At 57.6% G+C, this 57671-nt stretch carries 52 protein-coding genes and 1 pseudogene (2 of these 53 cut by a window edge); 25 read left to right on the forward strand and 28 right to left on the reverse strand.

The window, feature by feature from the left end; all coding sequences use genetic code 11:
* Positions 1-233 carry the 5' portion of a lytic transglycosylase F gene (locus tag CWM53_RS27520; protein WP_100730090.1) on the reverse strand. It extends 1348 nt beyond the left edge of the window, so only the first 233 of its 1581 coding nucleotides appear in the window; the start codon lies at positions 231-233; the stop codon falls past the left edge of the window.
* Positions 234-821: 588 nt separating this feature from the next.
* Between CWM53_RS27520 and CWM53_RS27525 the strand changes: the two genes are divergently transcribed.
* The gene (locus CWM53_RS27525) at positions 822-3080 is read left to right on the forward strand and encodes a TonB-dependent siderophore receptor (RefSeq protein WP_074387351.1); all 2259 of its coding nucleotides are present in this window, start codon (positions 822-824) and stop codon (positions 3078-3080) included.
* A 263-nt stretch (positions 3081-3343) separates the two neighbouring features.
* On the opposite strand, the gene CWM53_RS27530 is transcribed toward CWM53_RS27525, so the two are convergent.
* The 3 genes from CWM53_RS27530 to CWM53_RS27540 form a co-directional block, all read right to left on the reverse strand.
* Positions 3344-3712 carry a helix-turn-helix transcriptional regulator gene (locus CWM53_RS27530; RefSeq protein ID WP_025713528.1) on the reverse strand — a complete coding sequence of 123 codons (369 nt, stop codon included), beginning with the start codon at positions 3710-3712 and terminating at the stop codon, positions 3344-3346.
* Between the two features lie 33 nt (positions 3713-3745).
* Positions 3746-5506 (reverse strand): tannase/feruloyl esterase family alpha/beta hydrolase, encoded by a 1761-nt coding sequence (locus CWM53_RS27535; protein WP_100730091.1) that lies wholly within the window; start codon positions 5504-5506, stop codon positions 3746-3748.
* Positions 5507-5878: 372 nt separating this feature from the next.
* Positions 5879-6109 carry a potassium:proton antiporter gene (locus tag CWM53_RS27540; RefSeq protein WP_100631202.1) on the reverse strand — a complete coding sequence of 77 codons (231 nt, stop codon included), beginning with the start codon at positions 6107-6109 and terminating at the stop codon, positions 5879-5881.
* Between the two features lie 21 nt (positions 6110-6130).
* Between CWM53_RS27540 and bamA the strand changes: the two genes are divergently transcribed.
* Positions 6131-8554, forward strand: coding sequence for an outer membrane protein assembly factor BamA (gene bamA / locus CWM53_RS27545; protein ID WP_100730092.1), 2424 nt, complete (start codon positions 6131-6133; stop codon positions 8552-8554).
* Positions 8555-8593: 39 nt separating this feature from the next.
* Here bamA and CWM53_RS27550 read toward each other — a convergent pair whose 3' ends face one another.
* Complete coding sequence (locus CWM53_RS27550) at positions 8594-9760, reverse strand: SMP-30/gluconolactonase/LRE family protein (RefSeq protein ID WP_100676117.1); 1167 nt, start codon at positions 9758-9760, stop codon at positions 8594-8596.
* A 129-nt stretch (positions 9761-9889) separates the two neighbouring features.
* Between CWM53_RS27550 and CWM53_RS27555 the strand changes: the two genes are divergently transcribed.
* Together CWM53_RS27555 and iraM are read left to right on the forward strand one after the other, a co-directional pair.
* Positions 9890-10837 carry a LysR family transcriptional regulator gene (locus CWM53_RS27555; protein WP_008807284.1) on the forward strand — a complete coding sequence of 316 codons (948 nt, stop codon included), beginning with the start codon at positions 9890-9892 and terminating at the stop codon, positions 10835-10837.
* 270 nt (positions 10838-11107) lie between these two features.
* Positions 11108-11461, forward strand: a complete 354-nt coding sequence (gene iraM, locus CWM53_RS27560; RefSeq protein WP_074387346.1) for an anti-adapter protein IraM — start codon at positions 11108-11110, stop codon at positions 11459-11461.
* Between the two features lie 38 nt (positions 11462-11499).
* Here iraM and CWM53_RS27565 read toward each other — a convergent pair whose 3' ends face one another.
* Genes CWM53_RS27565 through CWM53_RS27575 form a run of 3 tightly spaced genes read right to left on the reverse strand, consistent with a single transcriptional unit; the run spans position 11500 to position 14052 of the window.
* Entirely contained in the window at positions 11500-12261 is a 762-nt protein-coding gene (locus CWM53_RS27565) for an inositol monophosphatase family protein (protein WP_074387345.1), read from the reverse strand.
* A gap of 10 nt (positions 12262-12271) precedes the next feature.
* Positions 12272-13285, reverse strand: a complete 1014-nt coding sequence (locus CWM53_RS27570) for a LacI family DNA-binding transcriptional regulator (RefSeq protein WP_074387344.1) — start codon at positions 13283-13285, stop codon at positions 12272-12274.
* Positions 13282-14052, reverse strand: coding sequence for an MBL fold metallo-hydrolase (locus CWM53_RS27575; RefSeq protein ID WP_074387343.1), 771 nt, complete (start codon positions 14050-14052; stop codon positions 13282-13284). The genes CWM53_RS27570 and CWM53_RS27575 overlap by 4 nt, the downstream gene beginning before the upstream one ends.
* Positions 14053-14215: 163 nt before the next feature.
* Here CWM53_RS27575 and CWM53_RS27580 point away from each other — a divergent pair, with 163 nt between their 5' ends.
* The 4 genes from CWM53_RS27580 to CWM53_RS27595 are packed head-to-tail and all read left to right on the forward strand — an operon-like array spanning position 14216 to position 18164.
* Complete coding sequence (locus tag CWM53_RS27580; protein WP_074387380.1) at positions 14216-15247, forward strand: ABC transporter ATP-binding protein; 1032 nt, start codon at positions 14216-14218, stop codon at positions 15245-15247.
* Positions 15248-15276: 29 nt separating this feature from the next.
* The gene (locus tag CWM53_RS27585; RefSeq protein WP_074387342.1) at positions 15277-16416 is read left to right on the forward strand and encodes an extracellular solute-binding protein; all 1140 of its coding nucleotides are present in this window, start codon (positions 15277-15279) and stop codon (positions 16414-16416) included.
* Positions 16417-16476: 60 nt separating this feature from the next.
* Positions 16477-17310, forward strand: coding sequence for an ABC transporter permease (locus tag CWM53_RS27590; protein WP_008807277.1), 834 nt, complete (start codon positions 16477-16479; stop codon positions 17308-17310).
* Entirely contained in the window at positions 17307-18164 is an 858-nt protein-coding gene (locus CWM53_RS27595) for an ABC transporter permease (RefSeq protein WP_074387340.1), read from the forward strand. Before CWM53_RS27590 ends, CWM53_RS27595 begins: the two co-directional genes overlap by 4 nt.
* A 46-nt stretch (positions 18165-18210) precedes the next feature.
* Here the strand turns inward: CWM53_RS27595 and CWM53_RS27600 are convergent, their stop codons facing one another.
* Positions 18211-18489, reverse strand: coding sequence for a YjcB family protein (locus CWM53_RS27600; protein WP_061156107.1), 279 nt, complete (start codon positions 18487-18489; stop codon positions 18211-18213).
* Positions 18490-18996: 507 nt separating this feature from the next.
* On the opposite strand from CWM53_RS27600, the gene CWM53_RS27605 reads away from it, so the two are divergent.
* Positions 18997-20601: an EAL domain-containing protein gene (locus CWM53_RS27605; RefSeq protein WP_100676119.1), complete on the forward strand. Its 1605-nt coding sequence runs from the start codon at positions 18997-18999 to the stop codon at positions 20599-20601.
* On the opposite strand, the gene soxS is transcribed toward CWM53_RS27605, so the two are convergent.
* Positions 20586-20915, reverse strand: coding sequence for a superoxide response transcriptional regulator SoxS (gene soxS, locus CWM53_RS27610; RefSeq protein ID WP_004151738.1), 330 nt, complete (start codon positions 20913-20915; stop codon positions 20586-20588). The two genes, CWM53_RS27605 and soxS, sit on opposite strands and share 16 nt — an antisense overlap.
* Positions 20916-20999: 84 nt before the next feature.
* On the opposite strand from soxS, the gene soxR reads away from it, so the two are divergent.
* The 4 genes from soxR to CWM53_RS27635 all read left to right on the forward strand — a co-directional run bounded on the left by soxR (position 21000) and on the right by CWM53_RS27635 (position 25920).
* On the forward strand, positions 21000-21458 hold the full coding sequence (gene soxR, locus CWM53_RS27615; RefSeq protein WP_004206331.1) for a redox-sensitive transcriptional activator SoxR: 459 nt from the start codon (positions 21000-21002) through the stop codon (positions 21456-21458).
* 259 nt (positions 21459-21717) lie between these two features.
* A complete protein-coding gene (locus CWM53_RS27625; protein ID WP_100676120.1) occupies positions 21718-22386 on the forward strand; it encodes a glutathione S-transferase family protein in 669 nt (222 codons plus the stop codon).
* Between the two features lie 390 nt (positions 22387-22776).
* On the forward strand, positions 22777-24126 hold the full coding sequence (locus CWM53_RS27630; RefSeq protein WP_100676121.1) for an NCS2 family permease: 1350 nt from the start codon (positions 22777-22779) through the stop codon (positions 24124-24126).
* 147 nt (positions 24127-24273) lie between these two features.
* Positions 24274-25920 carry a Na+/H+ antiporter gene (locus tag CWM53_RS27635; RefSeq protein WP_100730093.1) on the forward strand — a complete coding sequence of 549 codons (1647 nt, stop codon included), beginning with the start codon at positions 24274-24276 and terminating at the stop codon, positions 25918-25920.
* A gap of 162 nt (positions 25921-26082) precedes the next feature.
* Here the strand turns inward: CWM53_RS27635 and CWM53_RS27640 are convergent, their stop codons facing one another.
* Positions 26083-26964, reverse strand: a complete 882-nt coding sequence (locus CWM53_RS27640) for a LysR family transcriptional regulator (RefSeq protein ID WP_061156103.1) — start codon at positions 26962-26964, stop codon at positions 26083-26085.
* A 104-nt stretch (positions 26965-27068) separates the two neighbouring features.
* Between CWM53_RS27640 and CWM53_RS27645 the strand changes: the two genes are divergently transcribed.
* The 7 genes from CWM53_RS27645 to CWM53_RS27675 all read left to right on the forward strand — a co-directional run bounded on the left by CWM53_RS27645 (position 27069) and on the right by CWM53_RS27675 (position 34218).
* Positions 27069-27476 carry a CidA/LrgA family protein gene (locus tag CWM53_RS27645; protein ID WP_100681911.1) on the forward strand — a complete coding sequence of 136 codons (408 nt, stop codon included), beginning with the start codon at positions 27069-27071 and terminating at the stop codon, positions 27474-27476.
* Positions 27473-28162, forward strand: a complete 690-nt coding sequence (locus tag CWM53_RS27650) for an LrgB family protein (RefSeq protein ID WP_061156101.1) — start codon at positions 27473-27475, stop codon at positions 28160-28162. The genes CWM53_RS27645 and CWM53_RS27650 overlap by 4 nt, the downstream gene beginning before the upstream one ends.
* A 510-nt stretch (positions 28163-28672) precedes the next feature.
* A complete protein-coding gene (locus CWM53_RS27655) occupies positions 28673-29230 on the forward strand; it encodes a fimbrial protein (RefSeq protein ID WP_165785140.1) in 558 nt (185 codons plus the stop codon).
* Positions 29231-29290: 60 nt separating this feature from the next.
* On the forward strand, positions 29291-29980 hold the full coding sequence (locus CWM53_RS27660; RefSeq protein WP_074387334.1) for a fimbrial assembly chaperone: 690 nt from the start codon (positions 29291-29293) through the stop codon (positions 29978-29980).
* The gene (locus CWM53_RS27665) at positions 29934-32513 is read left to right on the forward strand and encodes a fimbria/pilus outer membrane usher protein (protein WP_100676122.1); all 2580 of its coding nucleotides are present in this window, start codon (positions 29934-29936) and stop codon (positions 32511-32513) included. Before CWM53_RS27660 ends, CWM53_RS27665 begins: the two co-directional genes overlap by 47 nt.
* Before the next feature lie 36 nt (positions 32514-32549).
* Positions 32550-33101, forward strand: a complete 552-nt coding sequence (locus CWM53_RS27670; protein ID WP_077268438.1) for a fimbrial protein — start codon at positions 32550-32552, stop codon at positions 33099-33101.
* A gap of 19 nt (positions 33102-33120) precedes the next feature.
* Positions 33121-34218, forward strand: a complete 1098-nt coding sequence (locus CWM53_RS27675; RefSeq protein ID WP_074387332.1) for a type 1 fimbrial protein — start codon at positions 33121-33123, stop codon at positions 34216-34218.
* 55 nt (positions 34219-34273) lie between these two features.
* On the opposite strand, the gene actP is transcribed toward CWM53_RS27675, so the two are convergent.
* From actP to acs, 3 genes are all read right to left on the reverse strand, one after another.
* Positions 34274-35929: a cation/acetate symporter ActP gene (gene actP / locus CWM53_RS27680; protein ID WP_074387331.1), complete on the reverse strand. Its 1656-nt coding sequence runs from the start codon at positions 35927-35929 to the stop codon at positions 34274-34276.
* A complete protein-coding gene (locus CWM53_RS27685; RefSeq protein WP_061156094.1) occupies positions 35926-36237 on the reverse strand; it encodes a DUF485 domain-containing protein in 312 nt (103 codons plus the stop codon). Before CWM53_RS27685 ends, actP begins: the two co-directional genes overlap by 4 nt.
* 183 nt (positions 36238-36420) lie before the next feature.
* Positions 36421-38379 carry an acetate--CoA ligase gene (acs, locus tag CWM53_RS27695; RefSeq protein ID WP_100631215.1) on the reverse strand — a complete coding sequence of 653 codons (1959 nt, stop codon included), beginning with the start codon at positions 38377-38379 and terminating at the stop codon, positions 36421-36423.
* A gap of 100 nt (positions 38380-38479) precedes the next feature.
* Between acs and CWM53_RS27700 the strand changes: the two are divergent.
* Positions 38480-38680: pseudogene (locus CWM53_RS27700) on the forward strand (hypothetical protein).
* A 111-nt stretch (positions 38681-38791) separates the two neighbouring features.
* The gene (gltP, locus tag CWM53_RS27705) at positions 38792-40105 is read left to right on the forward strand and encodes a glutamate/aspartate:proton symporter GltP (RefSeq protein ID WP_061156091.1); all 1314 of its coding nucleotides are present in this window, start codon (positions 38792-38794) and stop codon (positions 40103-40105) included.
* Positions 40106-40139: 34 nt separating this feature from the next.
* Here gltP and CWM53_RS27710 read toward each other — a convergent pair whose 3' ends face one another.
* On the reverse strand, positions 40140-40826 hold the full coding sequence (locus CWM53_RS27710; protein ID WP_061156090.1) for a tetratricopeptide repeat protein: 687 nt from the start codon (positions 40824-40826) through the stop codon (positions 40140-40142).
* 265 nt (positions 40827-41091) lie between these two features.
* Positions 41092-43239, reverse strand: a complete 2148-nt coding sequence (fdhF, locus tag CWM53_RS27715; RefSeq protein ID WP_077625462.1) for a formate dehydrogenase subunit alpha — start codon at positions 43237-43239, stop codon at positions 41092-41094.
* A gap of 272 nt (positions 43240-43511) precedes the next feature.
* Between fdhF and CWM53_RS27720 the strand changes: the two genes are divergently transcribed.
* Complete coding sequence (locus tag CWM53_RS27720) at positions 43512-44240, forward strand: response regulator transcription factor (RefSeq protein ID WP_074387328.1); 729 nt, start codon at positions 43512-43514, stop codon at positions 44238-44240.
* 42 nt (positions 44241-44282) lie between these two features.
* Here CWM53_RS27720 and CWM53_RS27725 read toward each other — a convergent pair whose 3' ends face one another.
* From CWM53_RS27725 to CWM53_RS27740, 4 genes are all read right to left on the reverse strand, one after another.
* A complete protein-coding gene (locus CWM53_RS27725) occupies positions 44283-45290 on the reverse strand; it encodes a carbohydrate kinase family protein (protein ID WP_074387327.1) in 1008 nt (335 codons plus the stop codon).
* Positions 45291-45364: 74 nt separating this feature from the next.
* Positions 45365-46306, reverse strand: coding sequence for an ABC transporter substrate-binding protein (locus CWM53_RS27730; protein WP_008807254.1), 942 nt, complete (start codon positions 46304-46306; stop codon positions 45365-45367).
* A gap of 30 nt (positions 46307-46336) precedes the next feature.
* Positions 46337-47335, reverse strand: coding sequence for an ABC transporter permease subunit (locus CWM53_RS27735; RefSeq protein ID WP_023296904.1), 999 nt, complete (start codon positions 47333-47335; stop codon positions 46337-46339).
* Entirely contained in the window at positions 47332-48852 is a 1521-nt protein-coding gene (locus tag CWM53_RS27740) for a sugar ABC transporter ATP-binding protein (RefSeq protein ID WP_100730094.1), read from the reverse strand. The genes CWM53_RS27735 and CWM53_RS27740 overlap by 4 nt, the downstream gene beginning before the upstream one ends.
* A gap of 179 nt (positions 48853-49031) precedes the next feature.
* On the opposite strand from CWM53_RS27740, the gene CWM53_RS27745 reads away from it, so the two are divergent.
* Together CWM53_RS27745 and yjdP are read left to right on the forward strand one after the other, a co-directional pair.
* Complete coding sequence (locus tag CWM53_RS27745; protein ID WP_074387324.1) at positions 49032-51317, forward strand: ATP-binding protein; 2286 nt, start codon at positions 49032-49034, stop codon at positions 51315-51317.
* Between the two features lie 70 nt (positions 51318-51387).
* A complete protein-coding gene (gene yjdP, locus CWM53_RS27750) occupies positions 51388-51726 on the forward strand; it encodes a DDRRRQL repeat protein YjdP (RefSeq protein ID WP_061156083.1) in 339 nt (112 codons plus the stop codon).
* Between the two features lie 22 nt (positions 51727-51748).
* Here the strand turns inward: yjdP and phnP are convergent, their stop codons facing one another.
* The 8 genes from phnP to phnH all read right to left on the reverse strand — a co-directional run.
* The gene (phnP, locus tag CWM53_RS27755) at positions 51749-52507 is read right to left on the reverse strand and encodes a phosphonate metabolism protein PhnP (protein WP_074387323.1); all 759 of its coding nucleotides are present in this window, start codon (positions 52505-52507) and stop codon (positions 51749-51751) included.
* A 15-nt stretch (positions 52508-52522) separates the two neighbouring features.
* A complete protein-coding gene (gene phnN / locus CWM53_RS27760; protein WP_074387322.1) occupies positions 52523-53086 on the reverse strand; it encodes a ribose 1,5-bisphosphokinase in 564 nt (187 codons plus the stop codon).
* Entirely contained in the window at positions 53086-54222 is a 1137-nt protein-coding gene (gene phnM, locus CWM53_RS27765) for an alpha-D-ribose 1-methylphosphonate 5-triphosphate diphosphatase (RefSeq protein WP_074387321.1), read from the reverse strand. Before phnM ends, phnN begins: the two co-directional genes overlap by 1 nt.
* Entirely contained in the window at positions 54219-54899 is a 681-nt protein-coding gene (gene phnL / locus CWM53_RS27770) for a phosphonate C-P lyase system protein PhnL (protein ID WP_074387320.1), read from the reverse strand. The genes phnM and phnL overlap by 4 nt, the downstream gene beginning before the upstream one ends.
* A 107-nt stretch (positions 54900-55006) precedes the next feature.
* Positions 55007-55765 carry a phosphonate C-P lyase system protein PhnK gene (gene phnK, locus CWM53_RS27775; protein WP_012543148.1) on the reverse strand — a complete coding sequence of 253 codons (759 nt, stop codon included), beginning with the start codon at positions 55763-55765 and terminating at the stop codon, positions 55007-55009.
* On the reverse strand, positions 55762-56610 hold the full coding sequence (locus tag CWM53_RS27780; protein WP_002885202.1) for an alpha-D-ribose 1-methylphosphonate 5-phosphate C-P-lyase PhnJ: 849 nt from the start codon (positions 56608-56610) through the stop codon (positions 55762-55764). Before CWM53_RS27780 ends, phnK begins: the two co-directional genes overlap by 4 nt.
* Positions 56603-57667 (reverse strand): carbon-phosphorus lyase complex subunit PhnI, encoded by a 1065-nt coding sequence (locus CWM53_RS27785; protein WP_074387319.1) that lies wholly within the window; start codon positions 57665-57667, stop codon positions 56603-56605. The genes CWM53_RS27780 and CWM53_RS27785 overlap by 8 nt, the downstream gene beginning before the upstream one ends.
* A protein-coding gene (gene phnH / locus CWM53_RS27790; protein WP_008807244.1) for a phosphonate C-P lyase system protein PhnH crosses the window boundary here: on the reverse strand, positions 57668-57671 show its 3' end. It continues 581 nt past the right edge of the window; the window shows 4 of its 585 coding nt (coding positions 582-585); the start codon falls outside the window, past its right edge; its stop codon occupies positions 57668-57670.

The following is a 57671-nucleotide window of genomic DNA, read 5'->3' on the forward strand; positions in this document are numbered from 1 at the left end:
AAGGTTTTGCTGTAGGTGGTTAATACCCGAATGGTGCGCCGGTCGGTCATGCCGGGCAGATCGCCTTTCCACGGCTGCAGCATATCGTCGATGTGGATCGACAGCGTATTGTCTTCGCTTGCGACTGGCGGCGCTTTTTCCGCCTCCGCCGCAAGCAGGAAAGGGGCGAATAACAGCGTCGCGAGGCAGGAGAGCCAGGCGATAAACAGGCGTGATAGCAAGTTGGCGTTCATGGAGGAACACTCCGCAGGGGGATGTGATTATTTTAGCAGAACGGCTGTCGTTAGCCGGGCACGACAAGGGCGTAAAAAACATAACGATGCCGACAAATAGTCTTCTCCCATTTTATCGCTTGCTATTAATGTGCTTTTATCTTTACTTTAACTATGGAGATAATATGGCGGAAATGTGTGTTTTTAATGATAAATAGAAAATGATGATGATATTTTTATTTTATTCTTCTCCATTTGTTTTGTTGTAACCTTTTGATTATTTGTATTTATTTTATTTTTATCCGATATTGATTATTATCATCTTGATAATGAATCTCATTTTTATTACCGTAGCACAGCACATTACTCTTATTATTCGCTGTCTGGATTACGCTATCAAAGAATAGCGCGCAGCGCTTTTTCTCTAATGATGAAACAGGGCACTTAATTTTATTATGCCTCATGCTGTTTTCTTATTCCCATGACTATCGGGAAGGGGCTGACCTACGCCAAAATCTGGTGAGGCGCAGAGGCGAGTATTTTATCCCATTGTTTTTTCAATTGGGGAAGGCGTTATGCCCGACAGCAACAGAAAACAGGGCATATTCTATGAAATACACGTCTCACTTCCCGCTGGGGATCGTCATTCCTTTGCTCGCCTGTAGCGTGCCGCTGCAGGCGGCGGAGAACGTGACCGAACAATCGACGCCTGAAGAGAGCGCCGGCACTGCCGAAAACCACGAGGAGACGATGGTCATAACCGCCGCCAGGCAGAATCTGCAGGCGCCGGGCGTGTCGACCATTACCGCAGAGGAGATTCGCAAACATCCCCCCGCCCGCGATGTATCGGAGTTAATTCGTACGCAACCTGGGGTAAACCTGACCGGCAACTCCACCAGTGGTCAACGCGGCAACAACCGGCAAATTGATATCCGTGGTATGGGGCCCGAGAATACGCTGGTGCTGGTCGATGGTAAACCAGTGACCAGCCGTAACTCGGTGCGGTATGGCTGGCGCGGCGATCGTGACTCCCGCGGCGATACCAGTTGGGTACCAGCGGAGATGATCGATCATATCGATGTGATCCGCGGCCCGGCGGCGGCGCGCTATGGTAATGGCGCGATGGGCGGGGTCGTCAACATCGTGACCAAACCGACCACGCCTGAATGGCACGGGTCGTGGAATACCTATATGAATGCTCCGCAGCACCGTAAAGAAGGGTCGACGAAGCGTACCAACTTTAGCCTCAATGGTCCGCTGTCGGACAGTGTCAGCTTCAATCTCTGGGGTAATCTGAGTAAAACCCAGGCCGATGCTCAGGACATTAACGCCGGGCATGAAGCTGAACGTACCGGTTCCTACGCCGGTTCTTATCCCGCCGGACGTGAAGGGGTGGTGAACAAAGATATTCACAGTAAGCTGCGCTGGGAGTTCGCCCCGATGCAGGCCCTGGAGTTTGAGGCCGGCTACAGCCGCCAGGGCAACCTCTATGCCGGCGACACGCAAAACACCAATACCAGTACGCTGGTGAAGAGTATGTACGGGAAAGAGACCAACCGTCTCTACCGGCAAACTTATGGCGTGACATGGACCGGCGGCTGGGATAATGGCGTGACCAGCAACAGCTATGCCCAGTACGAACACACCCGTAACTCGCGAATGAATGAAGGGCTGGCGGGCGGTACGGAAGGGATCTTCTCCAGTAGCGAGTTTTCAGATATCGATCTGGCCGATGTCCTGCTACATAGCGAAGTGAATATTCCGTTTACGCTGGGGGTCGATCAGAATCTGACGCTGGGCACCGAATGGAATCAGCAGCGGATGAAAGATGGCGTATCGACAACCCAGGCGCTCTCATACGGGACTATCGACGGTGTGTCGGCTACCGGTCGTAGCCCGTACTCCAGCGCCGAGATCTTCTCGCTGTTTACCGAAGATAACATGGCGCTAACGGACAGTACCATGCTGACACCCGCTCTGCGCTTCGATCACCACAGCATCGTCGGCAATAACTGGAGCCCCTCACTGAACCTCTCCCAGGCGTTGACGGATGACTGGACGCTGAAGCTGGGCATTGCCCGCGCTTACAAGGCACCTAACCTCTACCAGTTGAACCCGAACTATATTCTCTACAGCAACGGCCAGGGCTGTTACGCCAGTAGTTCCGCCTGCTATCTGATGGGGAATAGCGACCTGAAAGCGGAGACCAGCGTTAATAAAGAGATTGGTCTTGAGTACAAGCATGATGGCTATCAGGCGGGAATCACCTGGTTCCGTAACGACTATCACAACAAGATTGAGTCAGGGTACGCGGCGGTGGGCACCGCCAGCAACGGCACCACCAATATCTATCAGTGGGAAAACGTACCAAAGGCGTTAGTGGAAGGCCTGGAAGGAACGCTGAATCTTCCGGTGGGGGAGACGGTTAACTGGAGCAATAACCTGACATGGATGCTGCAGAGCAAGAATAAGACGACAGGCGACCGGCTGTCAGTGATCCCGCAGTTTACCCTGAACTCGACTTTGAGCTGGCAGGTCCGTGAAGATCTCTCTCTGCAGAGCACCTTTACCTGGTATGGCCGACAGAAACCAAAACGCTTTAATTATAAGGGCGAGGCGGTCAGCGGCAGCGAATTAAACGAAGTCAGCCCATACAGTATTGTCGGTCTCAGTGCGACCTGGGATGTGAACAAAAACCTGAGCTTCACCAGCGGGATAGATAACCTGTTTGATATCCGTCACTACCGGGCAGGGAATGCGCAAACGACCGGCAACGCGACGACGGGGGCTTATCTGTATGGCGCGGGTGCGGAGACCTATAACGAGTCGGGGCGGACCTTCTTTATGAGCGTTAATACTCATTTCTGATGATCCTGATGAGGAGTAAACCGGGTGCAGCGCGACCCGGTTTTTTTATTTCAGATGAGAGCTGAGGAGGCGGTTATAAATCGTGACAAAATCTTCACGCCCTCTACATTATTAGCTCAAAATATCCTTTTATACTGATTTCCGTCGCGCAAGGTCGTTGATCCCGACCGGGTTCGATAATAGCATCCTGCTATTTCCCTTCTGTAATATCCCCTGTCCCCCTTCCATTCCCAACCGCAGCGATGCGGAGGAGGGGGACCTCCTTATTTTTGCCGCGTGACCTGATAGCGATACTGAGTGGGTGTGAGCGCATGATATTTTTTGAAGGTACGATTAAACGCACTGAGATCGTCATAACCGACCATCATACAAATATCGACGATTCGGTAACCTGGCGTCGTCAGCAATAAACGGCAACACAGCGACATGCGCTGCTGGCGGATATATTCCATTGGCGAACGATCAAAATAATGGCGGAAGAGTCGAAATAAATGCCAGGGGGAATAACCAGAGATATCGCTCAGGTCGTCGACGGTCAGTTTCTTATCCAGATTATTATCGATCCACAGGAGCAGGTCGTTTAATACCGATTGCTGGAGCGTTTTGCTACGCATGATTGCGGCTAATCCCATAACGAATGGCTCCTCAGCGAGGAGCCTTGGGGTTTATTGAACAGTGAGTTCGCCGTGGCGAACCTGATAATTTTTTTGATTATCAGGGCCAATATAGTCGCTGACGGGTTTTGCCAGCTGCAGATGATCAAACGCGGTTGATTGCTCTGCATGATAATTTTCGCTGTCATTCACGTCGCCGTGCCCGTTATAACGGGCAATGGCCGGAAAGGGGTACGCCGGGCGAGTCGCGATAACGGCTGGGGCGGCGTCAGCGTAAGGCTGACTGACTTTCTGCACGCCATGAAACTGCGTTTGGGCATCTGGTTTTTCTGTCATCGGCGGCAGGCTGGTGGCGGCTGGCGCCCGTTTTCCGGCCATGATCTCTTGCGGCGCGATGCCTTCCTCGGTCCAGCGCATCAGCGGGGTAAGGAGATCAATTTGATCGTAACCTTCGCCATTACCGCAATGGGCTACCCCAGGCAGCAGGAATAACCGCAGGAAGGTATCCGTTGCGGCATGGCCCATCTCTGCTTCTACGCCGCGGTAATAGGCGATAGAAAAGGCTGGGCTGACGGAGTCATCGGCCAGACCGTGCCACAGGATAAGCTTGCCGCCGCGCTGTTGATAGGCATGAAGATTGGTATTTGCCGCGTTATAGAGCGGTGCCAGTTGAGCGACGGCGTCAAAATTCTGCTGGTTCAGTGGGAAATCCCGCATCGATTGGATCTTCTGTTTTCCTCCCGGCAGGAGCACGGATTGCAGAGCCGGCAGTACCATCATTTCCGACATCGAGTGGCCGGTCGGCGTCTCGGGCACCGGCCAGCGTAGCTCGGAGCCCAGCGGCAGACCGCCAGCGACAAACTGGGCGCCGTGGCGGTCGTAAGCGCCGCGGTAGAGCTTTTTCACCACCTCGATCTCTTCCTGCGTCAGGCAGGTAGAACGGTCCTGAGCATCGGCAGGACAGCGGGGGAGCCATGACTCAGCGAACTGACAGGCATACGGATTTTGCAGGATACCATCCTGCACGCCGGAAAGCGTCGGGCAGTGAGCCAGCACGGCCTGGTGAATCAGAGGAAGGCGATCTTTCAGCAGGATAGCGGTACCGTCCGGACGCTGATTGGCGGCCACATTCCAGCCGTGGAAGAAGGAATTCTGAAACTGGAAAAAGGCCGCAGGCGCGCCAGCGCTGATACCGTCAAAATCTTGCGGAAAGCGCTGTGCTTCCATCAATGCTTCGCGACCGCCGTCCGAGCAGCCCATAAAGTACGCGTACTTTGGTTGCTGGCGGTAAAGCGTCTGAATCACCGCTTTGGTCAGCACGGCGGTCAGGTGGTTGGCGCGCCAGGCAAAATCGATGCGCTTTTGCGGATCCTCGGCCCATGAAGCATCCATCATACTGCCATGGTGCCCCATATCGGTTGCTGCCACCACAAACTCGCCGTTCATTGCCGGCAGGCAGCCGCTGGCATTCGACAGACTCAGGTTAATACTCCCGCACAGTCCGCCGCAGCCGACCTGCAAGAAACGTTGACTCCAGCGTTGGGTCGGCAGGGCAATCTCCACGCCAATCTGGGGGGCGATAGTGGCGCTCACCTTGCACCAGCTTCCCTGCGCGGAGGTCTGCATTTCAGTGTGGTTGATAGTGACCTTTGCGCCAACGGCGGCGCTGAAGTCGGTCGCGCTCAGCGCATCGCATGTTAGCGCGGGGAGAACCATCGGCAGACTGGCGGCAGCCTGCGTGGGTGAAGCGAACGATAACCCAAAGAGGGTGCAGAGGATGACGGGTAAGATCGTCTTGAGTAAGCGTGTCATACGCAGTTCCCTGTTGCTAATGATGGGAGGCGGCAGGATGGCGAAGCCTATGCCTCACCTTCCCTGGCGAGGCGCCACTGCTTGGCTATTGTAGATAACGATAGACTTTCCTTGATGCCTTGATAAGGCGACCCTACTGTATTCTGCTATTTTGAGGAAAATATGGAGATGTTCGTTAACGGCATCTGGCGGTGTATACGGGGTAGAATGTTGTGATATCAGTTGCATAATTTATTCAATTTCTCTTCATTATATCTGCTGGGTTTCAGGATATTTTCCTCCCTGTTCCTGGTGATCCCAGAGAGCATCATTCCTAACGAGAATTTTCCCCCTTTCCATTAACAAGAAAGGGGGCTTTTTTAATAAAAACGTTCAGGTAAATCTAAATATAGCTCTGGTGTTGGCCATTAGAACCACGGCGTTCAGGAAAAGTTCCATCATTAAATATATTTTTAAAGATGATTTAACATCCTTTTTTTCTCCATTTTGTCGCCATAATTGCATGTAATTCTGCGCCTCGCTCAGGTTATTTTCTGTCGCATATTTTAGAGATGCATCCTGAACAAATAAGCTCAACGCCAGCAGAACACTGCTATTGCTCATTATCTCGTAGACGACACATTCATGTTAAAAAAGACTCATATCATCAGCGGATTATTGATCGCCCCTTTAACGTTATATGCCGCAACATCATATCAAGTTGATGATATCCGTTTTGAAGGGCTGCAGCGCGTGACCGTCGGGGCGGCGCTATTAAGTATGCCGTTGCACGCAGGAGATGCGGTGACGCCAGAAGATGTCAGCGAGGCAGTGCGGGCACTGTATGCGAGCGGCAACTTCGAGAATGTGCAGATCCTGCGCGATGGGAAAACGCTGGTGGTGCAGGTTAAGGAACGGCCCACTATTGCCAGCGTCAGTTTTTCCGGCAATAAGTCAGTGAAGGATGATGCGCTAAAGGAAAATCTCACCGCGTCCGGTATTTCTGCAGGTAGCGCACTGGACAGAAATTCGCTTAGCGAAATAGAAAAAGGGTTACAGGATTTCTATTACAGTGCGGGGAAATACAGTGCGCAGGTTCACGCGGTGGTGACCCCGTTACCGCGTAATCGCGTTGACTTAACGTTCGTCTTTCAGGAAGGCATCTCGGCGAAAATCGCACAAATAAACATTATCGGTAATCAGGCGTTTCGGGAAGAGACGCTCCTGGACCAGCTTCAGCTACGCGATAATGTGCCGTGGTGGAACGTGGTAGCCGATAAAAAATACCAGAAGCAGAAGCTGGAAGCCGATCTGGAAACGCTGCGCAGTTTTTATCTCGATCGCGGCTATGCGCGCTTTGCTATCGAGTCCACGCAGGTCAGTATGACGCCAGATAAAAAATCCCTGTATATCACTATCGCCCTCAATGAAGGCGAACGTTATCGGGTCGACCGAACTCAGGTGACAGGCGACCTGGCGCAGCATGGACCGGAGATCGAGGCCCTTGCCCAGCCGCTGGCGGGAGCATGGTATAGCGGGGCGCAAGTCACCACGGTTGAAAATGAGATCAAAAAGCGTTTCGGTAAGTATGGTTATGCCTGGCCGCAGGTGACGACCACGCCGGAAATCGATGATGCGCATCACCGCGTGACGCTGCATATTCAGGTCAACGCAGGCCGCCGCTACTCGGTACACCAGATCCGCTTTTCCGGTAACGACACCTCCCGGGACGCGGTGCTGCGTCGTGAAATGCGCCAAATGGAAGGGGCGTGGCTCAACAACGAAAAAGTCGAACAAGGGAAAGTACGTCTTGACCGAACGGGTTTTTTTGAGAACGTTGAACAGCAGATCGTTCCGGTCAGTGGGACGGCAGATCAGGTCGATGTGGTCTACAAGGTGAAGGAGCGCAACACCGGCTCATTTAACGTGGGCCTGGGATTTGGTACGGACAGCGGCGTGAGCTATCAGCTTGGCGTGACTCAGGATAACTGGCTGGGAACGGGTAATAGCGTTAGCTTCAACGGGACGCGCAACAGCTACCAGTCTTATCTTGAACTGGGGGCGACGAACCCGTGGTTTACCGTCGATGGCATCAGCCTGGGCGGAAAGATTTTTTATAACAGCTATGATGCTTCCGATGCGGATGCCGGGAGCTATAACCAGCAGAGCTATGGCTTAGGCAGTACGCTGGGGTTTCCTATTAGCGAAAATAACTCCCTGAACCTGGGACTGGATTATGTTCATAATCGCCTGACCAATATGGATCCGGAGCTGACGACCTGGCGCTACCTCAGCTCCCGGGGAATCGAGCCCAGCGTGGTGACGAAAGATGGCGACAGCGGTGCGAAATATAGCGCCAACGATTATTTTGTGAGTCTTGGATGGGGATATAACGATCTCGATCGCGGCTTCTTCCCGCGTGCGGGAAACAAGAGCAGTCTTAGCGGTAAAGTGACCCTCCCCGGTTCGGATAATAGCTACTACAAGCTCTCATTTGACACCGCCCAGTATCTGCCGCTGAGCGAGAATAAGCGCTGGGTCTGGATGGAACGTTTGCGTGCAGGCTATGCCGGTGGGTTAGACGGCAAAAGTGTACCGTTCTACGATAACTTTTACGCCGGCGGCTCGTCGTCAGTGCGCGGCTTCTCTTCTAACACCATTGGGCCTAAAGCGGCCTATTACCGCTGCAATGGTAGCGAAAGCAGCTATAGCGCCTGCCCGCTGGACGCCTCATCTGATGCGGTCGGCGGGAATGCCATGGCGGTGCTGAACAGCGAATTTATCATTCCAACCCCCTTTGTGAATGATAAGTACGCCGATAGCTTGCGAACCTCGCTGTTTGTTGATGCCGGGACGGTCTGGAGCACATCCTGGCAGAACACCGCGCAGACGCTGGCGGCAGGGATCCCTGATTACGGCGATCCGGGTCATATTCGTCTCTCCGCGGGGATTGCCGTGCAGTGGATGTCTCCCCTCGGTCCACTGGTCTTCTCCTGGGCAGAGCCGTTTAAAAAGTATGATGGCGATAAAGCAGAACAGTTTCAGTTTAATATTGGCAAAACCTGGTAAAAACGCAGGCAGGTCCAACGGGCCTGCCTGCCGTGTGGATCAGGGTTGCACCACTTTCCAGATGGTATATTTCTCTTCTCCCGGTTTAACCGCCTGAGCGAAGTGTTGGTTTAAATGGCTGGCGGTGAACATTACCGCGCCATCCGGGCCGATAGTCGGCGTATCGGGCCAGTACACGCGGTCGTCAGCGGCCAGCAGGGTGAACCGCCCGCTCTGCGGGCGATAACGGACAATACCGTTATGGGTCACATCGGTGATATAGAGTGCGCCATGCTTATCGACCACGATCCCATCGCTATTCCCGCCGACCTCACCCGCGGTACGGATGGCCGCGGCGAGCTGGCGTTCGTTCATCGCGGGATCGCGCAGCGCGGCGGTGGCGATGGTCCGCGCCGTGGTACCGGTGGTGACCGTCCAGTAGAGGGTTTCCTGGTCCGGTGACAGCGCAATACCATTGATACCAAGCATAATGGGGTTGCCCGGCCAGACCGTTTCCCCATGTGAAACCACCTGCAGGCTGGCAACCGGCATCAGCGCCGGGTGCTGGTTCAGTACCCGGCGGACCGTCCCGCGGTTAGCATCCACGACGATCAGTCCGGCCTGATTGTCCGGCGCGCTGCGCAGGCCGCTGTCGGCGATATATGCCACCCGGCGCGCCTCATCGACCACAATATCGTTGAGGAAGCTTCCTTCCCGGTCGGCGACGCTGTCGAGCGGAATGCGCTGCACCAGATGACCGTCGCTGAGCGCATAGATCATGATTTTTTGCGCCCCCGGCGGCGCCGTCTTTTCCCCTGCGACAAAGCCCTGATCTAACGCCCATAGCCAGCCGTTGCGGTTATCGACGTAAAAGCCCAGCACATTGCGCAGGTGCGTGCGGGGATCGGCGCTGATGCTGTTGGCCGCGGTGGACGGAAAGGCGGTGAGTCGTGCCGGGCCGCTCAGGGACTTGGTATCGAGCAGGCTGAGCGTGGCGGGCGCCTGGGTCGAAATCAGACGTGGGGTGCTAACAAATGCCCGACCGGCGGCGTCAAAGTGCAATCCTGCGATGGGCGCATTGACGGAATGCGCATCGACGCGCTGCTGCCAGGTGACCCCGGTATAACTGCGCCATAGCGCCAGATGGGCAGGGGCGTCAGGCCCGGCCGCCAGTGCGGTCTGCCCCAGGGACAGCAGGCCGAGAACGAAGAGTGAAAAACGATGCATCATGGTCTCCAGAAAGCAGTAAAAAAGAGGGGCAGATGGCCCGGTTAAGCCTCGGTAAACGATTTTATTAAATCCCTTCGGGAAGATAAGATGCCTGGAATGACAATCATTTGTTCTCTGGAGAACCAAATGGCCCGGCGGTTTGATTATCTTGCGGATGTAGAAGTCTTTCTGGCGGTGGCCGAGCGCGGGTCGTTTACCGCCGGCGCGGTGGCGCTGTCGTCGACGCCGTCGGTGTTAAGCCGGGCCGTCACCCGTCTTGAAACGCGTCTGGGGTGCCAGCTGCTGCGCCGCTCCACCCGGCGGATCAGCCTGACCGAGGCCGGAAGCGCCTATCTGAGTCAGGTCCGCCAGGCGTTTGAGGTGCTGGATAATGCCGAACGGGAGACGCAGGGGCAAAAAGGGGCGTTATCCGGGCGCGTTAAATTGAGCGCCCCCACCACCTGGGGACACTATCGTTTGCCCGCCCGGCTGGCGTTGTACCGTCAGTTGCACCCCGACGTACAGATTGAGCTGAATATTACCAACCGTAATGTCGATATTATCGCTGAGGGCTTCGATCTGGTGGTGCGCCAGGGACATTTACCCGACAGCGGCCTGGTGGCAAAAAAGCTGGAAGATGCGGCGCTATGTCTGGTGGCCTCGCCGGCCTATTTACGCTCGACAGCGAGACCGCTGAGTAAAATAGCCGATTTGCGCCATCATTCATGCCTGACATTTATTATGCCGGCAACGGGAAAAGTCGCCGAATGGGTATTTCGTGAGGATGGCCGGGATATCAGCTGGCTGCCGACGTCATCTCTGCATGTCTCCGATGATGTGCTCGGGGTGGTCTCGCTGGCCCTGCAGGGGGCGGGGATCTGTCAGAGCTATGCGTTTATTGTGCAGGAGGCGATCGCGCGCGGGGAGCTGGTTCCTGTTCTTCCGGCGTTCGCCGGACGTTCACGGCCTTTCTCGGTGCTTTACCCGCCGCATAAAAGCCAGTCAGCCGCTGCCCGGGCATTAATTACTCTGCTGACCATGCCTGCCGAGGCGCTGGCGACGCTGTGCGCGACATTACCTGATGCCTATGGCTGAGGGCTCATCCACAAGGACTAAGACGTTTTGTCAATTATGTTTATATTATCTTATTTTTTATTATATTTTCTTTTCTGTGGTTAATTTATTTCTTTTTTTATAGAGGTTAACCATTAATCTCTTGATGAAAAATTAAGGTTACCGATAATGGGTTATGTTGTTAGGAATTGTCTTAAGTCACATAATTGTCAAGTGTTCTTGCAGTTTATAATAATGGATGCTATCACTATATAAGGTAATAATTTGTAGCATCTTTTATAAGGAAGGAATATGAAATGGACTATTCTTAATACTCTCATCTGCCCGCAATCCGGCATCGCCTTTTCGGCAATATCCAGCCTGCGTTTCTTAAAATTTATTATGTGGTACGAGGCCGATGTGATACTGCTGCCCGGCGAGTCGATGAAGCTCTATTCCTCGAGAGTTTTAATTAATGACCAGTATCATTCATTAAAAATCTACAATATTGCGGTGTATGACGAGGCGCAGTGGGAGAAATTACGCGAACGGCCATCATGCCCGTATCAGGCTGGCGGCAAGCAGTCTGACTCCTGTTTTTTCCAGTCCTTTTGCGCAATTAAGCGCTGCCCGAATAATATTCCCCGCGGTGAACCCTGGCGTTAGCCCGAGAAAGCCGCCGGTCGGCTACCGGCGGCGCGATGTTATTTGACCAGCAGGGCGGCCATTCGCGGCTGGACGCTTGCACAGCCGGCGAGGACGAGGTTGCCTTGCCGCAGCCCTTCATTGGCGAGAAAGGCATTGCACGTTCCCCCCGCCTCCTCAATCAACAGCATACCCGCCAGCGCGTCCCAGCTGTTCATATGCGCTTCATAATAGCCATGGATCTGACCGGCAGCGACATGCGCCAGCATCAGGGCGCCCGCGCCAAAACGGCGATACTCCAGTCCGGCGTCGAGCAGCGTGTCGATGGCCCGGGCATAGTCGCTGGCCGGGGCGCGGCTGGAGCGCCCCATGCCGATCACCACCGCGTCGGGATCCGGCTCGCGCAGCGTCAGGCGACGACCGTTGAGAAACGCCCCTTCGCCGCGGCCGGCGAAGAAAAACTCATCGCGATCGGGAGCGTAGATGATGCCGAGCGAGAGTTCGCCCTGGCACACTCTCGCCAGTGAGATACACCAGTAATCCATGCCAAGGATAAAGTTGGTGGTGCCATCCACGGGGTCAAGCACCCAGACGGTGTGCTCATCGCCTTCGAAACCGCTCTCTTCACCGAGGAAACCCTCCTGCGGAAAGTGCGCCTTCAGCCACCCTTTAATCTCCTGTTCTACCGCGAGATCCGCTTGCGACACAAAGTCCTGGCGCGATTTTTTATCGACCTGCAATCCCGCATCGCGCAGCGCCTGGGCGTGGGCGCCTGCCTGGCGAATCAAGGCGCATAATGACTCTCGTTGTGCTTCCGTCATGGTCCTGCTCTCAGATAACAAAGGGCGACGTGCGCCGGTGAATTAACGTCACCTCCACCCAGGTGGTGCGTGAAGGTTGTAAAGGGTCGACGGTGCGCTCCTGCAGCCGGGCGAGCGCCTGGCGGGAGATCGCCGCCACATCCTGATGTAGCGTGGTGAGCTGGTAGCTATATTGCGCGGTCGGCGGCGTGTTATCAAAACCAATTAGCTGGTAATCCTCAGGCGCCTGTTTGCCGCGCTGGCGCATTCCATCGAGAAAGCCGCAGGCAATCTGGGCGTTAGCGCAGAAGATCCCCTCCAGCGCCTCGTCGGCGAGCGCCGCGGCCTGAAACCCGCCCGTATAGCCCTCTTCCGGGCAGGCGAGGATCGCCAGATTGCGTTCGACGTCCACTCCGCGCGCCTGCAGTGCCCGGCTGAATGCTTCCCCACGCATGCGCCCGGCCCAGGTGGAAGGTGAGTGGTTGAGCCAGCCAAACCGCCGGCAGCCGCTGCGCAGCAACTGGTCGGCCGCCAGTTCGGCTCCCGCGACGTTGTCAGAGCAGACGTAATCCACCCCGGGGATCGTCGGCTGGCGGTTTATGCCCACTACCGGGATATGCTGCTGGACGCACTCATTCACCAACGCCTCCGGCGGCTGGCCGGAGGTGACGATAACGCCTGAGACGCGAAACTGCGTGAAACGGCGCAGGGTGTGCGCCAGGTCCTGCTCGCTGTGGATCTCGCTCACCAGCGCCTGAAAGCCCTGGCGCTGGATCTCGTTGAGCAGGGCATCAAGCAGGGCGCTGCGAAAAGGATCGCTGATGCGTGAGACGATCACGCCGATTAAGTGGCTGCGCTGGCGATTGAGCCCCTGGGCAAGGAAGTTAACCTGGTACCCCAGCTCTTCGGCGGCGCGCAGCACCCGCGCCCGGGCGTCGGGAGAGATGCTGCCGTTGCGGCTCAGCGCGCGTGACACCACCGCCCGGGAGACGCCGGCCAGTCTGGCCACATCCTGGGCGGTGACGCTGGGTTTACGTGGGCTCATAGGGCATGCGCCTCATCGGCGAATGCGGGACGCGGCAGCGTAAAGTGGTCCCCATCCTGCGACACAAATAATCCCTGCCACGGCTGACAGGCCTGCTTCAGCGCCGGCAGGGCGGCGTCCTCGCAGTGATAGAGCCCCAGCGCCGGGAGCTGCAGCGTTCTGAACAGCATCAGGCAGGAGGGGAAATCGCCATGAGAGGCATCGTCGTCAAGGGCCGCCACTGAGGCACACTCCTGAAACGCCAGCCCGGCGCCGGCCATCAGGGCTATCGAGTCGGCGGTCGGCCGGCCATCGCCGCTGTAAAACAGCGTCTGCCCGGCAATGGTGATGCGGATGGCGCGATTACTCAGCTCATGCTGGGTGGCAGCGGTGCGGATCTGCCAGTCCTGCCACGTCCAGGCTTCACGGCATTCCTGCCAGTCGATGGTGAAACCAGGGTCCGCCTGAGGCCAGTTCGCCAGCGCGGCCAACTGCATGAGCACCGGCTGCTGCGCTGGCTGGCAGTAGATAATCAGCGGCTTCTGGCGGGCGTTACTTTTCCAGTAATTCAGCAGCGCCGTCAGACCGGTGCAGTGATCCGGATGGACGTGGGTGAAGTAGATCGCGTCAATATCATTGACCCCGCCGCCGCGCTGCCAGAGTGCGCGGGGAACGGTGGGGCCGCAGTCGATTAACCACTGTTTGTTGTCCGCATCGATCACCCGCAGCGCGGAGGTATTTTGCGTGCAGGAAAAGGCGCTCCCGCAGCCAAGCACATCTATTTTCATTGACCCTCGCCAAAATTTTTTGCCGCTTAATTAAATTGTCATAAATACCCGACAAAGTAGGCTCACATCATGTCGAGTTAACGTTGCATTTTTTTTACAGCCAAATGAACACGTGTTCACCTTGCTAAAAAAAATGCCGCAGCAGCGCTTTCAGGTAGCGAATATGAGTTATTTACAGATCACCGGCCTTAAAATTAGTTATGGCGATAACGTGGTTTTACATAATATCGATCTGGCGGTCGAGCAAGGGGAAATGATTGCCCTGCTGGGCCCATCGGGATGCGGAAAAACCACGCTGCTGAACGCGCTCTGCGGCTTTATTCCGGTGCAAAGCGGCGAGATGACTATTGCCAGTCGAACGATCACCCATCTTGCGCCGGAGCAGCGCAATATCACCATGGTGTTTCAAAGCTACGCCCTGTGGCCGCACCTGACGGTAGCGCGCAATATCGGCTATGGCCTGAAGCTGCGCAAGTGGCGCGGGGCGGATATCGCGCGGCGGGTGGCAGAGCTGCTGCGAATAGTCAATCTCGAAGGGCTTGGCGAGGTGAAAGTGACTGAACTGTCGGGTGGCCAGCGGCAGCGGGTGGCGCTGGCGAGAGCCCTGGCCATAGAGCCCCAGGTGCTGGTGCTGGATGAGCCGTTATCTAATCTGGATGCCAAAGTGCGCCTGAATGTGCGCCATGAAATTAAATCTCTGCAAAAGAGATTGGGTTTCACGTCATTAATTGTCACCCACGATCAGCAGGAAGCCTTAGTGATGGCGGACCGCATTGCGGTATTAAATCAGGGGCGTATTGAACAAACTGGCACCCCGGAGCAAATATATCAACATCCCGCGACGCCCTTCGTCGCTGATTTTATGGGCGCCGATAATAAAATAACCTCCGGTGAATTATCCGCTGCCGCAATATCCGGTTTATCCGCCGCTCAGCAGGGTGAAAAAGTTATTTATTTTCGCAGCGCCGATGCCGCGCTCGGTGAATTAACGCAGCCTGCGCCGCAGGAGGGACTTGCTCTGGAGGGCGTGGTGGAGCAAAGCGCGTTTCTGGGCAATCTGTATCGCCACAGCGTGCGCTGCCATGACCGCCTGCTACTGGCCGATGCCGCGCAATGCTGGCCGACGAAAAGCCGCGTCCGACTCCATGTGCCAACGCCGGCTCTGCATATTTTTCCTTTACCACTATCACAGTGATATCAGCGTGTTCATTCTGGGGACAATCCATGTTGACTAAGACGAAAGCAGCGATCGTAACGACCCTCTTCCTGAGCGTTGGCGCACAGGCCGACACCATTCTTAACGTCGCCACCGCGGGCGATCAGAATATGGTGGATTATGTAAAAACCTGGCTGGGGCCAAAATTTGAAGCCGCTCATCCCGGCGTCAAGGTGCGGGTGATCGGTACCGGCCCCGGCGACGCCGGGTCGAATAAAATCAGCGAGAAGCTGGCGGCCCAGCAGGAGAGCGGCGCGCAGCAGTGGGATATCGACGTCGCGGTGGTGCACCAGAAGGCGGGCGGTGAGCAGGTGGAAAAGGGATTACTGCAAAAATACCGTCAGGATATTCAGACCGGCGGCATGGTGAGTTCGCCGAGCGCCACTCAGGCGCTGGGCGTTAACGTCGACGGATACGTCATGCCGATGTTCTTAAGCCAGACCGCTATCGCCTGGAACAGCGATCTGGTCAGTACCCCACCGGCGTCGTATGACGAGCTGGTGGCCTGGACGCAGAAACATCCGCAGGCTTTTGGCTATAACGGCATCAAAAACGGCATGTCCGGCGTCAGCTTTGTGGTGGGCTGGATCTACGCCTACGGGACCGACGCCCAGCGTCTCTCCGCCGGGCCCTATGATAAAAGCGTCGAAAAAGGCTGGCAGCAGGCCTATGAGAAGCTGAAGGCGTTCAATAAAAACGTGACTTTCACTCCGGGCAACGCCGGGACGCTCGACATGCTGAGCCGGGGGGAAATCGCCATGGGCCCGGTGTGGGTCGATATGTTCTATAGCTGGAAAGATCAGGGCAAGCTGCCGCCCTCGATCAAGCTTGCTTTACTGGCGCCGGGTATGCCGGGTCAGCCGATGTATTACGTCATCCCGGCGAAGGCGGCGAATCCGCAGCTGGCGCGCGACTTTATCGCGCTGGCCACCAGTCCGGAAGTGCAAGCGCAGGGGATCGTTAAGCAGTTTAACTGGTATCCGGGCATCGACGCCGGGCAGGTGAAGCCGAAGCTGGATACGGCGACCTGGCAAAAGCTGTTTGCCGAAATCTCGCCGGAAGCGCTGGCAAAGTATGGCAAAAGCTTCCCGATCGCTCCCTATTTTGACGACATCAAAGAGGGTTACGAAAGCCAGGTGGCCAACTAACGCCTTCTCCCGCCCGGGTTGTCGGCCCGGGCGCTTTCTTGTGCTGACGTCAGGTGCATTATGTCCAGTTCATTAAAATATCTGCTGCTGGTTGCTCCGGCGGCGCTGATGATCGCGATCCTGTTTTTGTATCCGCTGGGGTTTTCGCTGGTCTCGGCGTTTACCGCGCCGGGACAGCCGTTCACACTCGATCACTTCCGCAAGGTCTATGCGCTTTACGCCAGTGATGTGCTCTTTTCGCTGATTATCGTACTGGTCTCAGTGGCGCTGTTAGCGCTGATCGCCATTACCCTGTCGGCAGTGATTGCGCTGTCACCGTGCCGACCCGTTGTTCGTCTGCTGGGTTTTTTGTATCGCTTACCGTTGTTTATTCCGTTTATTGTCGTCGCCCAGATGATGCGCACTTTTCTCGCCAAAAATGGCCTGATGAACAATGCGCTGGTGGCGGCCGACCTGGTCACGCCGCTGGAGACGCTCTCCTGGCTAGGATGGAAAGGGATAGTGATCACCTTTGTCTGGAAGCAACTGGCCTTTGCCACACTGCTGATCTGCGGGGCGATGGCGGCGCTGGAGTCGTCGCAGATCCTTGCTGCACGTAACCTTGGCGCCTCCCGGCCGCGGATCCTGTTCGATATCATGCTGCCGCAGGTCCTGCCGACCATCGGCGTGGCGCTGGTGCTGTCGACGGTGACCATGATGTCGGTGCTGTCGGTACCGTTGATGATCGGCGTAGGGACGCCGACGATGCTGACGGTGGATATGGCGTTTCGCGTGAATTCCTATGGCGATTACGCGGTGGCGAATGCGCTTGGCGTAGTGTCGCTGGCGATCTGCGGCGCGCTGTCGTGGTTTTACCTGCGCCACAGCCTGCAGCAAAAAGGAGGGGAATCATGAAAGCGCTGACCCTCGCCTCATCCCCGACATGGTGGGTAAAAGGGCGCCGTAAAGTGCGCGCCAGCCTGGCGCTGCAGACCCTGCTGCTGCTGTTTATGCTGCTGGCGATGTTTGGCCCGCTGCTGAACCTGTTGATCTGGACCGTAGCGGAAAGCTGGTATTTTCCCCATTCGCTGCCCAGTCAGTGGGGGCTGAAGTACTGGTATCAGGTTTTCAACCCATACAGCGATGTGTCCGGTTCGCTGTTAACCAGCGTGTTGATCGCCCTGTTGTCGGTGGGGGTCTGTTTGCTGATTTCCGTACCCGCCGGCTATGCACTTTCCCGGCGGAAAATGCCGCTGCGGGTGCTGTTTATGCTGCTGTTTCTCATCCCGCAGGCCTTTCCCAACCTGACGGTATACATGAATGTTGCCCGATTGTTTTATCAGTGGGGATTGAACGGCAGTATCGCGGGGGTGGTGCTGGTGCATAGCGTCCACGGCCTGATGTATTCGGTGTGGATCTGTGTGGCAGCCTTCTCATCCATCGACCCGCTGCTGGCGCGGGCGTCGCGTAACCTTGGCGCCGGACCGGTGTATACCTTCTGGCACATTGTGCTGCCGCAGGCGGCGCCGGGGATCGTTGCCGCCAGCATCTTCGTTTTTCTGGAATCGCTGGATGAATTTACCGGCACCTTCTTTGTCGGCGCGCCGGATATCACCACGCTGCCGCTACTGCTCTATAACGCCAGCATGTCGGGTAACTATCAGGTCTCGTCGATTACGGCGCTGATTTTGCTGGTGCCATCGCTGCTCTTTATGGTGGTGATCCATAAATTTATGCGTCCGGAGATGATGGCGAAACTGGGGAAATAAGGACGGTAGAAAACAAAAAAGCTTCCCGGTGGGAAGCTTTTTAACATCAGGTCATCATCATTGGCCATTCTGGCGGGGTCTGACTCATGACCTCAATCATCACATCTTTGATGTTGCCCCAGATTTTGGCGATATCGATCAGGGTGATGCCCAGCAAACCGGTGGCGAACCAGCAGGCGGCGACAAGGCCGAGGCAGCTGCAGATCACCGCCAGACCGGCATAATCACTTTTCCGTAGCTGGATATTCAACGAGCTGGCGAGAAACATCAGTACCGCGCTCACCAGGGGCCAGCGCAACAAAACGACACTGGTAGTAATGGCCATTAACCTATCCTCAAAGAAAGTCGGGGAGCCATAGATGACCTGGCGCGACTGACGATGGCATAGCGCTCTGGTCTCGACTGGCAAACTAGAGAGTGATGAAACGTCATTTCTGTTTCATCAACTTGTGTGAACTATATCACACTTGGCGCTTTATTCACCAGTCAAAAAATGAGCTTTCGCTGCGCTTAATAAGCCTGATATTTATGTGGATATAGGTGAGCGATGGTCATTAGTTATTTTCATTCTGCGGCTAATGATTATTATTCTGCGGGTTTTATTACCTGTTCTTGTTTATTACACGGAGAAACCGAGTCAGATGCACGTCTATTCTTAATCTGACGAGAATATCTTTCGAATACCTGATAAATAAGTATTATTCAACACTACCCGCTGGAATGATGGCGCCTGTGAAGGGCCTGCCACTTACTGCGGGTGTCTATCGCAGTCGCGATTGCTAACGTGTTCGGGCTACCTTAATTAAGGCATATCGCATGGATGAAAGCGTAAATGGGTGACAGTGCGCCGCATAAGGCGCTCAGACTCGTCGGGATCGGTGTCGTTATTTTATTGCCGGTGGTGTTGGCATTGTGGTTTGCCCAGCTGCGGGCCAAAGCCGAAACTATTGATCAATTACACTCATTTTCGCAGCTGGCGCTGCAAAAAACGGAAATGGTTATCCGCGAAGCGGAACAGGCTCGGGCGAAAGCTAGCCAGTATCGCGGGGAACTGTGCTCAGCGGAGCACCAGCGTTATTTACTGCATATTGTTCGCGGTCTGCTGTATGTGGAAGATATGATCTACGCTCAGGGCCAGCGCTTTATCTGTTCAACGTCTGTCCATCCCGCGACCGGCTGGCGGATGCCGGCGGCGAATTATACTAAAAAGCCGGATGTGGCGATTTACTACTACCGGGATACGCCGTTTTACCCGGGCTTTGCCATGAATTATATGCAGAAGGGACCCTATGTGGTGGTGGTCAACCCCTACTCGTTCAGCTCGGTGATTGCCAGCGATCGCGATTTAGCCTATGGCGTTTTCGATACCAAAACTCACCTCTTTTTCTCGCTGAGTGATAATGTCGAACCCGCGGAACTCCAGGCGTTAATTCGCGAAGGCGATGCTTTTTTTAATCAGAATGGCCGGGTATATACGATAGCCCGCTCCGCTATCCGCCCGATCGCCGTGATCATGTCGACCTCGCGGGCCAGCTACTACCACAACTTCTGTAACCAGGCCAGCCTGACCCTGCCGCTGGGGCTGATTTGCAGTATTTTACTGATGCTGGTGTGGACACGAACCCGTCGGCAGTATCATTCGCCGCGCAATATGCTGCAACGAGCCCTCAGCTGCCGCCAGCTGCGGCTGCACTACCAGCCGATTATTGATATTAAAAATAACCGCTGCGTTGGGGCGGAAGCGCTACTGCGCTGGCCGGGATTTGACGGCCCGGTGATGAATCCGGCGGAGTTTATTCCGCTGGCGGAAAATGAAGGCATGATTGCCCAGATCACGGACTACGTGGTGGACGAGCTGTTTTATGAAATGGGTGAGTTTCTTGCCAGCCATCCACAGCTGTATGTGGCGATCAATCTCTCTGCGTCCGATTTCCACTCGGCGCGGCTTATTTCCCAGATCAGCGAGAAAGCGCACAGCTATGCGGTCTGCATCGGGCAGATCAAAATCGAAGTGACCGAACGCGGGTTTATCGACGTGGCGAAAACGACGCCGGTGATCCAGGCGTTCCGCGAAGCAGGCTATGAGATTGCGATCGATGATTTCGGTACCGGCTACTCGAATCTGCATAATCTGCACGCGCTGAACGTCGATATCCTCAAAATCGATAAAACCTTCGTTGATACGCTAACCACCAACAACACCAGCCATCTGATCGCTGAGCACATCATCGAGATGGCGCGCGGGCTGCGTTTAAAAACTATCGCGGAAGGGGTGGAGACCCCGGAGCAGGTCAGCTGGCTCTACAAGCGCGGCGTGCAATTTTGTCAGGGTTGGCTGTTTGCGAAAGCCATGCCGGCGCGGGAGTTTATGCAGTGGTTAGCGAATGCTCCCACGCCGATAAGCAGGCCTCAGCCGCCGCGTCACGCGGAGATCTGATGGCGGTAGTCGCTGGGAGTGCGGTCGAACTCGCGGCGGAACACCCGGGAGAAGGTTTGCTGCGAGACGTAGCCCAGATCCATCGCGATATCAAAGATAGGTCGCTGAGTGGTTCGCAACGCTTCCGCCGCCAGCAGCAGGCGGCGCTGACGAATATAATCACCCAGCGTCTGATGCATTACGGTACGGAACATCCGCTGCAGATACCATTTCGAGTATCCTGACTTTCTGGCGACTATATCAATGTTAAGTGGTTGATCGATATGTTCATCAATCCATTCAATCAGTGTTTGAATAATATCCTGATGGGACATAAAGCGGCCTCTCTCAATTCTCGATTCGTCGTTTTGTCTGCGGGCGAGTATAATTCCTCAAGTTAACTTGAGGTAAAGCGCTTTATGGAAAAGAAATCACCCCGCATCAAAATGCTGCTGACGCCCGGGGAAGTGGCAAAACGAACCGGCGTGGCGGTCTCGGCCCTTCATTTTTATGAGAGTAAGGGTTTGATCCACAGCCAGCGGAATGCCGGCAACCAGCGGCGTTACCGGCGCGATGTCCTGCGCGCGGTGGCGATAATCAAAATTGCGCAACGCATCGGCATCCCGCTGGCGACCATCGGCGACGCGTTTGGCGTACTGCCGGAAGGGCACAATCTCAGCGCAAAAGAGTGGAAGATGCTGTCATCGCAGTGGCGTGAGGAGCTGGACCGGCGTATTCATACCCTGACGGCGTTGCGCGACCAGCTCGACGGCTGCATCGGTTGCGGCTGTTTATCACGGCGCGACTGCCCGCTGCGCAACCCAGGCGATAAGCTGGGGGAAGAGGGGACTGGCGCCCGGCTGCTGGAAGAGGAGTAATAAAACTAAAGCGCCACAACTGGGCGCTTTAGTTGTTTTCCGGTCTTTGTCTTTCGCATTATCTCGCTGGTTCACGAGAGGGTTTCCCCCGACATCGACGTCCCTCAGTATTGCGCAATCTGTTGATGGAGGTTCCGGTTTGCGTCGACACTTTAACTATGGCATCTGCCGCCATTTTTTCCTCACTATTTTGCCGAAATTTTCCCGGCAATGAGCGCCAGTTCCTATAGTTAATTCGAACAAACCACGGGAGAGGCCCATGCTGACAGTACACCATCTTAATCAATCACGATCGCAACGCGTACTGTGGGCACTGGAAGAGCTGCAGCTGCCTTATCAGATAGTCCGCTATCAGCGGGAAAGGTCGATGCTGGCGCCGGCGGCGCTGAAGAAAGTCCATCCGTTGGGGAAATCGCCGGTGCTGGAAGACAACGGCTATGTGCTGGCGGAGTCTGGGGCCATTCTCGAGTATTTGCAGGAGACCTGGGACAGCGGCGGGCTGCTGAAGCCGCAGGCGATAGAGGACAAACTGCAATACCGCTTCTGGCTGCACTATGCCGAAGGCTCGCTGATGCCGCTGCTGTTAATGAAGCTGGTGTTCGCCAGCCTGGGTAAACCCCCTGTGCCCTTTGGCGTCCGCTCGCTGGGCGCCCTGCTGGGCAAGGGCATTCAAAAAGCGTGGCTGGATCCCCAGCTGGCCACCCATGCGCGGTTTATTGACGACCATCTTGCCACGCGGCCATGGTTTGCCGGCGAGCGTCTGAGTATGGCCGATATTCAGATGAGCTTCCCGGTGATGGCGCTGTTGGCGCGCGGTGGCGTGCATGACCTTGTCCATATCGAGGCCTGGCGACAGCGGGTGGAGCAGCGTCCGGCCTGGCAGCGGGCCATCGAGCGCGGTGGCCCCTTCACTTTACCCGGCGCCTGAGGTATCAGCGGATCCGATGACGCTGATAAATGAAAGCAACTCACTAAAAATTTGTTAGCGGATTGCGCATAGACGATAACGTTTGCGCATCGTCTGGTTATTTTCTGCTCGTCATAAGCGAAATTTAGCGAAATACGATAAACATCGGTTGAAAAGGGTTATCTAAAGGCCGGATAATCGTTTGCCTTTCTGTTTTGCTCCCTCTTTTTTCTGCTATCCAGGGGGAGGAGATAAGGTTGACACACCGTAGTGTATGCGCGGAGTTAAACGTTTGCTTTTTTGCAGCCCCCCTGGCGCTGCGATTCGGTACAAGGAGATCGCGTTTAACTGGCAGTGGAGGGTCCACCACGCATATCAACGAACAATAAAAATTTTCAGGGGAAGTTTTCTATGTCTACGCCTTCAGCGCGTACCGGCGGTTCATTAGACGCCTGGTTTAAAATTTCGGCGCGCGGTAGCACCGTGCGTCAGGAGATTGTTGCAGGTCTTACTACCTTTCTGGCGATGGTGTACTCCGTCATCGTGGTGCCGGGCATGCTCGGTAAAGCGGGCTTCCCGCCGGCCGCGGTGTTTGTCTCTACCTGTCTGGTGGCGGGCGTTGGCTCGCTGGTGATGGGGTTATGGGCAAATCTGCCGATGGCGATCGGTTGCGCCATCTCGCTGACCGCCTTCACCGCCTTCAGCCTGGTGCTGGGGCAGCAGATCAGTATTCCGGTGGCCCTCGGCGCGGTATTCCTGATGGGGGTCCTGTTTACGGTGATCTCCGCGACCGGCATCCGCAGCTGGATTTTGCGCAACCTGCCGCAGGGCGTGGCGCACGGTACCGGGATCGGGATTGGCCTGTTTCTGCTGCTGATTGCCGCCAACGGCGTTGGCCTGGTGATCAAAAACCCGCTGGACGGTCTGCCGGTGGCGCTGGGCAAATTTGACAGCTTCCCGGTAGTGATGTCGCTGATTGGCCTTGCGGTGATCATTGGTCTGGAAAAAATGAAGGTGCCGGGCGGCATTCTGCTGACCATTATTGGCGTGTCGATTGTGGGGCTTATTTTCGATCCGAACGTCCATTTCTCCGGTATTTTCGCCATGCCATCCCTGAGTGATGATAAAGGCAACTCGCTGATTGGCAGCCTCGACATCGTCGGCGCGCTGAACCCGGTCGTGCTGCCCAGCGTGCTGGCGCTGGTGATGACGGCGGTGTTTGACGCCACCGGTACTATCCGCGCGGTGGCCGGCCAGGCGAACCTGCTGGACAAAGACGGGCAGATCATCAACGGCGGTAAAGCGTTGACCACCGACTCCCTGAGCAGCGTCTTCTCCGGTTTAGTCGGGGCGGCGCCGGCGGCGGTGTATATTGAATCGGCGGCGGGTACCGCGGCCGGCGGTAAAACCGGTCTGACCGCGGTGACGGTCGGTGTCCTGTTCCTGCTGATCCTGTTCCTCTCTCCGCTCTCTTATCTGGTTCCGGCCTACGCGACCGCGCCGGCGCTGATGTACGTCGGCCTGCTGATGCTGAGCAACGTGGCGAAAATCGATTTCAACGACTTCGTTGACGCGATGGCTGGCCTGATCACCGCGGTGTTTATCGTGCTGACCTGTAACATCGTGACCGGCATCATGATCGGTTTCGCTACCCTGGTGATTGGCCGTCTGGTCTCTGGCGAGTGGCGCAAGCTGAACATCGGTACGGTGATTATCGCCGTGGCGCTGGTGGCGTTCTACGCGGGCGGTTGGGCGATTTAAACCCTTCGTGCTCCTCACGGGCGGCTCAGGCCGCCCGTTTTATTTTTAAGCCACATCCTGTTTCCATTTGCGTTAATCTGGGTGGCGTATGATTCACAGGCACGACGCCTCACAGGTATAAAAGAAAACGCAGCAAACAGGGAACACATGGAAATATTCTTTACCATCCTCATCATGACCCTCGTGGTCTCACTGTCCGGGGTAGTGACACGTGTACTGCCCTTTCAGGTTCCACTCCCACTGATGCAAATCGCCATTGGCGCGCTTCTGGCATGGCCGACCTTCGGTTTGCACGTTGAATTTGATCCAGAGCTGTTTCTGGTCCTGTTTATCCCGCCGCTGCTGTTCGCCGACGGCTGGAAAACGCCGACCCGTGAATTTATTGAACACGGGCGGGAGATCCTTGGCCTGGCGCTGGCGCTGGTGGTCGTGACGGTAGTCGGCATCGGCTTTCTGATCTACTGGATTGTGCCTGGCATTCCGCTGATCCCGGCGTTCGCGCTGGCGGCTGTGCTCTCGCCGACCGATGCCGTGGCGCTCTCCGGCATCGTCGGGGAAGGGCGGATACCGAAAAAAATCATGGGCATTCTGCAGGGCGAGGCGTTAATGAACGACGCTTCCGGTCTGGTCTCACTCAAGTTTGCCGTCGCGGTGGCGATGGGCACCATGGTCTTTACCGTTGGCGGCGCGACCGTAGAGTTTCTGAAGGTGGCGATCGGCGGCGTGCTGGCCGGGTTTGTGGTGAGCTGGTCGTATGGCCGTTCGATGCGTTTCCTCAGCCGCTGGGGCGGGGATGAACCCGCCACGCAGATTGTCCTGCTGTTCCTGCTGCCGTTTGCCTCCTATCTGATTGCCGAACATATCGGTGTCTCCGGCATCCTGGCGGCGGTGGCGGCGGGGATGACCATCACCCGTTCCGGCGTGATGCGTACCGCGCCGTTGGCCATGCGCCTGCGCGCCAACAGCACCTGGGCGATGCTGGAGTTTGTCTTTAACGGCATGGTCTTCCTGCTGTTGGGCCTGCAGCTGCCGGATATCCTCTCCAGCTCGCTGGTGGCGGCGGAAGCTGACCCCAACGTCGAGACCTGGATGCTGTTTACCGACATTATCCTGATCTATGCCGCGCTGATGCTGGTGCGTTTTGGCTGGCTGTGGTCGATGCGTAATCTTAGCCAGCGCTTCCTCAAGAAGAAACCGATGGAGTTTGGCTCCTGGACCACCCGCGAGCTGTTGATCTCCTCTGTGGCCGGGGTGCGTGGGGCGATTACCCTCGCCGGTGTGCTCTCGATTCCGCTGCTGCTGCCGGACGGGAATGTTTTCCCGGCGCGCTATGAGCTGATTTTCCTCGCCGCTGGGGTGATCCTGTTCTCGCTGTTCGTCGGGGTGATTGCGCTGCCGATCCTGCTGCGCCACATTGAATCGAGTGACAACGTGCAGCAGCGGAAAGAGGAACGACTGGCGCGCGCAGCGACGGCAGACGTGGCGATTGTGGCGATCCAGAAGATGGAAGAGCGGCTGGCGGCAGATACCAAAGAGAATATCGATAACCAGCTGTTGACCGAAGTCAGTTCGCGGGTGATCGGTAACCTGCGCCGCCGCGTCGATGGTCGTAACGACGTGGAGACCTCTATGCTGGAGGAGAGCCTGGAGCGACGCTTCCGCCTGGCTGCACTGCGCTCTGAGCGCGGAGAGCTGTATCATCTGCGCGCCACCCGGCAGATCAGTAACGAGACGCTGCAGAAGCTGCTGCACGATCTCGACCTGCTGGAAGCGCTGTTAATCGAAGATCAATAACCTGTAATCCGGATAGCGCGACGCTTATTCGGGCTACTGGCGAGACTGTAGAAAATGTGTAGCCCCGGTAAGCGTTAGCGCGACCGGGGGAAACCCTAGCAGCGGTGCAAGCGCCTGACCCGGGCTACCCATTCCTCTGCGAAACGCGTTGTCACCAGGGAATTATTCCAGCCAGAACGCCTTACTGCACGCCAGCCAGGCCTCAGCGCTGCGCGACATATACACGCCCTCCCGCCAAATCATCCCCAGCTCCCAGCGCAGCTCGCTTTGCAATGGGATCCAGCAAAAGTTCTGCGGGTCGAGACGCTGGCAAATCGGCTCGGGCAGGATCGCCACGCCAATGCCGGCCTGCACCATCGCGGCGAGAAAATCCCACTGGCCGCTGCGCACCGCGATACGCGGCTTCACGTCATGCTCGGTAAACAGGCGCATCAGCTGCTGGCTGAGGGCAAATTCTTCGTTGTAGATGACCAGCGGATATGCCGCCAGCTCTGCCGGCGAGAGGGCGGTTACGCCCTCCCACGGCGCGGTTCTTGGCGTCAGGACGCACAGCGGGTGGTTGAACAACGGCAGCGTGGTGAGATGGCTACCCTCTTCGATGGGCAGGGCGGTCATTGCCATATCGAGCTCGCCGTTGCTGACCGCCTGCTGGACCGTCAGGCCGCCAAACTCGGCGATTTTCAGCTCGACGCCCGGGTAGCGCTCGCGGAAGCGGCTGATCGGCTCCGCCATCAGCATTCCGACCATCGGTGGAATGCCAAGCCGCAGCACCCCTTTATGCAGGTGGTTGATATCGCTCAGTTCTGACTCCAGCTGGCTGAACTCGCCAAGGATCGCCTGGCCGCGTTCAAAAACGACGCGCCCGGTATCGGTGAGCAGCAGTTTACGACCATCGCGGATCAACAGCGTGCAGTTCAGTTCATCTTCGAGATTTTTGAGCATCTTGCTGATGGTGGGCTGTGTGACGAACAGCTTTTCCGCCGCGCGAGTAAAACTCTGCTGACGAACCACTTCAACGAAATAGCGCAGCGTTCGGATATCCATAATTATTCCCTGAGACTATACCTGCGATGATTTTAATTCATTTCTGTCCGCTTCGGCGGCTCTCTATACTGCTTGCCTGACTTCTTTTTTCAGGAATCTCGCTCATGGCCTTCGCGCCAGCTCGCGTTGCCCCCGCCGTGGCGCAGCGACTTCAGATCCCGGCGCAGGTGCTCCTCTATGTCGGGTTATTTATTTTTGCGCAATATCTGGTGAATACGTGGCAGGTGCCGTTGCCACCTAATCTGGTCGGCATGGTGATGCTCCTGCTGCTGATCGTCTGCCGGGTGATCCCCCTGAACTGGGTTCGCGCCGGCGCCCGCTGGTTGCTGGCGGAGATGCTGCTGTTTTTCGTCCCGGCGGTGGTCGCGGTGGTCAACTATGCGCAGCTGCTGATGGTTGATGGCTGGCGGATTTTCCTGGTGATTGCCTTAAGCACGCTGATGGTGCTGGGCGCCACGGCCTGGGTCGTCGACAGGGTTTACCGTTACGAAGTGAGCCGGCTAAAAAAATGAATGATGTCATGCTGAGCATTCTGTGCCTGGTGGCGACGCTGGGTCTCTATTACGCCAATAAAAGGCTGTATCGCCGTTTTCATAAACTGCCGCTGATGCCGCTGGTGTTCACGCCGATCCTGCTGGTGCTGATCCTGGTGCTGGGCCATATCTCTTATCAGAGCTATATGGGAGAGACCCACTGGCTGCTGTGGCTGCTGGGCCCGGCGACTATCGCCTTTGCCGTCCCGGTTTATGAAAATGTCGCGGTGATCAAACGCCACTGGATGTCGCTCAGCGCCGGGGTGGTGACGGCGGTGGTGGTGGCGGTGACCAGCTCCGTATGGCTGGCGCGCGGATTGATGTTGTCTGATGAAATCCAGCGCAGCCTGGCGGTGCGCTCGGTGACCACGCCCTTTGCGCTGGCGGCGGCGAAACCGCTCGGTGGTCAGCCCGATCTGGTGGCGCTGTTTGTGGTGATCACCGGCGTCTTTGGCATGGCGGTAGGGGATATGCTGTTTTTACGCCTGGCTATCCGGGAAGGGATGGCTAAAGGGGCCGGGTTTGGCGCGGCGTCCCACGGGGCGGGGACCGCGCGATCCTATGAGCTGGGCCAGCAGGAGGGCGTGGTGGCCAGCCTGGTGATGATGCTGTCTGGCGTAGTGGTGGTGCTGGCGGCGCCGTTAGTGCGCTGGCTGCTGTTTTAACGTTATCCCGTAGCCTGATGTTATGAAATATTGAGGGGCGGAATAGTTATGAACTATTTTCGCCCCTGATTGTTTATGCCGGTTATTGGTCATCAGAAAAGATTAAGTCAATTCTTATTACCATCCTCTCTTTGTAACTAAATATTACAAAGCCAGTGGTAATCTAATTACATCACGAATGATGTATAGATTTTTTATTATCTCCGCGAATTTTATAAGTTTGTATCCTTATGATTTTAAAGGTGGTTTATTTTATTTCTCTAATTCTTTAAGGTGATTTGTTAAAAAATCAATTTTTACATTAATAATTGAGCTTTTACCCTCTGTTCGTTATTCTTTTTACGCGGGCTTGTATTATTGAATGGATTCAAATGCTGGTCGTTTATTTATGTATAATATTAATTATCATAAATCATATGTCACGTAAATGTGTATGTGACGCCGCGCGGATGCAAATTCATTCTCTAATATATCTGCATAAAACAATTGACGGACTGATTGTCTTTTATAATGGATATGGGAATAAATATGAAGATGAGTAAAAAATTTCTGGCGGGTGCCCTGATTTTCTCTGCCTGCAGCGCGCTGTCTACTGTTGCCCAGGCCGATAACACCATTACTTTTAATGGGATCGTTTCAGATACCACCTGTACGGCGACCATTGATGGCGGTGTGACTACCATTGATATGGGCACCACCTCAGTAGCGGATCTGAAAGCGTATGAATTCGGTGCAGCCAAGAACTTCTCCTTTAGCTTAGCCGATTGCCCGACCACGGAAAACGGTGGCAACAGCATCGCCCGCGTCACTTTTGGTGGCGTTTCGGATACCGCGAATAGCGATTACTTTAAAAACCAGGCGACAATTGACGCGGCAACGGGGGTTGCTGTGGCGCTTTATGACGAAGCTGGCAGCCTGATGAAGAATAACGAAGAAGGTTCGGATGTCGATATTTCTTCCGGTGCCGCAACTATCCCGTTCACCGTTAAAATGGTAAAAGCGGGTTCTGAAGACCCGACGAAAGGTACCGTTCAGACAACTGTGACTTATAACGTGACCTATTATTAATTCGGCGTTTTGTTGAATGGAGAAAGGGGAATCGTCTGTTATTCCCCTTTAATTAAACGTATGAGATATCCTTTTTTTGTGGTCGGTTTATTGCTGTCCTCCTCTATTGCGCAAGCCAGCGTGGTCGTGGGCGGCACGCGTCTGGTATTTGATGGTGCGAAAAACAACGCCGTCATCACGGTTGAGAATAAAGATCAGAGCAGCAATATCGTACAGTCCTGGCTCTCGGTGGTGGATGCCGCTTCGCCAGCCAAAGACGCGTTTATTATTACGCCGCCGCTGTTCCGTCTCAAAGCCGGAGAGAAAGGATTCGTGCGCGTTGTCCGCTCAGGAAAAAAACTACCCGACGATCGCGAGTCGATGTTTTGGCTCAATATCAAAGGGATCCCGGCAACGGAATATGTCCCGGATAAAAATGTGGTGCAGTTTGCCATCAACTCGAAAATAAAATTGATTTATCGACCTGCCGCGTTAAAAGGCAATACACCGGAATCGTATGCCGAAAAATTACAGTGGAGAAAAGAGGGGGCGTCGGTGACGGTTAAAAACAACTCACCGCTGTATATGAATTTTTCCCAGGTTAGCCTTAACGGAAAAAATATTTCTGGCGCATGGTTTGCTGCCCCCTTTTCTACCTTAAAAATACCCGTGCAGAGTAACCTGTCCGCGACAGGGAAAAAAGAGATCACATGGAGCGTGATTAATGATTATGGTATGTCAGGGAAGAAATATACCGCTATCATTCAGTAGCGTTGAGCTGCTATTTTCAGCCAAAAGTATCTGCGTCGTTATTGTTTTGTGCCTGAGTACCTTGCCTTCTCGCGCTGAGGCCGGCGAATATTTCAACCCGAATTTACTTGAAGTCGCCGAAAATCCTGCGGCTTCGGTTGATCTGTCCTATTTTTCACAAGATGGCGTACCGCCGGGCACCTATCACCTGGATGTGTACATCAATGATAAGTACGTCAGTTCAGAATCGCTGACCTTTCAGGTAGTTGGCCATGATGCAGGCGCGACCGCTTCCCCCTGTCTTTCCGCGGAGTATCTGAATTCGTGGTTGATTAATACCACCGCCTATCCGCAGCTATTTGAGGCAGGGGAAACCTGCGCCCGGCTGTCGGCGATCCCCGGGATGACGTTCTCGGTGTCTCTTGCCCAGCAGCGAATCGATTTTACCGTTCCGCAGGCCGCGATGCTGAACCGCCCAAGAGACTATATACCGGAGAGCCAGTGGCAGCAGGGGATTAACGCCGGTCTTCTCAACTATAGTGTCACCGGGCAGCGCAATGCCCCGCGGCATAATGGCGCTACCGTAGACAGCCAGTTTGTTAGCCTGCAGCCTGGGGTGAATCTGGGGCCATGGCGTCTGCGCAACTACAGCACCTATAGCCACAGCGACAACAACAGCCGCTGGGAGTCGGTTTACTCGTACCTTGCTCGCGATATCCATACCCTGCGCAGCCAGATGGTGGTGGGTAGTACTTATACGTCGTCCGGCATCTTCGACAGTTTGAGCTTTACCGGTCTGCAGCTCAGTTCGGATAAAGAGATGCTGCCGGATAGCCTGCATGGCTTTGCGCCGACGATTCGAGGGATCGCGCGCACCACCGCGGAGGTCTCGGTTTATCAGAATGGTTACAGCATTTATAAAACCACCGTCGCCCCCGGCGCTTTTGAGATTAACGATCTGTATGCCACCGGTAGCGCTGGCGATCTGTATGTCACCGTTAAAGAGTCTGACGGCAGCGAGCAAAACTTTGTGGTGCCTTTTGCCTCGCTGGCGGTCCTGCAGCGCGAGGGCCAGCTGGATTATGCGCTGAGCAGCGGCAGGACGCGCTCAGGCAGCTCCGACGATAAAGAATACAACTTTATTCAGTCTTCCCTGGCCTATGGCGCCACCAGTAACTTCACCCTCTATACCGGCTTCCAGCAGGCGGAAGATAAATACACCAACCTGCTGTTAGGCGCCGGCTTTAACCTTGGCACCATCGGCGCGCTGTCATTCGATGGCTCTCAGTCGTGGGCCGACGTGAAAACCAGCGATACGGCCTCGTCAACCCGCAAAGAACAGGGGCAATCGTATCGCGTCCGCTTCAGTAAAAGCTTTCTGCAGACGGGCACCAACTTTTCCGTGGCCGGCTATCGCTATTCCACCTCGGGATACTATTCGTTTCAGGATTTTGTCGATAACGCCTCCACGCAGCGCGACTGCTGTACGCAGAGCGGCAGGACAAAAGGCCGGTTTGACGCTTCGCTGTCGCAGACGCTGTTCGGCTATGGTTCGCTCTCGCTTTCGCTGGTCAATGAAACCTATTGGGACAGCTCGCGCATGGAGTCGGTAGGCGTGGGCTATAGCGGGTCGATTGGCAAGGCCTCCTACTTTATTAACTATTCCTATAACCGCAATGTGCAAAGTACCGATGACAGCGGCAATAACCGGCCGGCCAGCGATACCATCGTCTCCCTGACGCTAAGCATCCCGCTTGGCGAGACGCTCTCGGCGAATTACAGCATGAACCATGGCCGCCATAACGACACCACGCACAGCGTGGGGCTCAACGGCTCGGCGTTCGAGGATCGTTCCCTCAACTGGAGCCTCCAGGAGGGTTACAACACCCAGGATAAGAGCACCTCCGGTAACCTCAGCGTCAATTACCAGGGATCAAAAGGCGATGTCGCCGGCGGCTATGGCTACGACCACTACAGCAATCACTACAATTATTCGCTGCGTGGCGGCATGGTCGCCCATGCGGGCGGACTCACGCTGTCACGCTTTCTGGGCGAGAGTTCTGCGCTGGTTGAAACGCCCGGCGTCAGCGATGTGAGGGTTCAGGGCCAGACCAACGTGACAACGGATGGCGCCGGATATGCGGTGGTGCCTTACGTCCGCCCTTACCATCGCAACAGTCTGGCGCTGGATGAACAGCAGGTGGCTGGCGCCGAGGTCGATAACGTCGCCAGAACGGTGGTCCCAACGCGCAACGCGATCGTCAAAGTGCAGTATGACACCCGAATCGGCTACAAGGCGATGCTCACCCTGCGTACCCGCAGCGGTGTGGTGCCTTTCGGCGCGTTGGTGACCCTTGATAATGATCGCGCCAGCGCGGCGCGCAGCAACATTGTCGGCGATGAGGGGCAGGTGTATCTCACAGGGCTGCAGAAAAAAGGCCAGCTATTAGCGCGCTGGGGGGAGAAAAGCAGTGAGCAGTGTACCGTTCATTATGACTTCTCCAGCATGGCTCTTGGCGACGATATCCTGTTTTATCAGGCTGAATGCCGGTAATGGACGCACGTTTTCAACATGGAAGAAGGGGCTGATATGAATATGAGAGACAGCAGCACAGGGGGCATCCTGGTGGCCAGCCTTTTGCTGCTCTCCCTTCCGGCGCTGGCTTATGAAGGCAGCAGCACGGTCAATTTTAACATCACGGGCACCATCGAAGCGCCTTCCTGCGAGGTGGCCGTGGAACCGTCGAACAGTATCGATTTAGGCACCGTCTCCTCGCAGACGTTCTCCGGTAATGCCGGGTCGAGCGGAGCCAGCGTGCCGGTTAAACTGGTCTTTTCCAGCTGTTCCGCCGATGCGTCGGCGGTCACCATCGTATTTAGCGGTACCAGCTTCGATAGCACCCACGCTTCGATCTATAAAAACTTCCAGACAGGCAGTAGCGGGGCCAGCGGTGTTGGTTTGCAACTATTGAGTATGGCCGATCAGCAGTCCCTCGGCCCCGGTGATCAGTATCTCTATACCTTTGGTGATGATGCAGATGTTCATAACTTCAACATGATAGCACGCATGTTTTCGCCCTATGGCCAGGTGAGCCCCGGTATCGTCGGCTTCACTGCCACGTTTGATGTGGCTTACAAATAACGTTTCGACAGGGATGGATATGAAAAAATGGATCTTATTGCTCATATTGGCATTGTGTCCCGTCTATAGCTGGGCGGCCTGCAGTGGCACCAACTATGGCGATGTCTCGATGACCAACCTGCCGGAAAAGATTCTGATCAATGCCGGGAGCTATACCGCAGGGACAGTACTGTATGACTCGGGGAAGATTACCCGCTCGCAAACGGAATTGCTTAACTGTGAGGGGAGCACCTACGCGGTGTTTGCCTGGTCCTCAAACAATGCCGGGTCATTGATAGGGGATAATATCTATGCCACCTCGGTACAGGGGATCGGTATTCGCGTCAAGGTGTGGCTCAATATCACTGGCGAATATGATGGTGATACCGATGATTTCAGCCCCGACTCGCAGGTGCATTATATTGGTGATGTGAATTATTACCTCGGTAAGCCGACAGGCTTTTTGGACTCTTTCGCGTCGACTTATTATACCCCGGCGTATCAGCTGCAGCTGGTGGCCACCGGCGGCGCCATCGCCAGCAATAGTCAATTATCGTTCAGCGATCCAGTGGCGACGGTATCGGCGAAGGATAAGTGGGGAACGCTCTCTATTTCGCGGCTGCACATCAGCGGCACCACCAGCATCCAGATGATCCCGATGGGGTGTATCGTCAGTAGCAATAGTCTCAGTTTTGCCATGGGTAGCATCAATGCCAGCGAGTTTAACACCGCGACGAAGGTGGGGAGTGCGCAACAGCCCCTGACCCTCTCCTGCGAGCCGGGGACCAATGTTTTAATGCGGGTGGTGGCGACGCAAGCGAGCGGCAATAATCCTGGCAACACGGTGATGGCCTTAACGGCAGAGGAGAATGTTGCCACCGGGGTGGGGGTTCAGTTAAATATGGATGGCAAAGCGATGCCGTTGAATACTGACCTCAGTCTCTATTCCTCGGGCCGCACCACGGTGACCAACAGCGGCGCGGATGCCAGCTACAGCTATTTTACTAATCCCGACAGTCCTGGTGGCGCAGCGGCCATGCAAACGCTCACTTTTACCACCAACTATTACAAAACAGGCAGCGCGGTGACCGCCGGTTCGGCAAACGCCACCGGGGTGATCACATTTACCTATAACTGAGCCGGTCAGAATAACCCCCTTCCCCGGACGATGTCGGGGAAGGGGGAGGCGACGCTTAGTGCGCCTGGCCGCGTTCGATACCGATCCCGGTTTGCGAACGGATAAACTGGGCGCGGAACTGCTCGCGCTCGCGCATCCCTTCCGGTGAGTTATCGGTGGCGGAGAAGACCCAGATACCGATGAACGCGATGGCAATGGAGAACAGCGCCGGATATTCATACGGGAACAGCGCTTTCTCATGGCCGAGGATCTGCACCCAAATGGTCGGACCGAGGATCATCAGAATGACCGCGGTCAGCAGGCCCAGCCAGCCGCCGATCATCGCGCCGCGGGTGGTCAGTTTCGACCAGTACATCGACAGCAAAATAATCGGGAAGTTACAGCTGGCGGCAATGGAGAAGGCCAGACCAACCATAAAGGCGATGTTCTGATTTTCGAACAGAATACCCAGCAGAATCGCCACTACCCCAAGGACCAGCACGGTAATCTTCGACACCTTCAGCTCCTGGCGCTCGGTCGCGCCCTTGCGGAAGACGTTGGCGTACAGGTCGTGCGACACCGCTGAGGCGCCGGCGAGCGTCAGGCCTGCCACCACCGCCAGAATCGTGGCGAAAGCGACGGCGGAGATAAAGCCGAGGAACAGATTCCCCCCCACGGCATCCGCCAGATGCACCGCCGCCATGTTATTGCCGCCGATAAGCTGTCCGGCTGCGTCTTTGAACGCCGGGTTCGCGCCCACCAGCATGATGGCGCCGAAGCCGATGATAAAGGTCAGAATATAGAAATAGCCCATAAAACCGGTGGCGTAGAAGACGCTTTTACGCGCTTCTTTGGCGTCGCTCACGGTGAAGAAGCGCATCAGGATGTGCGGCAGACCGGCGGTGCCGAACATCAGACCCAGACCCAGAGAGAGCGCCGATATCGGATCTTTCACCAGCCCGCCGGGACTCATAATCGCCGCCCCTTTCGGGTGGACGGCCATCGCCTCGGTAAACAGGTTATTGAAGCTGAAGCCGACGTGCTTCATCACCATAAAGGCCATAAAGCTGGCGCCGCACAGCAGCAGAACCGCTTTAATAATCTGCACCCAGGTGGTCGCCAGCATGCCGCCGAACAGGACATAGAGCACCATCAGCACGCCAACCAGCACCACGGCGACATGGTAATTGAGACCGAACAGCAGCTGGATTAACTTGCCGGCGCCCACCATCTGGGCAATCAGATACAGGGCCACCACCACCAGCGAACCGCAGGCGGAGAGAGTGCGAATCGGCCCCTGCTTCAGACGGTACGAGGCGACGTCGGCAAAGGTATAGCGGCCAAGGTTGCGCAGACGTTCGGCGATCAGAAACAGGATAATCGGCCAGCCGACGAGAAAGCCCAGCGAGTAGATCAGTCCGTCGTAGCCGGAGGTATACACCAGCGCGGAGATACCGAGGAAAGAAGCCGCTGACATAAAGTCACCGGCAATCGCCAGCCCGTTCTGGAAGCCGGTGATATTGCCGCCAGCGGTGTAGTAATCGCTGCGCGAACGTACCCGTTTTGACGCCCAATAAGTGATGTATAAGGTGAGGGCGACGAAAATCAGGAACATGATAATCGCCTGCCAGTTGGTCGGCTGGCGCTGTACCGCGCCGGTAATGGCGTCTGCGGCGTGAGCGCCAAGGGGCAGCAGCGTGGCGGCGAGCGCCGTCAGTACTCTCTTGCTCATGCTTTCACCTCGTTCAGAACGCTTTTGGTCAAACGGTCGAATTCACCGTTGGCCCGCCAGACATAAATACCGGTCAGGACAAACGAAATGACGATCACGCCAATGCCCAGCGGGATCCCGCGGGTGACGCTGGTCCCGGCGTGCAGAGGAGTACCGAGCCAGCCGGGCGCGAAGGCGATAAGCAAAATAAAGCCCACATAGATCACTAACATAATCAGTGACAGAATGGCGGCAAACCGTTGCCGTGATGCAACTAACTCCCTGAAATGCGCACTATTTTCTATCCGCTGACAAAGTTGTTCATTCATCTTAGCGTCTCCAGAGGTCTCCCTTTCGTCATCCACTCAGCGGACGCTGGCGACAGCAACCCCTCCGGCGATGGAGCCGGGATACGGTTTACTGACGGCGTTCCTGCGAGTGAAATCCTGGGGGAGGGACTTATTTTTATCCTCTCCCCGGCGGGGGAGAGGGTGTAGGGAATCGGTCCTTGCTTACGATGGCATCGTTATGGCCTGCTTCTCTTCGAGCAGTTTTTCCACAACGCCAGGATCGGCGAGGGTCGAGGTATCGCCGAGGTTGCTGGTGTCGCCTGCGGCAATCTTACGCAGAATGCGGCGCATGATTTTGCCCGAGCGGGTTTTCGGCAGCGAATCGGTCCAGTGCAGCACATCCGGCGTCGCCAGCGGGCCGATCTCTTTGCGCACCCAGTTACGCACTTCCGCATACAGCTCCGGGGTAGGCTCTTCGCCGTGATTGAGCGTCACGTAGGCGTAGATGGCCTGGCCTTTGATGTTGTGCGGGATCCCCACCACCGCCGCTTCGGCGATTTTCGGGTGCGACACCAGCGCCGATTCGATCTCGGCGGTACCCAGACGGTGGCCGGAGACGTTCAGGACGTCATCCACGCGGCCGGTGATCCAGTAGTAACCATCTTCATCACGGCGTGCGCCATCGCCGCTAAAGTACATATTTTTGAAGGTGGAGAAGTAGGTTTGCTCAAAGCGCTCATGGTCGCCGAACAGGGTACGCGCCTGGCCAGGCCAGGAATCGGCGATAGCAAGATTGCCCTCGGTCGCGCCATCCAGCGGCAGGCCTTCGTTATCCACCAGCACCGGCTGGACGCCAAAGAACGGACGGGTGGCGGAGCCGGCCTTCAGCTCGATTGCGCCCGGCAGCGGGGTGATCATAAAGCCGCCGGTTTCGGTCTGCCACCAGGTGTCCATCACCGGGCACTTCTCGTTACCGATCTTCTTCCAGTACCACTCCCAGGCTTCCGGGTTAATTGGTTCGCCGACCGAGCCGAGAATACGCAGCGAGGAACGATCTGTGCCTTCGATCGCTTTGTCGCCTTCCGCCATCAGGGCGCGGATAGCCGTCGGGGCGGTATAGAGGATGCTGACCTTATGCTTATCGACGACCTGGCACATACGCGCCGGGGTTGGCCAGTTCGGTACCCCTTCGAACATCAGGGTAGTGGCGCCGCAGGCCAGCGGGCCGTACAGCAGATAGCTATGGCCGGTGACCCAGCCCACATCGGCGGTGCACCAGTAAATATCGCCCGGATGGTAGTCGAAAACGTATTTGAAGGTGGTGGCCGCGTAGACCAGATAGCCGCCGGTGGTGTGCAGCACCCCTTTCGGTTTACCGGTGGAGCCAGAGGTATAGAGGATAAACAGCGGATCTTCGGCGTTCATCTCGACGGGCCGGTGTTCGGCGCTGGCGTTCGCCATCAGGTCGCTCCACCACAGATCGCGGCCTTCCTGCCAGTCGATTTTACCGCCGGTACGTTTCAGGACGACGACGTGTTCAATGCTTTTGACGTTCGGGTTTTTCAACGCGTCATCGACGTTTTTCTTCAGCGGGATGGCGCGACCGGCGCGCAGCCCTTCGTCAGCGGTGATCACCAGGCGCGAGCTGGAGTCGATAATGCGTCCGGCAACCGCCTCCGGCGAGAAGCCGCCGAAAATCACTGAATGGATGGCGCCGATGCGGGCGCAGGCCAGCATCGCCACCGCGGCTTCCGGCACCATTGGCATATAAATAGCGACCACATCGCCTTTTTTAATCCCAAGGTCGAGCAGCACATTGGCGAAGCGGCACACGTCCGCATGCAGTTCACGGTAGGTGATGTGCTTGCTCTGGCTGGCGTCGTCACCTTCCCAGATGATGGCGGTTTGATCGCCGCGTTCGGCGAGGTGGCGGTCGAGGCAGTTGGCGGCGAGGTTCAGGGTGCCGTCTTCATACCATTTGATGGAAATATTACCCGGCGCGAAAGAGGTGTTCTTCACGCGGGTATAGGGGCGTATCCAGTCAAGGATTTTGCCCTGCTCGCCCCAAAATGTATCAGGGTCGGTTATGGATTGTTGGTACTGCGCCTTGTACTGATCCGGGTTAATCAGGCAACGTTCCGCGATATTAGCGGGAATAGGGTGTTTGTGTATTTGGCTCATGGCTTTTTTTCTCCTTTGAACTTGTTAAATATATGTCAAACAAACGTTAAGAGTAGGGGTTTTGACAGCTTTGTTTGTTAATTGGGGGGCAGATCACGCAATGATTCAACTGAGTGAAATTTCATCAAATGAAACTTTGAAGTGAAATAATTACGTAAATGAATTTATAGAAACGGAAGGTGTGAAATATTTTTTATTACAAATACTTATGCATTGTAACTGGGGGAAATTCGTGACTTTATGCAGAAAACCAGAAGAAAGCCCTATTCTTAAAGGCTTGCGCAGCATGCCGTGCAAATGATACTGATATTGCGCGTTAAATAACCCCACAAAGCAACGCAACACAATTCATACCCCCTGCAGTGGGTACCATGACGAAAAGGAATGGTGCCTTTCATTGAGGAAGTCAGTAGTGAAGAAAACGAAAAAAGTCAGTCTGGCCTGGCAAATCTTGCTAGCCCTGGTGCTGGGTATCCTTCTGGGCAGTTATCTGCATTACCACGCCGAAAGTCGCGATTGGTTGATTAGCAATTTGCTGACGCCGGCGGGCGATATCTTTATCCATCTGATTAAAATGATCGTGGTCCCGATTGTCATTTCGACCTTGGTGGTCGGGATTGCCGGCGTGGGCGACGCCAAGCAGTTAGGCCGGATCGGCGCCAAAACCATTATCTATTTCGAAGTGATCACCACGGTAGCGATTGTGCTGGGTATTACCCTGGCCAACGTTTTCCAGCCGGGAACGGGCATTGATATGTCGCAGCTGGCGGCGGTCGATATTTCGAAATATCAGAGCACCACTGCCGAGGTGCAGAGCCATGCGCATGGCCTGATGGGTACTATCCTGTCGCTGGTGCCGACCAACATCGTGGCGTCGATGGCGAAAGGCGATATGCTGCCGATTATCTTCTTCTCGGTGCTGTTTGGTCTGGGGCTCTCCTCGCTGCCGGCGACCCACCGTGAGCCGCTGGTAACGGTCTTCCGCTCCATCTCCGAGACCATGTTTAAAGTCACCCATATGGTAATGCGCTATGCGCCGATCGGGGTATTCGCCCTGATTTCGGTGACTGTCGCCACCTTTGGTTTCGCCTCGCTGTGGCCGTTGGCCAAGCTGGTGCTGCTGGTTTACTTCGCGATCCTGTTCTTCGCGCTGGTGGTGCTGGGGATTGTCGCGCGTCTGTGTGGCCTGAGCATCTGGATCCTGATCCGTATCCTGAAAGATGAACTGATTCTGGCCTACTCCACCGCCAGCTCCGAAAGCGTGCTGCCGCGCATTATCGAGAAGATGGAAGCCTATGGCGCGCCGGCGTCGATCACCAGCTTTGTGGTGCCGACCGGTTACTCCTTTAACCTCGATGGCTCAACGCTGTATCAGAGCATCGCGGCGATCTTTATCGCCCAGCTGTACGGTATCGACCTCTCTATCTGGCAGGAGATCACCCTGGTGCTGACCTTAATGGTGACCTCTAAAGGGATCGCTGGCGTGCCGGGCGTCTCCTTCGTGGTGCTGCTGGCAACCCTGGGTAGCGTGGGGATCCCGCTGGAAGGCCTTGCCTTTATCGCCGGTGTCGACCGTATTCTCGACATGGCGCGTACCGCGCTGAACGTGGTGGGCAATGCGCTGGCGGTGCTGGTTATTGCCAAATGGGAGCATAAGTTCGACCGCAAAAAAGCGCTGGCGTATGAACGCGAAGTGCTGGGCAAGTTTGATAAAACCGCCCGATAAAACACAAAGCCCGGCGCGAGCGCCGGGCTTTTTCTTATCCTTTACTGATCCGATCAAACTCTTCGCAGCCGGTATCAAACCCCTCCAGGCAGCTGACGTTGAGCCAGTGCAGCGCCTTCTGTTTATTCGGTTCGATAAAACCTTTCTCTCCCAGCTGGAACATCATGCCGGCCCAGTATTCGGCATAGCCGGTCCGTGAGAGCGCCGAGCTGCCTTTAAAGTATTCGCTCGCTTTCACATCATCCTCCGGGCCATCCACGCCGCTGGCGTAGATCAACCCCAGTAGCATCTGGGCGTCCACCGCTGCATCGCTTTCGCTATCCTTAGCGGCATCCTGCAGGAGTTTGATGGCGTGCGGCACGTCGGTGGGGCCGGCCTGACGGTTGACCAGCACCCGCGCCAGAACGATCTCCCCGGATTTACTGCCCGCCTCGACGGCTTTTTCCGCCAGCTGGCGGGCCTGCGGATAGTCCGCCTGTTGGGAGTTGCGAATTTTGAGCTGCGCCAACAATGCCAGCGCGTCGCCATCGCCCTGTGCCGCGGCTTTCTGCGCCCAGTATTCGGCTTTCTGATAATCGCCGGAGCTGACCCAGGTATCGGCAAGGTAATATTGCGCGCGTCGATCGCCGGCTTCCGCCTGCTGTTGATACTGGCTGCCGGGTTCGGTGGCGACCGCTGCGCCGCTGGTGAAAACCAGTAAAAATAAAAAGAGGTATTTCATTTGTATTTATTATCAGCAAGGAACATAGCGCGCAGTATAAAGGGAGGCGAAAAAGAAGAAAATGGCAGGAATTAGCGGTGTGAATACCCGGAAAAGGCGCAACGCACCGCCTCCGGGGAAAATCCCCGGTAGCGCTACCGCTTACCGGGGCTACAGCGTTGTGCGATTTGGTAGCCTGGAGAAGGCGCAACGCACCGCCTCCGGGGAAAATCCCCGGTAGCGCTATCGCTTACCGGGGCTACTCAATGGTACAAAGGTTCGAACCTTAACCCATCGCGCTTTCGCGCAGGCGGGCTTTCAGCTTGTTGTACTCATCGATCACGTACTGTTCCGCCGCGCGCTGATCGGCAATCCGCTCAACGTTGACCGCGCAGTACTTGTACTCCGGCGTTTTGGTTATCGGACTCAGGTTCTCCGACACCAGCTCGTTACAGGCACCGATCCACCACTGGTAGGTCATGTATACCGCGCCTTTATTCGGCCGATCGCTGACCTGCGCGCGGGTGATGATCCGACCCTTACGCGAATTCACCCACACCAGCGCTTCATCTTCGATGCCTAACCGTTCGGCGTCGGCGGTGTTGATTTGCGCATAGCCCGGTTCATCCGCCAGTGCCGCCAGCGCCGCGCAGTTGCCGGTCATCGAACGGCACGAGTAGTGGCCGACTTCGCGCACTGTCGACAGCACCATTGGGTACTCGTCGGTGAGCTTATCGATCGGCGCGACCCAGTCGCAGGTGAAGAACTGTGCCAGCCCGTTCGGGGTATCGAACTTCTCTTTAAACAGATACGACGTCCCCTGGTCGGCGTCGGACTCATCGCGGCATGGCCACATGACATAGCCGAGTTCACCCATTTTCTCATAGGTGGCGCCATAGAAGTCCGGGCACAGATGCCGCAACTCGTCCCAGATCTCCTGGGTGTTGTTGTAGTGCATCTTGTAACCCATCCGGGTGGCGATTTCGCTGATGATCTGCCAGTCGGTTTTCAGGTCCCACTTCGGCTCCACCGCTTTAAAGAAGCGCTGGAAGCCGCGGTCCGCTGCGGTATACACGCCTTCGTGCTCGCCCCACGAGGTGGACGGCAGGATGACGTCGGCCGCGGAGGCGGTTTTGGTCATGAAAATGTCCTGGACGATAACCAGTTCCAGATCGTCGAACGCTTTGCGGACCGCAGAGAGTTCGGCATCGGTCTGCAACGGATCCTCACCCATGATGTACGCCGCCCGCACTTCGCCGTGCGCCGCGCGATGCGGCAGCTCGCTGATGCGATAGCCGGTATGTTCCGGCAGGCTGTCGACGCCCCAGGCTTTGGCGAACTTCTCGCGGTTCTCCGGGAACTTGACGTACTGATAGCCCGGATAGGTATCTGGCAGCGCGCCCATATCGCAGGCCCCCTGGACGTTGTTCTGCCCGCGCACCGGGTTGACGCCGACGCTCGGCTTGCCGAGGTTGCCGGTGAGGATCGCGAGGCTGGTCAGCGACCGTACTGTCTCCACGCCCTGATAGAACTGGGTGACACCCATGCCCCACAGGATGGCGGCAGATTTTGCGCTGGCGTACATCCGGGCGCAGGCGCGGATCTCCTGGGCGCTAACCCCGGTGATCGCTTCCACCGACTCCGGCGTATAACCTTCGACGATCTTGCGATACTCCTCGAAGCCTTCGGAACGGCTGGCGACGAAGGATTTATCGTACAGATCCTCTTCAATAATGACGTGGCCAATGGCGTTGAGCAGCGCGATATTCGAGCCGTTCTTCAGCGCAATGTGCATGTCGGCGATGCGCGCGGTTTCAATTTTGCGCGGGTCGCAGACGATGATTTTCGCCCCGTTGCGTTTGGCGTTAATGACGTGATTCGCCACGATAGGGTGGGAATCCGCCGGGTTGTAACCGAAGATAAACACCAGATCGGTGTTATCAATCTCCGTGATGGCATTACTCATGGCGCCGTTACCGACCGACTGGTGCAGACCTGCAACCGAAGGGCCGTGTCAGACGCGAGCGCAGCAGTCGACGTTATTGGTACCAATAACGGCGCGCGCGAATTTTTGCATCACATAGTTGGTTTCATTACCGGTGCCGCGGGAGGAGCCGGTGGTTTGGATCGCATCCGGGCCATATTTGGCTTTAATGGCGCTGAGGCGAGTGGCGACGTAATCCAGCGCCTCATCCCAGGAGACAGCTTCCAGCTTGCCGCCGCGTTGACGACGGATCATGGGGGTTTTCAGGCGCGGCGTCAGGATCTGGGTATCGTTAATAAAGTCCCAGCCATAATAGCCCTTCAGGCACAGGGTTCCCTGGTTGGTTTTCCCCTGCGCCGCTTCAGCCCGAACGATTTTGCCGTTATCGACCACCAGGTTGATTTTGCAACCTGATGCGCAATACGGGCAAACCGTGACGACTTTTTTCATCGGTCTTGCTCCAGTTATTCAATGGGCGCGTTTGCGCTATCGCGCCGTCACTATGCATCTTCTATGCCATATTTTCATTGTGGATATTCCTTGATGATACGCGGCTTTTTTGGGCGAAATGCTGACGAAAAACAGCCTGTCGACAGATTTGACGTGTCGATACGCTGGAGATGTGACGGCGCTTGAAAAAATGTCACCGGGAGAGGAATTTGTCGGCGCAGGCTTGCAGAATCGATCAGACTGACACTAATTCCCCGCGGGCAGAGGCAAAGATGAAACCAGTCATTTTGGTGGTGGATGACGACATAGCGATGGGCGAACTGCTCAGCGATGTGCTTGGCGCGCACGCGTTTGAAGTATTGGTCTGCCAGACCGGCGGCGACGCGCTGGCGATGGTGGCGCAGCGGGCAGACATCGCGCTGGTTTTGCTGGATATGATCCTGCCGGATACCCATGGTTTGCAGGTGCTTCAGCAGCTGCAGCGCACGCGGCCTGAGTTGCCGGTGGTGATGCTGTCTGGTCTGGGCAGTGAGTCTGATGTGGTGGTGGGCCTGGAGATGGGCGCCGATGATTACATCGCCAAACCTTTCAGCTCGCGGGTGGTGGTCGCCCGAGTGAAAGCGGTACTGCGGCGCAGCGGGGCGCTGGCCGGCGAGACGTCGGGCGTCGGCAGCGGCCTGACGTTTAACGGCTGGCGGCTGGATACCACGCGCTGTGAACTGTATAACCCACAGCAGCAGGCCGTTCCTCTGACTCAGGGAGAATATGGCCTGCTGCTGGCGCTGGCGCAGAACGCGCGCCGGGTATTGAATCGCGAACAACTGCTGGCGCTGACTCATAATGAAAGCACTGAGGTGTTCGACCGGACCATCGACGTGCTGATCATGCGCCTGCGCCGCAAAATCGAGTTAAACCCGCATCAGCCGACGTTGATTAAAACCCTGCGCGGTCTGGGCTATGTCTTTTCCGCCGATGTGACCCACAGCGAGAAGGCGGCGTAGGGCGGGTTTGCTGTCTGACCGGCCCGCCCGGCGCTGGAGGATCTAACCATTCTGCAACTGAATAAACGCCTGCAGCTCAGGGAGCGTTTTGGCGCCGTCGATCGCATTGGCGGCCTGCAGGCTGGCGCGGGCGCAGGCGTGGGCCAGCTGCAGACTGTCGGTTAACGGCCAGCGTTCGTGACTGCCATACAGCAGGCCCGCACAGAAGGCATCCCCCGCGCCGACGCTGCCGATAATCTCCTCCGGCGGCAGCCGCCATGACGGTACCCAGCGCCCGGCTTCCGTGCGGGATACACCCCATGCCCCCTCCGGACAATGGATCACCACCCGCTGGCGCACGCCGGCGTCAAGTAATGCGCTGGCGGCGCGGGCGATATTAGCGACGTGCGGCTCGCCGTTGGGCAGACGGATTTCCAGCCCGCTAAACTCACTGGCCTCCAGCTCATTGATGGTCAGGTAGTCGAGATGCGCCAGCGCCGGCAGGACCCGCGGGCGGTAGTGCGGATCGCCTTTGCGCGACACCAGGTCGAGGGACACTTCATAGCCTCGATCGCGCATCTGCGCCAGCAGTCGCGCGCTGCGGGTGCCGAACGCCTCGTCGGGCCGATCAAGGCTTTCGAGCAGCAGCAGATAGCCGAGATGGAAAATCTTCAGCGGCGCATCCAGCGGCTCAAAGGCCGGGAGGTCAAGCAGTCGGTTGGCGCCGGGAGAGTGAAAGAAGGTGCGCTGGCCGTCGGCGTCGGTCATCACCTGGGTCATCGAGGTGGGGGCGGAGCTGGTGCGCTGCACGAGCTGGCGATTGATATGGTACTGATCGAGCATGGCGGTAATGTAATCGCCGTCGTTATCCTCGCCAATCAGGCCAACCGCCTGCAGCGGCAGTCCGGCATGCATTTTAGCCAGAGTCAGCAGGACATTCAGCGGGGCGCCGCCGGTGGCGCGTTCGCTATGGACAATTTCCACCAGCCAGCCGCGCTCCGGCCACTGCCTGATCTGATGGACATGATCGACCAGCATGTTGCCTGCGGCAATAATCCCTTTACGTTCCATGATCGCTACTCCGCGCCGTCATACTCGTTAAGCGTAGCGCACAATCGGCGGAACGATTGTGCGCCGGGTTGCGCTTATTTCACGGTCCAGCCTTTGTAAGAGCTGACGTTGTTTTTGTCGATCATCGTCACCGGGATTAGCACTGGCGCGGTCGGCGCCGGTTTGCCCTGCAGGATGTCGTAGCCAATCTCCACCGCCTTCGCCGCCATGACCTGCGGATCCTGCGCCGGCGTCGCGACGAACAGGGAGTTCTTACGCTTCAGCGCCTCTTCGCCGTCCGGGCTGCCGTCGACGCCCACAATGAAGAATTCGCTACGCTGCGCCTGTTTCGCCGCCAGATCGGCGCCAATCGCCGTCGGATCGTTGATCGCGAACACGCCATCAATCTTCGGATTGGCCGCCAGCAGGGAGGTCATCACCTCCAGGCCGCCTTCCCGGCTGCCTTTAGCGTTCTGGTTGGAGGAGAGGATTTTTATATCCGGGTGTTTTTTGAACTCCGTTTCGCAGCCTTCGACGCGGTTTTGTACGGCGGAGACTGGCGGCCCGTTGATGATCACCACGTTGCCTTTGTTGTTCAGGCGGTCGCTAATGTATTTACAGGCCAGCTCGCCCGCCTGGGTGTTATCGGAGGTGATGGTGGCGTCGGCGCCTTCGGCGGCAACGTCAACCGCTACCACCACGATCCCGGCCTCTTTGGCCCGCTTCACCGCCGGGCCAATGCCCTTCGAATCGGCGGCGTTGAGGATGATCATATCGACTTTGGCGGCGATAAAGTTATCGATCTGCGCCACCTGCTGGCCCAAATCGTAGCCGCTGGAGACCAGCGTCACTTTGACATTATCTCCCGCCAGCTTGCGGGCCTCCAGCTCCGCCCCTTTGGTGATCTGCACAAAGAACGGGTTGGCAAGGTCGCCCACCGTCACGCCAATCGCTTTCAGTTCTTTGGCCGACGCAAAGGGGGAGGCGGCCAGCAGCGCGCCAGCACACAGCGCGGTCACTATCGGTTTTAAACGCATTCGCTTTTCCTCGCAGGTAAGATGGTGTTGTTATGCACTTTGATGGTGTCGGGTACGGTATTTGTCGATCAGCACCGCAATGATGATCACCGCCCCTTTGATCACCAGTTGCCAGAAGTAGGAGACCCCCATCAGGGTCATGCCGTTATTGAGGGTGGCGATAATCAGCGCCCCCACCAGCGTACCGGTGATGGTGCCGATACCACCGACGAAGCTGGTGCCGCCGAGAATGACCGCGGCGATGGCATCCAGTTCGTAGCCGACGCCGAGGTTGCCGTTGGCGCTGTATAACCGCGAGGCGCTCATCACCCCGCCAAGACCGGAGAGCAGGCCGCTCATGCCGTAGACAAACAGCAGCACCAGCCAGACTTTGATGCCGGTCAGCCGCGCCGCCTGCATGTTGCCGCCCACCGCGTAGATATGCACCCCAAGGGTAGTGCGGCGCAGGATAAACCAGCACACCGCGATAACCGCCAGGGCGATGACCACCAGCCACGGCACCGGGCCGAGATAGTCATTGCCGATCCACTCAAAGCTGATATCGGAGTTGATCACCGTGGTGCCGTCAGCCAGCAGATAGGCGGCGCCGCGCAGCGCCGTGTAGGTGCCGAGGGTGACGATAAACGGCGGTAACCCGGCGAAGGCGACCAGCGCGCCGTTGAACAGCCCAAGCAGCAGGCCGAGCATCAGCGCCGCCGGAATCGACAGCAACGTAAACGCCGGGATCAGCGACACCACCATTGCCGCCACCGCGGTGGTGCCGAGAATGGAGCCGACGGAGAGGTCAATGCCGCCGGTGAGGATGATGAAGGTCATTCCCGCCGCCAGTACAATGTTGATCGAGGCCTGGCGGGTGATATTCAGCAGATTGCTTTCCGTGAAGAAGTTGGGGGCGATAAAGCCGAACACGGCGACGATCAGGATGAGGATCGGCAGAATGCCGACGGTCTGCATCAGGTCGCCCATCAACATTTTTTTCGCCGAAGCGGATTTCGCGACCGGCGCGGAGGTCTCTTTCGGTATGCTCATAGTTGCCCTGCCTTAAGGTGAGAATCGTTCACGCCGGTGGCCAGCGTCATGATGCTTTCCTGGCTGATATCGCCGGCCTGCAGCTCGCCGGCGATAGTGCCCTCGCGCATCACATAGACCCGGTCGCTCATGCCCACCACTTCGGGCAGCTCGCTGGAGATCATCAGAATGGCGACGCCCTGGCGCGCCATGTCGTTCATGATGCGGTAAATCTCGCTTTTCGCGCCGACGTCGACGCCGCGGGTGGGTTCATCGAGGATCAGAATGCGCGGGCCAATCGCCACCCAGCGTGAAATCAATAATTTCTGCTGGTTGCCGCCGGACAGCCCGCCGGCGCGCACCTGGGCGTGCGGCACGCGGATGTTAAGCAACTGGATGGCGTCATCGGAGATGGTTTGCGCCTTCCGGCGGTTGAGCATCCCCCAGTTCGCGTCGCGTTCCAGCGTCGCCATGGTGATGTTTTCCTGGGCTGCCAGTTCGAGAAACAACCCCTGTTCTTTGCGGTTTTCGGTCAGAAAGCCGATCCCGAGGTCGATGGCTTCGCGCGGCGAGTGGATCACCACCGGCTCGCCGTCGATCTCAATCACCCCACCGGTGGCTTTGCGCACGCCGAAAATCAGCTGCGCCAGTTCGGACCGTCCGGCGCCGACCAGTCCGGCGAGGCCGACGATTTCGCCAGCATGCACTACCAGGCTGCTGGGCTTCACCTTGCCGCCATCGGTCAGATCCTCGACCCGCAGGCGCGGCTGGCCGCGGGGAATATCGCGCGCTTTATTGAACAGATCGCTGAGCGGACGACCGACCATCATGCGCACCAGCTCCGCCGCGTTGAGCTTGTCGCGCACCAGGCTGCCGACATACTGCCCATCGCGCAGGACGCTGACGCGGTCGGAAAGCTCATACACTTCCGCCATGCGATGGCTGATATAGATAATCGCCATCCCCTCATCGCGCAGGCGCAGGATGAGATCGAACAGGCGCTGGGTTTCCCGCGAGGAGAGGGCGGCGGTGGGTTCATCCATCACCAGAATGCGGCTTTGACGGTGCAGCGCGCGGGCGATCTCCACCTGCTGCTGTTCGGCGATGGTCAGGGTCATCACCCGGTCGCTGGCTTTGAACTGAGCGCCGAGGCGGTCGATCACCGCCTGCGCCTGGCTGAGCATCGCTTTACGCTGCACCAGACCACCGCGCGCCAGCTCGCTGCCGAGGAAAATGTTTTCCGCGACGGAGAGGTTCGGCGCCAGCTGCATCTCCTGGTAGATCAGCGTGATCCCAGCGGCCAGCGCGTCTTTCGGACCCCGGATGGTTTGCGGTTTACCGTCGATCAGGATCTCGCCGCTGGTGGCGGTATAGGCGCCGGCAAGGATCTTCATCAGCGTGCTTTTTCCGGCGCCGTTTTCTCCCATCAGGGCATGGATCTCCCCTGGCCAGACCGTCAGGTCTACGCCTTTCAGCGCGTAGAATTTGCCAAAGACTTTGGCAATATGGCGCATTTCCAGTACCGGGGTGGCGGTCATCGCGGCGCTCCTGTCTGTGAGAACAATAGCTGCAGTCCACCACCGGAAAATAAATGCAGAATGTCAGAATCCATTCATATTTGTCATAGTGATAAATAGTTAACCGCGATCACAGTTACGCGGCGTCATTTTCTGCACCGTCACGCTTATCTGCCGACCGATCCTTCACTGGAGTTGCTATGACCGCTCGCCGACACCCGTTTTTCACCAGCGCCCGTGGCCGCCTGCTCTCCTTTAATCTGCTGATGGGCGTGGTCACCCTGCTGGTCAGCGGCGTGGCGGTGTTTGGCTTTCACCACGCCAGCCAGCTGCAGGAGCAGGTGCAGCGCCAGACTCTCAACGACATGCGCGGCAGTATGGATCTGGCGCGGGACACGGCGAATGTCGCCACGGCGGCGGTGCGCCTGTCGCAGGTGGTGGGGGCGCTGGAGTACAAAAGCGAAGCGGAACGGCTGCTGGCGACGCAGCAGGCGCTGAAGCACTCGCTGGCCCAGCTGGCGGCGGCCCCGCTGGCGCAGCAGGAACAGGCGCGGGTGGCCAATATTATTCGCCGCAGCAACGCGCTGCAGCAGAGTGTGGCGGAGATGCTGGAGCGCGGCCAGCGCCGCCATCTGCAGCGCAATGCGCTGCTGAGTTCGCTTTACCAGAATCAGAGCAACCTGCGCCATCTCGCCGATCTTAACGATCGCGGCGGGGATAAGGCGATCGATCCGCGCCGCCTGGCCGAGATGGACCGGCTGATCGTGGCCGCGATCCATACCGTTACGCCGCGGTCGATCGTCCTGCAGCTCGACCAGCTGCGCGGAGACCTGCCGGCAGGCAGCGCCGATCCCGCGCTGGCGTTTTTTCTTCCCGACGTCACCGGTGAGCTGGCGAAGCTGGCCCCGCTGTCGGCCCAGCTGGAGGAGAGTGACCTGACGATCAGCTGGTACATGTACCACATCAAAGCGCTGGTCGCGTTGCTTAACGAGGATATCAATCAGTACGTGAGCCGGGTGGCGGAAGCCTCAGAGCAGCGGGCGGCGCAGAGCCATCGGGAGCTGCGCTCCATCAGCATGTTTATTCTGCTTTCCGCGCTGCTGGCGCTGGCGATCACCGGCTGCGCCGGGTGGTATATCTACCGTAACCTCGGCTCGAACCTGACCGCCATCTCCCTTGCGATGTCGCGGCTGGCTCAGGGGGAGCCGAACGTCTCGGTGCCGGCCCTGCAGCGGCGTGATGAGCTGGGCGAGCTGGCGCGGGCCTTTAACGTTTTCGCCCGCAATACGGCATCGCTGGAGCACACCACCCGGCTGCTGAAAGAGAAGACCACCCAGATGGAGATCGATCGAATTAAGCGCCAGGAGCTGGAAGAGGCGCTGCTGCACAGCCAGAAGATGAAAGCCGTCGGCCAGTTGACCGGGGGGCTGGCGCATGACTTTAACAACCTGTTGGCGGTGATCATCGGCAGCCTCGAGCTGGTGGAACCGGACGCACGCGATGCGCCGCGACTCTCCAGGGCGCTGAAGGCGGCGGAGCGTGGGGCGCTTCTGACCCAGCGGCTGCTGGCCTTTTCGCGCAAACAGGCGCTGCATCCCCAGGCGGTGGCGATGGCGCCGCTGCTGGAGAACCTCAGCGAGCTGATGCGTCACTCCCTGCCGGCGACCTTAAGCCTGGAGATTGAGGCGCAGTCGCCGGCGTGGCCGGCATGGATAGACGTTGGCCAGCTGGAAAACGCCCTGATCAATCTGGTGATGAACGCCCGCGACGCCATGGCCGGGCGCGACGGGGTTATCAAAATACGCACCTGGAATCAGCGGGTCACCCGCAGCAGCGGCCAGCGGCAGGATATGGTGGCGCTGGAGGTGATCGATCATGGCAGCGGGATGTCGCAGGCGGTAAAAGCCCGGGTGTTTGAACCGTTCTTCACCACTAAAGCCACCGGCAGCGGCAGCGGTCTGGGGCTGTCGATGGTGTATGGTTTTGTGCGCCAGTCGGGCGGCCGGGTGGCGCTGGAGAGCGCGCCGGGGCAGGGGACGACGGTGCGGCTGCAGCTGCCGCGGGCGATGACCGAGGTTGAGACGACGGTGGCGCCAGCGGAGGACGAGCCGCTGCCGGCGGGAGAACGGCTGGCGCTGGTGCTGGAAGATGAAGAAGATGTGCGCCAGACGCTGTGTGAACAGCTGCATCAGCTGGGCTGGCTGACGCTGGAGACGCCGAGTGGCGAAGAGGCGCTGCAGCTGCTGGAGGCGTCGCCGGATATTGCGCTGTTGATTAGCGATCTGATGCTGCCCGGCGCGCTGAGCGGTGCCGACGTGATCCATACCGCCCGACGCCGCTTTCCGGCGCTGCCGGTGCTGCTGATCAGCGGCCAGGATTTGCGTCCGGCGCAGAACCCGGCCCTGCCGGAAGTGGAGTGGCTGCGTAAGCCGTTTACCCGCGCCCAGCTGGCGCAGGCGCTGAGCGCGGCGTACGCGAGGATTTGAGATTCCTCCGCTACTCGGGTGGCGTTCGCTTAATTAAGGTAGCGGCAGGACTCTGACGAGATTGGCCCCGATGAAACGTTACGCAACCGCACTGCTCTTTTGCACCCTGTCGCTGACCAGCCTGGCCGCTCGCGCCGATATTATCGATGACGCGATCGGCAATATTCAGCAAGCCATTAACGACGCCTATAACCCGGGCAGCAGCCGTTCCAGTGACGACGACGGGCGCTACGATGACGGTAGCTATCAGGGGAGCCGTCAGCAGAGCCGCGACAGCCAGCGTCAGTATGACGATCGACAACGGCAACTGGACGATCGCCGCCGCCAGCTTGATGAACGCCAGCGCCAGCTCGATCAGGATCGTCGCCAGTTAGAAAGCGACCAGCGTCGTCTGGATGATAGCTACTGATCGCCCTGCGGCAGACCCGCGCTTAATCCAGCACGATTTCCATCCCGTCATATCCCGCTTCGAAACCTGTCGGCAGCGGGTTATCCATCATCCAGACATCTAACTGGTGGCTGATATGGGTGAGGATCACTCGCGGACAGCCGATCACCTGGTTAAGGTGGCGGACGGTGTTTAGATCGTTGTGGTTACGCGGGGTCTGCGCGCGCGGCTCATGACTGCAATCGATGATCATCGCCTGCGGGCGGTTGTTGAGTAAAAACTTCAGCGTCTTGTCCGGCAGTCCGGCGGTATCCGAGAGCCAGGCCACCCGGCTGTGGGCCGACTCCAGCAGATAACCGAAGGTGAGCTTCGAGTGGTTGAGCGGCAGGGGCGTCACCCGCAGCCCCTGCAGTTCAAACACCACAAATGGTGTGACAGTATGGCTAAAATCGAGCAGGCCGGGGTGCTTGAGCAGATCGTCGCAGCCGGCGTCGTCCGGCGGGCCATAGACCGGGATCGGCGCGCCGACTCCCCAGCGCAGCGGAAACAGCCCCTGCACATGATCCAGATGATAGTGGGTCAGCAGCACCTGCTGAAAACTACCAGCGGGATGATGTTCCATCAGTTCCGGCCGCCCGGCATCCAGCAACGTCACGGCGTTGTTGAACGTCACCACTCCGCTACAGGGGCGGCGGCGGTGATTTTCCTCGCGGCGGGCGCGGCGGCAGGCCGCGCAGTCGCAACCGAAGACGGGTACCAGTTGGGCGCCGCCGGTGCCGGTTAAGCGGATTGTCAGGCTCATCGTGTCACCTTTCACTCATACCGGTTGATTCTCTCCGCGTGCCACGTGGCTGCGCAACAGGCGGAAGAAATCGTCAACCGATTGTCTGAGACTCCCGTCATTATTCAACGTCAGGCAATTGTCTGGCTTATAGCGCGCGGCGCGATCCAGACGCTGGGCGATTTCTACTGCATTTTCCCGGCCGCGCTGCTCCAGCCGCTGGCGCAGCACCGGCGGCGAGACGGCGAGACAGATCGGCACCAATACCTCACCGTAGCGTTCCCGCGCCAGCGCCAGATGGGCGCGGGAGCCGTTGGCCACCACGTCGAAGCCGGCGTGCAGCCACAGGTCGATCTCCACGCCAATGCCATAGTAAGTATTGTTGGCGTGCCAGCTGAGAGCAAAAAGATGCTGCTCGGCGCGGGTAAAAAATTCATGTTCGCTGAGGGCGATATGATTCTCGCTGCCCGCGTTAAACGGACGGGTAATGTAACGATGGGCCACCAGCAGCTGCGGGTGCTCGCGTTCGCGCAGTGCCGCCAGCAGGCTGTCTTTACCGGAGCCGGAGGGGCCCACCAGCCAAATCAGTTTTCCCGGCATTAAAAGACCCTCGTTCCCTGGCGCCAGACATGGTCGATATGCACATGATCGCCGCGACGGTGCGCCAGCACCAGGTCGGCGCGTTTCCCCTCGGCGATGACGCCGCGATCGTCGAGGCCCAGCGCCTGCGCCGGATGCTTGCTGACCAGACGGATCGCCTGTGCCAGGGTGAAGGCGTTATCCTCGGCGTCGGCGATGCGGAACGCCGCATCGAGCAGGCTGGCCGGATAGTAGTCAGACGAGAGAATATCCAGCAAACCACTGCTCGCCAGCTGGTGCGCCGCGATGTTGCCGGAGTGCGAACCGCCGCGCACGATATTGGGCGCCCCCATCAGGACGTGGAGGCCGTGCTGGCGGGAGGCCCGGGCGGCGGCCAGCGTAGTGGGAAACTCGGCGATCACGCTCCCCAGCTGATGGGATTCGGCCACGTGCTCCTCGGTGGCGTCGTCGTGGCTGGCAAGGGCGATATGGCGTGAGCGGCACATGGCGGCGATGGTCTGGCGATTCGGCTGCGACCAGGTGGCGGCCAGCGCCATCTGCTCGGCTTCAAAACGGTCCATCTCGTCATGCGTCAGATGATATTTGCCCTGATAATAATCGCGGTACTTGCTGCGATCGGCGTACTGACGCTGGCCTGGCGAGTGGTCCATCAGAGAGACCATGCTCACTGACTCGCGATCAATCAGCTTTTCGAACAGCGGTAGCGTGGTGTGATGCGGCAGCTCGCAGCGCAGGTGCAGGCGGTGCTCGGCGCGGTTGAGGCCGCGCTTTTGCGTCTCTTCCACCGCATTGACCATCTTCTCCAGATTCTCAAGACGATCGCCGCCATCGCGCACGTCGCCAATCGCCACGGCGTCCAGTACGGTGGTAATGCCGCTGGCGACCATCATGGCGTCATGGCTGCTCATCGCCGAGTGGGCTGGCCAGTCCACTTTCGGCCGCGGCGTAAAGAACTTGTCGAGATTATCGGTATGCAGCTCGATAAGGCCCGGCAGCAGCCAGCCGCCTTCTCCATCCAGCGCCTGTGGCAGCCGGCTCTGGCTTTCGGCAAAGGCGAGGATGCGACCGTGCTGGACTTCCAGTGAGCCGTGGACCACGTCGTGGTCGAGAACCAGTTTTACGTTATTGATAATCATGCTGTCATTCCCATGGAGTGCAGTCGGTCGGCGACCTGATGGCGCACTCCTTCGTCATGGAAAATCCCCACGATGGCCGCGCCGCGCGCTTTGGCATCGTGGATCAGGTTGACCACGGCAGCACTGTTTTTGGCATCCAGTGAGGCGGTGGGCTCATCAAGGAGCAGAATCGGATAGTCGACCGCAAAGCCGCGGGCGATGTTGACCCGCTGCTGCTCGCCGCCGGAAAAGGTCGACGGCGCAAGGTGCCACAGGCGTTCCGGAACGTTGAGGCGGGTCAGGAGCTGTGCGGCTTTCGCGGCGCTCGCTTCACGCGGCGTCCCGAGGTCGAGCAGCGGCTGCATCACCACCTCCAGGGCTGAAATGCGCGGGATCACCCGCAGAAACTGGCTGACCCAGCCGATGGTGGTTTTGCGCACTTCCAGTACCTTGCGTGGGGTGGCGGTGACCAGATCCACCCATTCCTCGCCGTGGCGGATGTGGATATGGCCGCTGTCCGGCAGATAATTGGCATATAGCGAACGCAGCAACGTCGATTTGCCGCTGCCGGAGTGACCGTGGAGTACCACGCACTCCCCGGCGTTAACGGTCAGCGAGGCGTCGGCCAGCACCGGCAGGCGCACGCCGTGCTGCTGGTGCAGAACAAAGGTTTTATGGATGTTTTCAACGCGGATCATGTTAGCCCTCGCGGGGTTGGGTTGCCGGGTGGCGCTTCGCTTACCCGGCCAACGAATAACGCACCTGTAGGCCGGGTAAGGCGCAGCCGCCACCCGGCAAAACAGCATCAATTCTGCAACACCGACGACACCAGCAGCTGGGTGTAAGGGTGGTGCGGATCGTCGAGTACCCGGTCGGTTAAGCCACTCTCGACTACCTGGCCCTGCTTCATCACCAGCAGACGGTTCGCCAGCAGGCGGGCAACGCCGAGATCGTGGGTAACAATCACCACCGCCAGGTTCAGCTCCACCGCCAGGCCGCGCAGCAGGTCAAGCAGCCGCGCCTGCACGGACACATCCAGCCCGCCGGTGGGTTCATCCATAAACACCAGCTTCGGCTGGGTGACGAGGTTGCGGGCGATCTGCAGACGCTGCTGCATGCCGCCGGAAAAGGTGGTGGGCAGGTCGTCGATGCGCGAGGGCGGGATCTCCACCTCCTGCAGCCACTTTTCGGCGGTGGCGCGAATGTTGCCGTAGTGGCGGGCGCCGGTGGCCATCAGCCGTTCGCCGATGTTGCCCCCGGCGGAGACCTGGCGACGCAGGCCGTCCATCGGGTGCTGATGCACCACGCCCCATTCGGTACGTAGCAGGCGGCGGCGTTCGGCTTCGCTCATGGCATACAGCGAGCGCTGCTGGTACAGCACCTCGCCCTGCTGCGGCGTCAGACGGGCGGAGATCGCCTTCAGCAGGGTGGTTTTACCGGAGCCGGATTCCCCGACGATGCCGAGCACTTCTCCCGGCCACAGTTCGAAAGAGACATCGCGAAAACCTTTGTCCGGGGCGTAGAGATGGGTCAGGTTATTTACAGCAAGTAATGGCTGGCTCATTTTTTCTGCCCCTCGCTCTGCTGGCGGCAATAGTCGGTATCGGAGCAGACAAACATCCGCTGGCCGCTGTCATCCAGTACCACTTCGTCGAGGTAGCTGTGGCGCGAGCCGCAGATGGCGCAGGGCTCATCCCACTCCTGCACGGTAAATGGATGGTCGTCGAAATCGAGACTTTCCACCGGGGTATAGGGCGGCACCGCGTAGATCCGCTTTTCGCGCCCGGCGCCGAACAGCTGCAGCGCCGGCATCATGTGCATTTTCGGGTTATCGAATTTCGGGATTGGCGAAGGGTCCATCACGTAGCGGCCATTGACCTTCACCGGGTAGGCGTAGGTGGTGGCGATATGGCCGAAGCGGGCGATATCTTCATACAGTTTCACCTGCATGACGCCGTACTCTTCCAGCGCGTGCATGGTGCGGGTTTCGGTTTCGCGCGGCTCGATAAAGCGCAGCGGCTCCGGGATCGGCACTTGATAGATCAGGATCTGATCCTCCACCAGCGGCGTCTCCGGGATCCGGTGGCGGGTCTGGATCAGGGTGGCGTCTTCGGTACGCTCGGTGGTGGCGACACCGGTGACGCGCTTAAAGAACTGACGAATCGACACCGCGTTGGTGGTGTCATCCGCGCCCTGGTCAATCACCTTCAGCACGTCGTTCTCGCCGATGACGCTGGCGGTCAGCTGGATGCCGCCGGTGCCCCAGCCGTAGGGCATTGGCATTTCGCGACCGCCGAACGGCACCTGGTAGCCGGGAATCGCTACCGCTTTGAGGATCGCCCGGCGGATCATGCGCTTGGTTTGCTCGTCGAGATAAGCAAAGTTATAGCCAGTCAGTGGGTTAGCCACGTTCGTTCTCCCGTTGCAGGCGTTTCAACAGCGCCAGTTCGGCCTGGAAATCGACATAGTGCGGTAGTTTCAGATGCGAGACGAAGCCGGCCGCTTCGACGTTATCGGCATGGGCCAGCACAAACTCTTCATCCTGAGCCGGGCCAGCAATCTCTTCATCGTAGTCCGGCGCCTGCAGGGCGCGGTCGACGAGGGCCATCGCCATTGCTTTGCGCTCGCTCATGCCGAAGGTCAGACCGTAGCCGCGGGTGAAGTGCGGCGGCTCATCCTGTGGGGCGACGAAGCCGTTGACCATCTCACACTCGGTCAGCAGCAGCTCGCCAATATTGACGCTAAAGCCCAGCTCTTCCGGCACGATTTCCACCTGCACGTAACCGCTGCGGATCTCGCCGGCAAACGGATGGTTGCGGCCATAGCCGCGCTGGGTCGAGTAGGCCAGCGCCAGCAGGTAGCCTTCATCGCCGCGCATCAGCTGCTGCAGACGCGAGGAACGCGAACAGGGGTAGACCGGTGGGGTGCGGGTAATATCGTCGGGCGGCGTGCCGTGGTCCTGCTCCGCTTTTGCCAGCCGCTGCTGCGCCAGCAGGTGGAAGACGTGCGGCGTCGGCTCTGCTTCGCCATCGGCTTGCTGCACAGACGGCGCTTCGCCGTTGGCCAGCAGGGTAAAATCGAGCAGGCGATGGGTGTAGTCGTAGGTGGGGCCCAGCAGCTGGCCGCCGGGAATGTCTTTGTACACTGCGGAGATGCGGCGTTCGAGGCGCATCTCCGCAGTGTTAATCGGTTCGCTGACCGCCAGCCGCGGCAGGGTGGTGCGGTAGGCGCGCAGCAGGAAGATCGCTTCGACGTTATCACCGCTGGCCTGCTTGAGCGCCAGTGCCGCCAGTTCGCGGTCGGCGATGCCGCCCTCGGTCATCACCCGGTCCACCGCCAGGTTGAGCTGGTCGCCTATCTGATCAACGCTCAGTTCGGGAAGCCGTCCATCGCCCCGCCGTTTCTGTTCCTGTAAGGCGTGAGCGGCGAGGATCGCCTTCTCGCCGCCCTTGACGGCTACATACATTTAG

This window comes from Klebsiella sp. A-Nf5 (assembly GCF_002810545.1).
In the GTDB taxonomy this organism is placed as follows: Bacteria; Pseudomonadota; Gammaproteobacteria; order Enterobacterales; family Enterobacteriaceae; genus Klebsiella; species Klebsiella variicola.

Coding starts and splice junctions, on each gene's coding strand:
- CWM53_RS27525 (WP_074387351.1), top strand. CDS start 822: ATGAAATACACGTCTCACTTCCCGCTGGGGATCGTCATTCCTTTGCTC.
- CWM53_RS27655 (WP_165785140.1), top strand. CDS start 28,673: ATGGATATGGGAATAAATATGAAGATGAGTAAAAAATTTCTGGCGGGT.
- CWM53_RS27740 (WP_100730094.1), bottom strand. CDS start 48,852: ATGACCGCCACCCCGGTACTGGAAATGCGCCATATTGCCAAAGTCTTT.
- acs (WP_100631215.1), bottom strand. CDS start 38,379: ATGAGCCAAATACACAAACACCCTATTCCCGCTAATATCGCGGAACGT.
- CWM53_RS27670 (WP_077268438.1), top strand. CDS start 32,550: ATGAATATGAGAGACAGCAGCACAGGGGGCATCCTGGTGGCCAGCCTT.
- CWM53_RS27650 (WP_061156101.1), top strand. CDS start 27,473: ATGAATGATGTCATGCTGAGCATTCTGTGCCTGGTGGCGACGCTGGGT.
- CWM53_RS27605 (WP_100676119.1), top strand. CDS start 18,997: ATGGGTGACAGTGCGCCGCATAAGGCGCTCAGACTCGTCGGGATCGGT.
- CWM53_RS27575 (WP_074387343.1), bottom strand. CDS start 14,052: ATGAAAATAGATGTGCTTGGCTGCGGGAGCGCCTTTTCCTGCACGCAA.
- CWM53_RS27600 (WP_061156107.1), bottom strand. CDS start 18,489: ATGGCCATTACTACCAGTGTCGTTTTGTTGCGCTGGCCCCTGGTGAGC.
- CWM53_RS27570 (WP_074387344.1), bottom strand. CDS start 13,285: ATGAGCCCACGTAAACCCAGCGTCACCGCCCAGGATGTGGCCAGACTG.
- phnP (WP_074387323.1), bottom strand. CDS start 52,507: ATGAGCCTGACAATCCGCTTAACCGGCACCGGCGGCGCCCAACTGGTA.
- CWM53_RS27645 (WP_100681911.1), top strand. CDS start 27,069: ATGGCCTTCGCGCCAGCTCGCGTTGCCCCCGCCGTGGCGCAGCGACTT.
- CWM53_RS27550 (WP_100676117.1), bottom strand. CDS start 9,760: ATGCATCGTTTTTCACTCTTCGTTCTCGGCCTGCTGTCCCTGGGGCAG.
- CWM53_RS27565 (WP_074387345.1), bottom strand. CDS start 12,261: ATGACGGAAGCACAACGAGAGTCATTATGCGCCTTGATTCGCCAGGCA.
- phnN (WP_074387322.1), bottom strand. CDS start 53,086: ATGCCGGGAAAACTGATTTGGCTGGTGGGCCCCTCCGGCTCCGGTAAA.
- phnK (WP_012543148.1), bottom strand. CDS start 55,765: ATGAGCCAGCCATTACTTGCTGTAAATAACCTGACCCATCTCTACGCC.
- CWM53_RS27535 (WP_100730091.1), bottom strand. CDS start 5,506: ATGACACGCTTACTCAAGACGATCTTACCCGTCATCCTCTGCACCCTC.
- CWM53_RS27685 (WP_061156094.1), bottom strand. CDS start 36,237: ATGAATGAACAACTTTGTCAGCGGATAGAAAATAGTGCGCATTTCAGG.
- CWM53_RS27630 (WP_100676121.1), top strand. CDS start 22,777: ATGTCTACGCCTTCAGCGCGTACCGGCGGTTCATTAGACGCCTGGTTT.
- CWM53_RS27585 (WP_074387342.1), top strand. CDS start 15,277: ATGTTGACTAAGACGAAAGCAGCGATCGTAACGACCCTCTTCCTGAGC.
- CWM53_RS27675 (WP_074387332.1), top strand. CDS start 33,121: ATGAAAAAATGGATCTTATTGCTCATATTGGCATTGTGTCCCGTCTAT.
- iraM (WP_074387346.1), top strand. CDS start 11,108: ATGAAATGGACTATTCTTAATACTCTCATCTGCCCGCAATCCGGCATC.
- phnM (WP_074387321.1), bottom strand. CDS start 54,222: ATGATTATCAATAACGTAAAACTGGTTCTCGACCACGACGTGGTCCAC.
- CWM53_RS27720 (WP_074387328.1), top strand. CDS start 43,512: ATGAAACCAGTCATTTTGGTGGTGGATGACGACATAGCGATGGGCGAA.
- CWM53_RS27660 (WP_074387334.1), top strand. CDS start 29,291: ATGAGATATCCTTTTTTTGTGGTCGGTTTATTGCTGTCCTCCTCTATT.
- CWM53_RS27625 (WP_100676120.1), top strand. CDS start 21,718: ATGCTGACAGTACACCATCTTAATCAATCACGATCGCAACGCGTACTG.
- CWM53_RS27635 (WP_100730093.1), top strand. CDS start 24,274: ATGGAAATATTCTTTACCATCCTCATCATGACCCTCGTGGTCTCACTG.
- CWM53_RS27665 (WP_100676122.1), top strand. CDS start 29,934: ATGATTATGGTATGTCAGGGAAGAAATATACCGCTATCATTCAGTAGC.
- CWM53_RS27730 (WP_008807254.1), bottom strand. CDS start 46,306: ATGCGTTTAAAACCGATAGTGACCGCGCTGTGTGCTGGCGCGCTGCTG.
- yjdP (WP_061156083.1), top strand. CDS start 51,388: ATGAAACGTTACGCAACCGCACTGCTCTTTTGCACCCTGTCGCTGACC.
- CWM53_RS27595 (WP_074387340.1), top strand. CDS start 17,307: ATGAAAGCGCTGACCCTCGCCTCATCCCCGACATGGTGGGTAAAAGGG.
- CWM53_RS27640 (WP_061156103.1), bottom strand. CDS start 26,964: ATGGATATCCGAACGCTGCGCTATTTCGTTGAAGTGGTTCGTCAGCAG.
- phnL (WP_074387320.1), bottom strand. CDS start 54,899: ATGATCCGCGTTGAAAACATCCATAAAACCTTTGTTCTGCACCAGCAG.
- CWM53_RS27725 (WP_074387327.1), bottom strand. CDS start 45,290: ATGGAACGTAAAGGGATTATTGCCGCAGGCAACATGCTGGTCGATCAT.
- actP (WP_074387331.1), bottom strand. CDS start 35,929: ATGAGCAAGAGAGTACTGACGGCGCTCGCCGCCACGCTGCTGCCCCTT.
- CWM53_RS27540 (WP_100631202.1), bottom strand. CDS start 6,109: ATGAGCAATAGCAGTGTTCTGCTGGCGTTGAGCTTATTTGTTCAGGAT.
- bamA (WP_100730092.1), top strand. CDS start 6,131: ATGTTAAAAAAGACTCATATCATCAGCGGATTATTGATCGCCCCTTTA.
- CWM53_RS27785 (WP_074387319.1), bottom strand. CDS start 57,667: ATGTATGTAGCCGTCAAGGGCGGCGAGAAGGCGATCCTCGCCGCTCAC.
- CWM53_RS27555 (WP_008807284.1), top strand. CDS start 9,890: ATGGCCCGGCGGTTTGATTATCTTGCGGATGTAGAAGTCTTTCTGGCG.
- CWM53_RS27745 (WP_074387324.1), top strand. CDS start 49,032: ATGACCGCTCGCCGACACCCGTTTTTCACCAGCGCCCGTGGCCGCCTG.
- CWM53_RS27710 (WP_061156090.1), bottom strand. CDS start 40,826: ATGAAATACCTCTTTTTATTTTTACTGGTTTTCACCAGCGGCGCAGCG.
- CWM53_RS27735 (WP_023296904.1), bottom strand. CDS start 47,335: ATGAGCATACCGAAAGAGACCTCCGCGCCGGTCGCGAAATCCGCTTCG.
- CWM53_RS27590 (WP_008807277.1), top strand. CDS start 16,477: ATGTCCAGTTCATTAAAATATCTGCTGCTGGTTGCTCCGGCGGCGCTG.
- soxS (WP_004151738.1), bottom strand. CDS start 20,915: ATGTCCCATCAGGATATTATTCAAACACTGATTGAATGGATTGATGAA.
- CWM53_RS27580 (WP_074387380.1), top strand. CDS start 14,216: ATGAGTTATTTACAGATCACCGGCCTTAAAATTAGTTATGGCGATAAC.
- soxR (WP_004206331.1), top strand. CDS start 21,000: ATGGAAAAGAAATCACCCCGCATCAAAATGCTGCTGACGCCCGGGGAA.
- CWM53_RS27530 (WP_025713528.1), bottom strand. CDS start 3,712: ATGGGATTAGCCGCAATCATGCGTAGCAAAACGCTCCAGCAATCGGTA.